At 71.0% G+C, this 56613-nt stretch carries 53 protein-coding genes (1 of these 53 only partly in view); 21 read left to right on the top strand and 32 right to left on the bottom strand.

From position 1 onward, the window contains the following. The 3 genes from FDA94_RS13705 to FDA94_RS40475 all read left to right on the top strand — a co-directional run. Nucleotides 1-16, top strand: partial view of a hypothetical protein gene (locus tag FDA94_RS13705; RefSeq protein WP_137247442.1) — the 3' portion only. 551 nt of this gene lie to the left of the window's left edge; only the last 16 of its 567 coding nucleotides appear in the window; its start codon lies off the left edge, out of view; it ends in the stop codon at nt 14-16. Between the two features lie 94 nt (nt 17-110). Further along, complete coding sequence (locus tag FDA94_RS13700) at nt 111-803, top strand: hypothetical protein (RefSeq protein ID WP_212735315.1); 693 nt, start codon at nt 111-113, stop codon at nt 801-803. A gap of 173 nt (nt 804-976) precedes the next feature. Further along, nucleotides 977-1144, top strand: a complete 168-nt coding sequence (locus tag FDA94_RS40475; protein WP_137247440.1) for a hypothetical protein — start codon at nt 977-979, stop codon at nt 1142-1144. Nucleotides 1145-1237: 93 nt separating this feature from the next. On the opposite strand, the gene FDA94_RS13690 is transcribed toward FDA94_RS40475, so the two are convergent. Beyond that, nucleotides 1238-2401 carry an acyl-CoA dehydrogenase family protein gene (locus tag FDA94_RS13690; protein ID WP_137247439.1) on the bottom strand — a complete coding sequence of 388 codons (1164 nt, stop codon included), beginning with the start codon at nt 2399-2401 and terminating at the stop codon, nt 1238-1240. A 110-nt stretch (nt 2402-2511) separates the two neighbouring features. Between FDA94_RS13690 and FDA94_RS13685 the strand changes: the two genes are divergently transcribed. Beyond that, nucleotides 2512-3822, top strand: a complete 1311-nt coding sequence (locus FDA94_RS13685; protein WP_137247438.1) for a UDP-glucose dehydrogenase family protein — start codon at nt 2512-2514, stop codon at nt 3820-3822. Between the two features lie 53 nt (nt 3823-3875). Then, nucleotides 3876-4157: a hypothetical protein gene (locus tag FDA94_RS13680; RefSeq protein ID WP_137247437.1), complete on the top strand. Its 282-nt coding sequence runs from the start codon at nt 3876-3878 to the stop codon at nt 4155-4157. Between the two features lie 3 nt (nt 4158-4160). On the opposite strand, the gene purE is transcribed toward FDA94_RS13680, so the two are convergent. Genes purE through FDA94_RS13665 form a run of 3 tightly spaced genes read right to left on the bottom strand, consistent with a single transcriptional unit; the run spans nt 4161 to nt 6739 of the window. Continuing rightward, entirely contained in the window at nt 4161-4646 is a 486-nt protein-coding gene (gene purE / locus FDA94_RS13675) for a 5-(carboxyamino)imidazole ribonucleotide mutase (RefSeq protein WP_137247533.1), read from the bottom strand. Nucleotides 4647-4671: 25 nt separating this feature from the next. Further along, complete coding sequence (locus FDA94_RS13670) at nt 4672-5742, bottom strand: 5-(carboxyamino)imidazole ribonucleotide synthase (RefSeq protein ID WP_137247532.1); 1071 nt, start codon at nt 5740-5742, stop codon at nt 4672-4674. Nucleotides 5743-5791: 49 nt separating this feature from the next. After that, a complete protein-coding gene (locus FDA94_RS13665) occupies nt 5792-6739 on the bottom strand; it encodes a hypothetical protein (protein ID WP_137247436.1) in 948 nt (315 codons plus the stop codon). Nucleotides 6740-6957: 218 nt separating this feature from the next. Between FDA94_RS13665 and FDA94_RS13660 the strand changes: the two genes are divergently transcribed. Next, nucleotides 6958-7440, top strand: a complete 483-nt coding sequence (locus FDA94_RS13660; protein ID WP_170990922.1) for a GtrA family protein — start codon at nt 6958-6960, stop codon at nt 7438-7440. Here FDA94_RS13660 and FDA94_RS13655 read toward each other — a convergent pair. From FDA94_RS13655 to FDA94_RS13610, 10 genes are all read right to left on the bottom strand, one after another. Continuing rightward, the gene (locus FDA94_RS13655; RefSeq protein ID WP_246059850.1) at nt 7413-8660 is read right to left on the bottom strand and encodes an ATP-binding protein; all 1248 of its coding nucleotides are present in this window, start codon (nt 8658-8660) and stop codon (nt 7413-7415) included. The two genes, FDA94_RS13660 and FDA94_RS13655, sit on opposite strands and share 28 nt — an antisense overlap. 29 nt (nt 8661-8689) lie before the next feature. Further along, entirely contained in the window at nt 8690-9358 is a 669-nt protein-coding gene (locus tag FDA94_RS13650; RefSeq protein ID WP_030451323.1) for a response regulator transcription factor, read from the bottom strand. A gap of 200 nt (nt 9359-9558) precedes the next feature. Then, complete coding sequence (bfr, locus tag FDA94_RS13645; RefSeq protein ID WP_062342923.1) at nt 9559-10041, bottom strand: bacterioferritin; 483 nt, start codon at nt 10039-10041, stop codon at nt 9559-9561. 15 nt (nt 10042-10056) lie between these two features. Further along, nucleotides 10057-10236, bottom strand: a complete 180-nt coding sequence (locus tag FDA94_RS13640) for a (2Fe-2S)-binding protein (protein ID WP_062342920.1) — start codon at nt 10234-10236, stop codon at nt 10057-10059. A gap of 86 nt (nt 10237-10322) precedes the next feature. Further along, on the bottom strand, nt 10323-10835 hold the full coding sequence (locus FDA94_RS13635; protein WP_137247435.1) for a PH domain-containing protein: 513 nt from the start codon (nt 10833-10835) through the stop codon (nt 10323-10325). A 53-nt stretch (nt 10836-10888) separates the two neighbouring features. Then, nucleotides 10889-11704 carry a biotin--[acetyl-CoA-carboxylase] ligase gene (locus FDA94_RS13630; RefSeq protein WP_137247434.1) on the bottom strand — a complete coding sequence of 272 codons (816 nt, stop codon included), beginning with the start codon at nt 11702-11704 and terminating at the stop codon, nt 10889-10891. 154 nt (nt 11705-11858) lie between these two features. Beyond that, nucleotides 11859-14507: a phosphoenolpyruvate carboxylase gene (locus FDA94_RS13625; protein WP_137247433.1), complete on the bottom strand. Its 2649-nt coding sequence runs from the start codon at nt 14505-14507 to the stop codon at nt 11859-11861. A gap of 80 nt (nt 14508-14587) precedes the next feature. Further along, nucleotides 14588-16141 (bottom strand): hypothetical protein, encoded by a 1554-nt coding sequence (locus FDA94_RS13620; protein ID WP_137247432.1) that lies wholly within the window; start codon nt 16139-16141, stop codon nt 14588-14590. Further along, the gene (locus FDA94_RS13615) at nt 16117-16881 is read right to left on the bottom strand and encodes an ABC transporter ATP-binding protein (RefSeq protein WP_062342910.1); all 765 of its coding nucleotides are present in this window, start codon (nt 16879-16881) and stop codon (nt 16117-16119) included. Before FDA94_RS13615 ends, FDA94_RS13620 begins: the two co-directional genes overlap by 25 nt. A gap of 58 nt (nt 16882-16939) precedes the next feature. Beyond that, nucleotides 16940-18253 (bottom strand): APC family permease, encoded by a 1314-nt coding sequence (locus tag FDA94_RS13610; RefSeq protein WP_137247431.1) that lies wholly within the window; start codon nt 18251-18253, stop codon nt 16940-16942. An 84-nt stretch (nt 18254-18337) separates the two neighbouring features. Between FDA94_RS13610 and FDA94_RS13605 the strand changes: the two genes are divergently transcribed. The 5 genes from FDA94_RS13605 (at nt 18338) to FDA94_RS13585 (ending at nt 23316) form a co-directional block, all read left to right on the top strand. Then, nucleotides 18338-19927 carry an acyl-CoA carboxylase subunit beta gene (locus FDA94_RS13605; RefSeq protein WP_170990921.1) on the top strand — a complete coding sequence of 530 codons (1590 nt, stop codon included), beginning with the start codon at nt 18338-18340 and terminating at the stop codon, nt 19925-19927. Further along, complete coding sequence (locus FDA94_RS13600; protein WP_083974178.1) at nt 19924-20127, top strand: acyl-CoA carboxylase subunit epsilon; 204 nt, start codon at nt 19924-19926, stop codon at nt 20125-20127. Before FDA94_RS13605 ends, FDA94_RS13600 begins: the two co-directional genes overlap by 4 nt. 114 nt (nt 20128-20241) lie before the next feature. Further along, complete coding sequence (locus FDA94_RS13595; RefSeq protein WP_062344810.1) at nt 20242-21180, top strand: NYN domain-containing protein; 939 nt, start codon at nt 20242-20244, stop codon at nt 21178-21180. Between the two features lie 262 nt (nt 21181-21442). After that, the gene (locus FDA94_RS13590; RefSeq protein WP_212735313.1) at nt 21443-22819 is read left to right on the top strand and encodes a DNA-3-methyladenine glycosylase 2 family protein; all 1377 of its coding nucleotides are present in this window, start codon (nt 21443-21445) and stop codon (nt 22817-22819) included. Continuing rightward, entirely contained in the window at nt 22816-23316 is a 501-nt protein-coding gene (locus FDA94_RS13585; RefSeq protein WP_137247429.1) for a methylated-DNA--[protein]-cysteine S-methyltransferase, read from the top strand. Before FDA94_RS13590 ends, FDA94_RS13585 begins: the two co-directional genes overlap by 4 nt. Nucleotides 23317-23488: 172 nt before the next feature. Here the strand turns inward: FDA94_RS13585 and FDA94_RS13580 are convergent, their stop codons facing one another. The 12 genes from FDA94_RS13580 to FDA94_RS13525 form a co-directional block, all read right to left on the bottom strand. Then, nucleotides 23489-24415: a hypothetical protein gene (locus FDA94_RS13580; protein ID WP_137247428.1), complete on the bottom strand. Its 927-nt coding sequence runs from the start codon at nt 24413-24415 to the stop codon at nt 23489-23491. Beyond that, on the bottom strand, nt 24412-25023 hold the full coding sequence (locus FDA94_RS13575) for a hypothetical protein (RefSeq protein ID WP_137247427.1): 612 nt from the start codon (nt 25021-25023) through the stop codon (nt 24412-24414). Before FDA94_RS13575 ends, FDA94_RS13580 begins: the two co-directional genes overlap by 4 nt. Nucleotides 25024-25085: 62 nt before the next feature. Beyond that, complete coding sequence (locus FDA94_RS39885; protein ID WP_212735312.1) at nt 25086-28232, bottom strand: hypothetical protein; 3147 nt, start codon at nt 28230-28232, stop codon at nt 25086-25088. Then, nucleotides 28229-28630 (bottom strand): pilus assembly protein TadG-related protein, encoded by a 402-nt coding sequence (locus FDA94_RS13565; protein ID WP_137247426.1) that lies wholly within the window; start codon nt 28628-28630, stop codon nt 28229-28231. The genes FDA94_RS39885 and FDA94_RS13565 overlap by 4 nt, the downstream gene beginning before the upstream one ends. 20 nt (nt 28631-28650) lie before the next feature. Next, on the bottom strand, nt 28651-29031 hold the full coding sequence (locus tag FDA94_RS13560; protein ID WP_137247425.1) for a TadE/TadG family type IV pilus assembly protein: 381 nt from the start codon (nt 29029-29031) through the stop codon (nt 28651-28653). Then, the gene (locus FDA94_RS13555; RefSeq protein ID WP_246059847.1) at nt 29024-29455 is read right to left on the bottom strand and encodes a TadE/TadG family type IV pilus assembly protein; all 432 of its coding nucleotides are present in this window, start codon (nt 29453-29455) and stop codon (nt 29024-29026) included. Before FDA94_RS13555 ends, FDA94_RS13560 begins: the two co-directional genes overlap by 8 nt. Then, entirely contained in the window at nt 29452-29676 is a 225-nt protein-coding gene (locus FDA94_RS13550) for a hypothetical protein (RefSeq protein WP_137247424.1), read from the bottom strand. Before FDA94_RS13550 ends, FDA94_RS13555 begins: the two co-directional genes overlap by 4 nt. Nucleotides 29677-29678: 2 nt before the next feature. After that, nucleotides 29679-30617 carry a type II secretion system F family protein gene (locus FDA94_RS13545; protein WP_137247423.1) on the bottom strand — a complete coding sequence of 313 codons (939 nt, stop codon included), beginning with the start codon at nt 30615-30617 and terminating at the stop codon, nt 29679-29681. A gap of 253 nt (nt 30618-30870) precedes the next feature. Continuing rightward, nucleotides 30871-31752 carry a type II secretion system F family protein gene (locus FDA94_RS13540; protein ID WP_137247422.1) on the bottom strand — a complete coding sequence of 294 codons (882 nt, stop codon included), beginning with the start codon at nt 31750-31752 and terminating at the stop codon, nt 30871-30873. Then, on the bottom strand, nt 31749-33056 hold the full coding sequence (locus tag FDA94_RS13535) for a TadA family conjugal transfer-associated ATPase (RefSeq protein WP_246059845.1): 1308 nt from the start codon (nt 33054-33056) through the stop codon (nt 31749-31751). Before FDA94_RS13535 ends, FDA94_RS13540 begins: the two co-directional genes overlap by 4 nt. Then, a complete protein-coding gene (locus FDA94_RS13530; protein ID WP_137247420.1) occupies nt 33053-33793 on the bottom strand; it encodes a CpaE/TadZ family protein in 741 nt (246 codons plus the stop codon). The genes FDA94_RS13535 and FDA94_RS13530 overlap by 4 nt, the downstream gene beginning before the upstream one ends. 3 nt (nt 33794-33796) lie before the next feature. Further along, entirely contained in the window at nt 33797-34498 is a 702-nt protein-coding gene (locus tag FDA94_RS13525) for a hypothetical protein (protein ID WP_212735311.1), read from the bottom strand. Between the two features lie 548 nt (nt 34499-35046). Here FDA94_RS13525 and FDA94_RS13520 point away from each other — a divergent pair. Further along, complete coding sequence (locus FDA94_RS13520; protein WP_137247419.1) at nt 35047-39549, top strand: type VII secretion EssC family protein; 4503 nt, start codon at nt 35047-35049, stop codon at nt 39547-39549. A gap of 46 nt (nt 39550-39595) precedes the next feature. Here the strand turns inward: FDA94_RS13520 and FDA94_RS13515 are convergent, their stop codons facing one another. Continuing rightward, the gene (locus FDA94_RS13515; protein ID WP_030451352.1) at nt 39596-39868 is read right to left on the bottom strand and encodes a WXG100 family type VII secretion target; all 273 of its coding nucleotides are present in this window, start codon (nt 39866-39868) and stop codon (nt 39596-39598) included. 186 nt (nt 39869-40054) lie between these two features. On the opposite strand from FDA94_RS13515, the gene FDA94_RS13510 reads away from it, so the two are divergent. From FDA94_RS13510 to FDA94_RS13500, 3 genes are all read left to right on the top strand, one after another. Beyond that, nucleotides 40055-41800, top strand: a complete 1746-nt coding sequence (locus FDA94_RS13510; protein ID WP_137247418.1) for an acetyl/propionyl/methylcrotonyl-CoA carboxylase subunit alpha — start codon at nt 40055-40057, stop codon at nt 41798-41800. A gap of 200 nt (nt 41801-42000) precedes the next feature. Further along, nucleotides 42001-43290, top strand: coding sequence for a hypothetical protein (locus FDA94_RS39125; protein ID WP_170990920.1), 1290 nt, complete (start codon nt 42001-42003; stop codon nt 43288-43290). A 137-nt stretch (nt 43291-43427) separates the two neighbouring features. Beyond that, a complete protein-coding gene (locus tag FDA94_RS13500) occupies nt 43428-44621 on the top strand; it encodes a pentapeptide repeat-containing protein (RefSeq protein WP_137247416.1) in 1194 nt (397 codons plus the stop codon). Nucleotides 44622-44724: 103 nt separating this feature from the next. Here FDA94_RS13500 and FDA94_RS13495 read toward each other — a convergent pair whose 3' ends face one another. Next, a complete protein-coding gene (locus FDA94_RS13495; RefSeq protein ID WP_137247415.1) occupies nt 44725-46116 on the bottom strand; it encodes an NAD(P)H-quinone dehydrogenase in 1392 nt (463 codons plus the stop codon). Nucleotides 46117-46212: 96 nt separating this feature from the next. Between FDA94_RS13495 and FDA94_RS13490 the strand changes: the two genes are divergently transcribed. Genes FDA94_RS13490 through FDA94_RS13480 form a run of 3 tightly spaced genes read left to right on the top strand, consistent with a single transcriptional unit; the run spans nt 46213 to nt 49132 of the window. Further along, complete coding sequence (locus FDA94_RS13490) at nt 46213-46665, top strand: gamma-glutamylcyclotransferase family protein (RefSeq protein WP_083976717.1); 453 nt, start codon at nt 46213-46215, stop codon at nt 46663-46665. A 17-nt stretch (nt 46666-46682) separates the two neighbouring features. Further along, a complete protein-coding gene (locus FDA94_RS13485; protein ID WP_137247414.1) occupies nt 46683-47483 on the top strand; it encodes a purine-nucleoside phosphorylase in 801 nt (266 codons plus the stop codon). Nucleotides 47484-47497: 14 nt separating this feature from the next. After that, a complete protein-coding gene (locus FDA94_RS13480) occupies nt 47498-49132 on the top strand; it encodes a phospho-sugar mutase (protein WP_137247413.1) in 1635 nt (544 codons plus the stop codon). Here the strand turns inward: FDA94_RS13480 and FDA94_RS13475 are convergent. The 3 genes from FDA94_RS13475 to FDA94_RS13465 are packed head-to-tail and all read right to left on the bottom strand — an operon-like array spanning nt 49129 to nt 52248. Further along, the gene (locus FDA94_RS13475; RefSeq protein WP_137247412.1) at nt 49129-49728 is read right to left on the bottom strand and encodes a PH domain-containing protein; all 600 of its coding nucleotides are present in this window, start codon (nt 49726-49728) and stop codon (nt 49129-49131) included. The genes FDA94_RS13480 and FDA94_RS13475 overlap by 4 nt on opposite strands. Continuing rightward, nucleotides 49725-50798, bottom strand: a complete 1074-nt coding sequence (locus tag FDA94_RS13470; protein ID WP_137247411.1) for an adenosine deaminase — start codon at nt 50796-50798, stop codon at nt 49725-49727. Before FDA94_RS13470 ends, FDA94_RS13475 begins: the two co-directional genes overlap by 4 nt. 37 nt (nt 50799-50835) lie before the next feature. Continuing rightward, nucleotides 50836-52248, bottom strand: coding sequence for an MFS transporter (locus tag FDA94_RS13465; RefSeq protein WP_246059843.1), 1413 nt, complete (start codon nt 52246-52248; stop codon nt 50836-50838). A gap of 109 nt (nt 52249-52357) precedes the next feature. Between FDA94_RS13465 and FDA94_RS13460 the strand changes: the two genes are divergently transcribed. Then, on the top strand, nt 52358-52753 hold the full coding sequence (locus FDA94_RS13460) for a MarR family winged helix-turn-helix transcriptional regulator (RefSeq protein WP_137247409.1): 396 nt from the start codon (nt 52358-52360) through the stop codon (nt 52751-52753). Between the two features lie 427 nt (nt 52754-53180). Next, complete coding sequence (locus FDA94_RS13455) at nt 53181-54122, top strand: hypothetical protein (RefSeq protein WP_137247408.1); 942 nt, start codon at nt 53181-53183, stop codon at nt 54120-54122. On the opposite strand, the gene FDA94_RS13450 is transcribed toward FDA94_RS13455, so the two are convergent. After that, the gene (locus FDA94_RS13450; protein WP_137247407.1) at nt 54049-55278 is read right to left on the bottom strand and encodes a hypothetical protein; all 1230 of its coding nucleotides are present in this window, start codon (nt 55276-55278) and stop codon (nt 54049-54051) included. The genes FDA94_RS13455 and FDA94_RS13450 overlap by 74 nt on opposite strands. Before the next feature lie 498 nt (nt 55279-55776). Here FDA94_RS13450 and FDA94_RS13445 point away from each other — a divergent pair. Continuing rightward, a partial coding sequence (locus FDA94_RS13445; RefSeq protein WP_170990919.1) for a helix-turn-helix domain-containing protein occupies nt 55777-56613 on the top strand: 837 nt, incomplete at its 3' end.

The following is a 56613-nucleotide window of genomic DNA, read 5'->3' as shown; positions in this document are numbered from 1 at the left end:
CCAGGCAGGAGGGTGAGATCATGAGGAGCATCGCGTCATTCTGTGCGGCGTTGGTCATGATAGCCATGGGCGGAGTCGCTCCGGCCAATGCCAGCAGCGGAAGAGCACCCGTGACCGTCTCCGTCTCGGCGACGGACGGCTGGCAGGATGCCGGACTTTTCCTCCACGCCGGCGACACCCTCATCGTCAGGTTCATCTCGGGAACCTGGACAGTGGACCACCGCAACTTCCCGCACGTCGGCCCGGCCGGATATCCGGCCCACATCGATGCGCAGATCTGGCAGGGCTGCAAGCTGAAGCCGGCCGCCTACGGCAAACTCCTGGCGAGCGTCGACCAGATCAATCTCACGGAAGTGGGCGCCGGTGGCGTCTTCTCGATCAAGCAGTCAGGACGGCTGCGGTTCCGCATCCATGACGGCGACACATGCCTTGGCGACAACGCCGGCGCGGTCAAGGTGACCGTCGCGCACCTCGGCCACGGACTACTGCAGGCCATCAAGGACGACGTGGCGGAACTCCAGCAGAAATCGCGGACGAAGAAGCCGTCTAACACGCTGTCGCCTGCGGAGATAAAGGCGATCATTCCCGTTCTGAAGAGGCTCAAGTCCAACCTCTGGTGGCTGTTGAAGGAAGTCGCCAACGACGCGGCCTGGGACCTGGCGGCCAAGGCGATCGGCACGGTCTCGGTCCTCAAACTGAAGACCTTCCTCAATCCTTGCTTCAGCCTTTCGTGGGAGACGTTCCTCACCTCCAAGGACTGCCTGAAGCTGTGGTCCCTTCCAACCAAGACGTTCAAGGCTTAGCGCCGAAGAAAGACGGGCCTCGGGGCGTCCCCTTCTAGGGATGGCATGACTGGAAGCCGCCCTGGATCGAGCCTTTCCAAGTCCCCGCGCCGACGAAGGACGCCAACAGCCGGACGCGTTTCACGACGTCGCGCGAAGAAGGCCTCCACCAGCTCCGCCACTCCTACGCGAGCATGATTCTGGCCGGCGCGGTCTCCGTAAAGGACCTCGCCGAGTACCCCGGCCACGCCGACCCGGGCTTCACTCTGCGTGTCTATGCGCACCTGATGCCCGGCTCCCACGACCGAGCCCGCAAAGCGATCGACGATCGCCTGTTCCGCCCGCGTCTCATCTCTCACTGAACACGGACGGAACAGTGATCCTTTAGGTCGCCTAAGCCGACCCGCGAAACCCCGCCGCAGAACCAGCCTCGGCGGGGTTTCGCTGTTCAGGCCCTACTTGAGCAGCTGCCGCGCCATCACCATGCGCTGGATCTGGTTGGTCCCCTCGTAGATCTGGGTGATCTTCGCGTCGCGCATCATCCGCTCCACCGGATAGTCGCGCGTGTACCCGTACCCCCCGAGCAGCTGCACCGCGTCGGTCGTGATCTCCATCGCCGCGTCGGAGGCCGCCGTCTTGGCCGCCGAGGAGAAGAACGTCAGGTCCTTGACCGGCGTGCCGTGCATCGCCAGCTCCGACTTGGCCGCCGCCGCATAGGTCAGCTGCCGCGCCGCCTCCAGCTTCATCGCCATGTCGGCGATCATGAACTGGACGCCCTGGAAGTCGCCGATGGCCTTGCCGAACTGCCGGCGCTCCTTGACGTACCCCACGGCGAAGTCGAGCGCCCCCTGGGCGATGCCGAGGGCCTGCGCGGCGATGGTGATGCGGGTGTGGTCGAGGGTCGCCAGGGCGGTCTTGAAGCCCGTGCCGGGGGCGCCGATCATGCGGGAGGCGGGGATGCGCACGTTCTCGAGGATCACCTGCCGGGTCGGCGAGCCCTTGATGCCGAGCTTCCTCTCCTTCGGCCCGAACGAGACGCCCTCGTCGGACTTCTCGACGACGAACGCGGAGATCCCCCGGGCGCCGGCCGACGGGTCGGTCACCGCCATCACCGTGTAGTACTCGGAGATCCCGGCGTTGGTGATCCACGTCTTCACGCCGTCGAGGACGTAGGAGTCGCCGTCGGCCACGGCGCGGGTGCGCATCGCGGCGGCGTCGGAGCCGGCCTCGGCCTCGGAGAGGGCGTAGGAGAACATCGCCTCGCCCCGGGCGACGGCGGGCAGGTAGGCCGCCTTGAGCTCCGCCGACGCCGACAGCAGCAGGGGCACCGTGCCGAGCTTGTTGACCGCGGGGATGAGCGAGGAGGACGCGCAGACCCGGGCCACCTCCTCGATGACGATCACCGCCGCGAGCGCGTCGGCCCCCGCTCCGCCGTATTCCTCGGGCACGTGGACCGCGTGGAAATCAGCCGCGACGAGGTCTTTGTAGGAGTCTTCGGGGAACTCCTCGTTCTCGTCGGCCGCGGCGGCGCGCGGGGCGATCTTCTCTTCGGCCAGGGCCCGGACCGCCTCGCGGAGCATGTCGTGCTCCTCCGCCGGCGCGTACAGAGGAAAGCTCATGTACGGATTCTAGGACGTCCAACTATCGCAGCGGTGGGCGATCTGCCCCGGATAGCCTCAGGTAACATCACACACCCTGATAAATGCAGGTCATCGAGGGGAGCGGCGGCGTGACACACCGACTGACGGTCCTGGGGACCGGATATCTGGGAGCGACGCATGCCGCGTGCATGGCGGAGCTCGGCTTCGACGTGCTCGGGCTCGACGTCGATCCCGACAAGATCGCCCGGCTGCGGCGCGGCGAGTCGCCGATCTACGAACCGGGCCTGGAGGCCCTCCTCAAGAAACACGTGGCCACCGGCCGGCTGCGGTTCACCACCTCCTACGAGGAGGTCGCGGAGTTCGGCGACGTCCACTTCGTCTGCGTCGGTACCCCCCAGAAGAGGGGCGAGTACGCCGCCGACGTCTCCTACCTCGACCAGGTCGTCGACTCCCTGGGCCCGCACCTGCGGCGCGACTGTCTCGTCGTGGGCAAGTCGACCGTCCCGGTCGGCACCGCCCAGCGCCTCGCCACCCGGCTCCAGCGGCTGGCGGGCGACCACGTCGAGCTGGCCTGGAACCCCGAGTTCCTCCGTGAGGGCTTCGCCGTGAACGACACCCTCCACCCCGACCGGATCGTCCTCGGCGTCGCCTCACCCAGGGCCGAGCGGATCCTCCGGGAGGTCTACGCGCCGCTCGGCGAGGTCCCGATCGTGGTCACCGACTTCCCGACCGCCGAGCTGGTCAAGTCGGCCGCCAACGCGTTCCTGGCCACCAAGATCTCGTTCATCAACGCCATGGCCGAGGTCTGCGAGGCCGCCCAGGCCGACGTGAAACAGCTCTCCAAGGCTCTCTCGTACGACGAACGCATCGGCGGCCGCTTCCTCAACCCCGGCCTGGGGTTCGGCGGCGGCTGCCTGCCCAAGGACATCCGCGCCTTCATGGCCCGCGCCGGGGAACTGGGCGCCGACCAGGCCCTGACCTTCCTGCGCGAGGTCGACGCGATCAACATGCGCCGCCGCGCCCGCATGGTCGACCTGGCCCGCGACATGGTCGGCGGCTCCTTCCGCAACCGCGTGGTCGGCGTCCTGGGCGCCGCCTTCAAGCCCAACTCCGACGACATCCGCGACTCCCCCGCCCTCGACGTCGCCGCCACGATCGGCCACGAGGGCGGATCGGTCACCGTCTACGACCCGGTCGCCCTCGACAACGCCCGCAAGGCCCAGCCGACCCTCGGCTACGCCGAATCGGCCCTGGACGCCGCCCGCGACGCCGACGTGGTCCTGCTGCTGACCGAATGGCAGGAGTTCGTCGACCTCGACCCCCACACCCTGGGCCGCGTGGTGAGTGTCCGCAACATCGTCGACGGCCGCAACGCCCTCGACGCCACGACCTGGCGAGAGGCCGGCTGGACCTACCGTGCCCTCGGCCGGCCGCAGTAAACCATCACCCAACCGCGATATACGAGCACTAGACCTTTATGTACGTTCGAGGCATGTCGAACGATTACTTCGTGACGTACACGACTCCTCGCGGAAGTGTGATCAGCCTCCCGTTCCTCAGCGAACAGCAGAAGAACGCCGTAATCGCCGCTCTCAATCCGGGCCCGGAAAGAGGACTCACCACAGCCGACAACGAGACCTGCGGTCAGTGCCAAGGAGCCGGCGGATGGCATGAGGTCGTCGAGTTCAAGACCGCATCCGGCGCCACCGTGGTCACGCGCAAATGGGTCAACTGTCATCGCTGCGGGGGAACCGGCCAGACTCCGAAGAAGTAGTCCCTACGAAGCGGCGCCTTCTGCCGCGGCCTTCCGGAGGGCCTCGCCCTTGGCGTAGGCGGTCTTCTTCAGGTCGGCCTGGAACTCGACCATCCGCTCCTGCAGCGCCGGGTCGGACGCCGCGAGGATCCGTACCGCCAGCAGCCCCGCGTTGCGGGCCCCGCCGACCGCGACCGTCGCGACCGGGACGCCGGCCGGCATCTGGACGATCGACAGCAGCGAGTCCATCCCGTCGAGGTACTTCAGCGGCACCGGCACGCCGATGACCGGCAGCGGGGTCACGGAGGCCAGCATGCCCGGCAGGTGGGCCGCGCCGCCCGCGCCCGCCACGATCACCTTCAGGCCCCGGGAGGCGGCCGACTTGCCGTACGCGATCATCTCCTCGGGCATCCGGTGGGCCGACACGACGTCGGCCTCGAAGGACACTCCGAACTCGCGCAGCGCCTCGGCGGCCTGGCCCATGACGGGCCAGTCGCTGTCGCTGCCCATGACGATGCCGACGGAAGGCGTCAGGTCAGACACCGAGAGGTCCTCTCAGGCAGGTGACCGCGTGCCGGGCCCTCGCGCGGACCTCGTCGAGGTCGTCGCCGAGGGCGGTCACGTGGCCGATCTTGCGGCCCGGACGGACGTCCTTGCCGTAGAAGTGGATCTTGATGCCGGGGTCGTTGGCCATCACGTGCTCGTAGCGCGAGTACACGTCGGGCTCGGGGCCGCCCAGCAGGTTGGCCATCACGACCACGGGAGCCGCCATCTCGGGCGAGCCCAGCGGCAGGTCGAGCACCGCCCGCAGGTGCTGCTCGAACTGAGAGGTGCGGGCGCCCTCGATCGTCCAGTGCCCGGAGTTGTGCGGGCGCATGGCCAGCTCGTTCACCAGCAGGCCCGTGGCGGTCTGGAACATCTCCACCGCCAGCAGGCCGGTCACGCCGAGCTCCTCGGCGATGGTCAGGGCGATCCGCTGCGCCTCGGCGGCGAGCTCGGGGTCGAGACCGGGGGCGGGCGCGATCACCTCGACGCAGATCCCGTCTTCCTGGACGGTCTCCACGACCGGGTAGGCCACCCCCTGCCCGTGGGGCGAGCGCGCCACCAGCACGGCGAGCTCCCGCTCGAAGGGCACGATCTCCTCGGCGATGAGGTCGATCCCGTGGGAGACCACCTCGTCGACCTCGGCCTGGGTCCGCGCCACCCACACGCCCCGCCCGTCGTAGCCGCCCCTGACGGCCTTCAGCACGACGGGGGCGGTGAAGTCGGTCGAGCTCCACCGGGGGCACGGCACCCCGAGAGCGGTCAGCCGTTCACGCATGACCCGCTTGTCCTGGGCGTGGACGAGCGCCGCGGCGCCCGGCCGGGCCGGCACGCCGAGCGACTCGATCAGCTCGGTCGGCACGTGCTCGTGGTCGAAGGTCACCACGTCGCAGCCCTTGGCCAGGGCCAGGAGGTCGTCGAGGTCGCGGTGGTCGCCGAGCCGGGTGTCGACGACGACCTTGGCCGCGCTCTCGTCGCGCGAACCGGCCAGCACCCGGAGCTCGACGCCGAGGGCGATGGCGGCCTGCTGGGTCATCCGGGCCAGCTGCCCGGCGCCGACCATGCCGACGATGAAGGGGCTGTTCACGAAGGGGAAGCTTACCCAGCCCGGTTCAGCCGTTCGTCACGGAGGCCAGCCTGCGGCCCATCCCCACGGTCGTCATCCGGCCGTCGGCGTCGACCTTCGTGGCCAGGAACAACAGCTCCTCGGCGGTCAGCTTGACGAGCCGGCCCTGCCCGGCGAAGGCGCGGACGTCCCGGTCGGCGAAGGCGGGATCGGCCAGTTCGCTCCGGCCGGGGCCCGGAGTCTGGGTGGTGACCACGCGCAGGGTGTGGAAGACGAGGGAGGCGCCGCCGGGAAGGGCCAGCACGTGGACCGGCGCGCCTCGGACGAGGCGCACGTCGACGCTGGTCTTGTCGGGACGGTGCGCCGCCGGGGCCCGGGTCATCGAGTCGCGCAGTTGGCGCATGGCGTCGCCGGAGGAGACGCGGATGCCGTTGACGCCCGTCGGGTCGGTCAGATAAGTCAGGCAGCGCTGAGACACCAGGCTGGCGGTGACCTGCGGGTTGACGCCGCCGGCGGGCACGACGGCTTCGGTCACGGGCACCTCGGGGGCGCCGTCGGGCACCGGGACCGGCCCGAGGGCCAGCCGCCAGCCGTCCTTGCCCTGGGTGAAGACGAAGTAGGCCGGGCCGGGCTTCTTCGCCAGGGCGGCGAACCAGGGCTTGCCCCTGGCGGTGCGGCTCGGCAGGTAGAACTCCGGCTCGCCGTAGTCGAACCGGGCGCTCTCGTGACCGAGCGCGGTGGCCGTGCAGGCGGCGCCGCCCAGCTCGGCGGCGGGGGCGGCGAGCAGCCGGGCCACGCCGTCGCAGTCGCTGTCGCCCCAGGCGGTCTCGAGCTCGCCCAGCTCGGCGAAGGCGGCCTCGGCGGCGGCCAGGGTGAGGATCTCGGGCTCGCGAGTAGGGGACTCCCGGGCCGTGGTCTCCGCGGGCAGCCCACCGCAGGCGGCCAACAGGCCCAGCACGATCCCGATGATCATCGTCCGGCTCAGTCGGCCCATGAGGATGCCCGCACCTCTCCCAAATGTGCGCGCGGGTGTGACGTCGGGCGCCAACGTAGCCCGTGGCGGCCCCGATCGGGCCGCAAAGTCTGAAATTTCTTGAAATGTTCTTGGACGACCTGGGCAGAAAGGGACTCAGAGGAAGCTTTCAGCCCGGCTCACAGCCCCAACCGGTAGCCTGAGACGACCCCATCCCACCAGGAAGGACTGTGCGGCTCGTGCAGCAACTCATCCGCGGCGCCTATGCGCGATTCGCCACCCTCCTCCGTGAAGTGATCAAATTCGGCGCCGTGGGCGCGATCGCCGCTGTGATCAAGTTCGGCCTGGTGAACATCCTCTGGTCCATGTGGGGCTCCGAGGGCACGCTGATCGCCAACGTCATCGCCACGGTGGTCGCCACCACGTTCGCCTACTTCGGCAACCGGTTCTGGACCTTCCGCCACCGTGAGCAGAGCGGCCTGGCCCGCGAGTACATCCTGTTCTTCGCCTTCAACGGCGTCGGCCTGCTGATCGAGCTGATCTGCCTCGGCTTCATCCGCTACACGCTCGGCTTCGACAGCCTGCTGGCCAACAACATCGGCCTCGTGATCGGCACCGGTCTCGGCACGCTGTTCCGCTTCTGGTCGTACAAGCGCTGGGTGTTCATGGCCCCGCCGGTGGTCCAGGAGGAAGGTCAGGCGGGGCCGCTCACCACGCGATAGCCCTTTTCGTCGTCGCCGACCTTCCGCAGGAAGATCGCGAACGTGGCCGGCCGGGGTTTGACCAGCTCCAGCCGTCCGCCGTCGGCGGCGACCAGTGACCGTGCCAGCGTGAGCCCGAGCCCGGTGCCGCTGCCGCCGGTCACACTCCGTTCGAAGATCCTGGTACGGATCTTCTCGGGCACCCCTTCGCCCTGGTCGGAGACCTCGATGACGATCGACTTCTCCGAGCTCGTCGTGGTGATCGACACGATGCCGCCCCCGTGGTGCAGGGAGTTGTCCAGCAGCGTGGCCACGACCTGGCTGAGCCCGCCCGTGGTGGCCAGCGCGTGCAGGCCCCGGCTCCCGGTGAGCTGGATCGACCGGTGGGAGCGCCGGAACGCCGGATCCCACTCGGTGATCTGCTGGACCAGCACCTCGTCGACGTCGATCGGCTCGGCCTGGGAGTGGCGCTGCCGCCGGGCGGCGTTGAGCAGCTCGTCGATGACCGCCGTCAGGCGCTCGGCCTGGACGATCGCCGCCTCCCCCTCCTCGCGCACGATGGCCGGCTGGGACGCCGCCGCGACGATCTCCTCCAGGCGCATCGTGAGCCCGGTCAGGGGCGTGCGGAGCTGGTGGGAGGCGTCGGTGGCGAACTCGCGCTCCCGTCCGAGCAGCTCGGAGATGCGGATCGCGCTGCGGTCGAGCACCTCGGCGACCCGGTCGAGCTCGGGGATGCCGTAGCGGTGTTTGCTCGGACGGGCGTCGCCCGAGCCCAGCCGCTCCGCGATCTTGGCCAGATCGAGGAGCGGCAGCGTGAGTCTCCGCGACGTCACGACCGCCAGCCCGATGGCCACGACCAGCGCGGCGACCGCCAGGGCGATGGTCAGCAGCAGCCGCGCCCGGATGTCACGGTCGATCTCCGCGGTGTCGCGGCTGAGCCGGACGACGCCGTTCTCGGAGCGCGCGTCCTCGGTCAGCGACCGGTTCACGGGAGGTTCGACGCCGACGGTGATCGGCTCGATGCCGCGGAACGCGACCTGGATGAACCGGCTGGGGTAGTTCCGCTCCAGTTGTTTGGGATCGACCGGCTGCTCCTGGCTGATGGCGTACTCAACGCTGATCAGCACGCGCGTCGCCTCCGCTCGGAGCTCCTGCGCGGCCTCGTCGTTGATGAGACGTACGACGACAACACCGAGGGGAACTCCGAGCAGCAGCACCGCGATGACCGCGACGAGCAGCATCGAAGAGAGCAGACGCCTCCGCATGCCCCTTACTCGCGTTCGAAGCGGAAGCCGACCCCTCGGACGGTCGTGATGTACCGCGGCTTCGCCGCGTCGTCACCGAGCTTGCGCCGCAGCCAGGAGATGTGCATGTCGAGGGTCTTGGTGGAACCCCACCAGTTGGTGTCCCAGACCTCCCGCATGATCTGCTCCCGGGTCACGACCTTGCCGGCGTCGCGCACGAGCACGCGGAGCAGGTCGAACTCCTTGGTGGTCAGATGGAGCTCCTTGTCGCCCATCCAGGCCCGGCGGGAGTCGGCGTCGATCCGCACGCCCTGGACCACCGGCGTTTCGGAGGTCCCCCGCCGCAGCAGGGCCCGTACGCGGGCGAGCAGTTCGGCGAGGCGGAACGGCTTGGTGACGTAGTCGTCGGCCCCGGCGTCGAGGCCGACCACGGTGTCGACCTCGTCGACGCGAGCGGTCAGGATCAGCACGGGAGTGCCGTGGCCCTCGGCCCTGATACGGCGGGCGACCTCCAGGCCGTCCATCTCCGGGAGACCGAGGTCGAGAACGATGAGGTCGACGCCTCCCGAGAGTGCCCTTTCCAGGGCCTGCGGGCCGTCGGGACTCACCTCGACTTGGTAGCCCTCCCGGCGCAGGGCGCGCGCAAGCGGCTCGGAGATCGAGGTGTCATCCTCGGCGAGAAGTACGCAGGTCATGGAAGCGATCGTAGGACCTTAGGCGATCGTTTCCCGGGCACAGCGCGCGGTTTGACTCCACGTTGACCCATCAATTGACCTGGGCAAACATGGACAAAGGCGTTTTTGCGGCGGCATGTCCGGGCGGCCTGGAGCGGAGAAAAGCGAACGCCCGCCGGGGGCCCGGCGGGCGTTTCTCGCGGCCCTGCGTCTCGACTGCGTCAGGACGCGGACGGCGGCTCGGCGTACCGCTGGAGGTACAGAGCGTCACCAAGCGTCTCCATGAGGGACAACTCGGTCTCCAGGTAGTCGATGTGGTGTTCCTCGTCCTTGAGGATCTCCTCGAAGAGCAGCGCCGAGACGATGTCGCCGCGCTCACGCATCAGGGCGATGCCCGGCTTCAGGCGCTTGACCACGCCGAGCTCGAGCTCCAGGTCGCTCTGGATCTGCTCCTTGACGGTCTGGCCGACGTGGAGGGTGAAGAGCTTCTGGTAGTTGGGCAGGCCGTCGAGGAAGAGGATGCGGTCGGTCAGCGCCTCGGCGTGGCGCATCTCGTCGATCGACTCGGCGCGGGTGAAGCTGGCGAGCTTGGTGAAGCCCCAGTTCTCCTGCATCTTGGCGTGGAGGAAGTACTGATTGATGGCCGTCAGCTCAGACGTAAGCTGCTCGTTGAGCAGCGCAATGATGTCCTTGTCGCCCTGCATGCCGGGGCCCCTTGCCTAAGCGGTCGTGATCAAACTCTCTGACCGCTTCAGAATGGCACAGATCTTCCTGACACAAGAGGCGCAGTCGCCCCCGGCGCCCGTGGTGTCGCGGATCTGCCGGACGGTCCGGGCGCCGTTGGCGATGCAGTCGTGCACCTCGTTCTCGGTGACGGCGCGGCACACACAGGCGTACATCCAGGGACCCTTCGGAGAAGCATAGGTAAGGCTCTCCTAAGGTAGCCGACTTTGGTTAGGCTTGCCTATGTGAGGACCGCCACAGATCAGTGACCGTCGACGACCCCGTCGGACGCGTCCTCCACCAGCCGGAACAGATCGGCGCGGATGGTCTGGATCTTGGGAATGTCGCGGTAGTCGATGACCCCGCGTTCGGACGCCGACTCTACCTTCAGGGTCCCGCTGCCCAGGACGCGCTCCATCAGGGTCTGGTCGGAGCTGACCGAGTTGACCTTGGCGAGCGGGATGTCGTCCTGGGACTTGCTGAGGACGCCGGTGCTGATCGTGAACCGGTGGGTGGTCAGCGTGTAGCCGGTCGTCTTCCACCGCAGATAGGGCACGAAGGTGAGCAGGACGAGCGCGACGACCGAGACCACCGCGACCGCGATGCGGGCGATGCCGGAGTATTCGTAGTCGTTCGGTATGAAGTAGATCGCGGCCGACGAGGCGGCCACGACGAGGACCAGCGCGAGGAACGGACCGACGAGCCGCTTCCAGTGAGGGTGGAACGAGTGGACGACTCGCTCTCCGTCGGTCAGGTAGTGATCAGGGAGACCCATGGGCCACATCGTGGCACGTACCGGTCCGTCCCGGGCAGGGTTGACGCGAAGCGCTACAGGCGCGCGTGGACGACGTCGCCCGCGCTCAGCGGGTGGTCGACGCCCCCGCTCCTGACGATGAGCTGACCCGACTCGCTGATGCCGGTCGCCCGGCCCGCGAGCAGCCGTTCGCCGGGCAGTTCGACCCGGACCTCCTGCCCGACCGTCGCGCTCGCCGCCAGGTAGGCGGCCCGCAGCCCCGACGCGTCGGCGTCGCCGCCGGCCAGACACCAGTCGCGGTAGAGCCGTTCGAGCTCCCGCAGCACCCCGGCCAGCAGCCGGTCGCGGTCGAGGCAGGCCGCTCCGGCCAGTGCGAGGGAGGTGGCGTGGCCGACGGGGAGCTCGGACTCGCGGAGGCTGACGTTGAGGCCCATGCCGATGACGACGGCCGAATCGATGCGCTCGGCCAGGATGCCAGCCAGCTTGCGCTCGTCGTGGAGCAGGTCGTTGGGCCATTTCAGCCGTACGTCGACCTCGGCGACCTGCCGGATCGCGGTGGCGGCGGCCAGCCCGAACAGCAGCGGCAGCCAGCCCTGCAGCGCGACCTTGACGTCGGGCCGGAGCAGGACCGAGAAGGTGAGCCCGGAACGCGGCGGGGCGATCCAGACGCGGCCGAGGCGGCCCCGCCCGGCGTACTGGGACTCGGCCGCCAGGACCGCGCCCTCGCGGACGCCGTCGCGGACGGCCTGCCCGAGGTCCGCGTTGGTGGAGCCGGTGCGCTCGACCACGGTGAGGGACGACCACAACGATCCGGGCCGGACCAGCTCGGCCCTGAGGGCGGCCTGGGACAACTGGGGCCGGTCGAGATCGGGATACGAAGGTTCGGGCATGACTGCCATTCTCCCTTCCGAACACCGTTCCGTTCGACGAACAGTCGATGACCTGGGATTACTACCCCATGTAGTCGCGGCTACCCGTGAGGGTCACGGTTGACCGTTATGAGGGGAATGGCAGGCCCGCCCCGCGGGGCGGGCCCCGATTCGGTCAGCCCGTGTTCTGCAGGCCGGCGGCCACGCCGTTGACGCTGAGCAGGAGCAGCGTCGAGAGGCTCTCGCGCTCGTCGTCGCTGAGGTCGCCGGAGGTCCGCAGCGCGGTCAGCGCCCGCAGCTGCAGGTGCGACAGGGCGTCGACGTAGGGGTCTCTCAGCTGGACGGCCCTCGACAGCACCCTTCTCGACTCCAGCAGCCGGGAGTGGCCGGTGATCTCCAGGACCAGCCGCCGGGTCAGGTCGTATTCGTCCATGACCTGCTTGAAGAAGTCGTCGCGGCCGCCCAGCGCCAGGTAGCGGCTGGCGATGGCGCGGTCGGTCTTGGCCAGCGACATCTCCACGTTGTCGAGCAGCGAGGCGAACAGCGGCCACTCCTTGTAGGCCTCCCGCAGTTCCGCCTGGCCTCCGGCGTCGAGGACGGCGGCCAGGCCGGAGCCCAGGCCGTACCAACCAGGGAGGTTGACCCTCGTCTGGGCCCAGGCGAACACCCACGGGATGGCGCGCAGGTCGTCGAGCGACTTCGGCGCCCCCAGGCCGCGGCGGGCCGGGCGGGAGCCGAGGCGCAGCGAGCCGATCTCCTCAAGCGGGCTGACCAGCGCGAACCACTCGGGGAAGCCGGGCGCCTCGGTCAGGCCCCGGTAGGCCCGCTCGGACGCGGTGGCGACCTGGTCGGCCAGCTCGCGGAACTTCGCGGCGGAGTCGGCGGTGCGCTGCTCGACCGGGCTGGTCGAGGCGAGCAGCACGGCGTTGGTGACCTGCTCGATGTGGCGGCGGGCGATGGCCATGTGGCCGTAGCGGGCGAAGATGACCTCGCCCTGCTCGGTGACCTTGAACCGGCCGTTGACCGAACCCGGCGCCTGGGCGAGGACCGCCCGGTTGGCCGGTCCGCCGCCCCGGCCCAGGGCGCCGCCCCGGCCGTGGAAGAGGGTGAGCACGATCTCGTTCTCGGCGGCCCACTTCGTGAGCGCGGCCTGGGCGTCGTAGAGGCGCATGGTCGCGGCGGCCGGGCCGAGCTCCTTGGCGGAGTCGGAGTAGCCGAGCATGACCTCGACCCGGCGGCCGTTGGCCGCCAGCCGCTTCTGTACGGGTTCGGAGGCGATCATCCCGGTCAGCACGCGCACCGAGTTGTCGAGGTCCTCCCCCGACTCGAACAGCGGCACCACGTCGAGCACCGGCGCGCGGTCGCCCAGGGCGTGGTCGGCCAGGGCGTACACGGCCAGGATGTCGTCGGCCGAGCGGGTGAACGAGACGACGTAGCGGGAGCAGGCGGTGACGCCGAAGCGCTCCTGGATCCAGGCGATGCTCCGGATCGTGGCCAGCACCTCTTCGGTGCGCTCCGACCGGGCCCCGCCGGCCTCGATCTCGGCCAGCGCGGCGGCGTGGACCTGGGAGTGCTGACGCACCTCCAGCTCGGCCAGGTGGAACCCGAAGGTCTCCACCTGCCAGATCAGGTGCTGGAGTTCTCCGTACGCCTGCCGCACCGCGCCGGCCGCGACGAGCGACTCCTGCGCCAGCCGCAGGTCGGTGAGCAGGTCGGCGGGCGACCGGTAGGCGAGGTCGAGGTCGCGGCGGCGGGTCGCGGCGATGCGCCCGGCCACGAACAGCAGCCACTGCCGGTGCGGCTCACTCGGCGAGCGGGTCGCCATCTCGGAGACCAGGTCGGGGAAGTCGCCCTCGGCGCGCGAGAGGGCGGCGCGCAGGGCGGGCGAGAGCGGGGTGCGGTCGGCGGCCGGCGTCATCGTGCGGCCGATGCGGGTGGCCGCGTTCTCCAGCGCGATCAGCACGTGCTCGTTCTGGATCAGCAGGGCCTCACGCGTGACCTTCGAGGTCACGTTGGGGTTGCCGTCGCGGTCGCCGCCGATCCAGGAGCCGTAGCGGATGTAGGGGCGGGCGAGCGGCGGGCGGGTGCCGGTGCCCGGCTCCAGGGCGCCGTCGAGCGACCGGTAGATCAGCGGCACGGCCCGGAAGAGGGTCTCGTCGAAGGCCGCCATCGCGGTGCGCACCTCGTCGAGCGGGTCGAGCTTGGTCGACCGCAGCTGGGCGGTCCGCCACAGCAGGTCGACCTCTTCACGCAGCCGCCGCTTGGCCTCCTGCTGCTCCCCCGCGCCCCGGCCGGGCGTGTTGTAGAGGTCGAGGTGGCCGCTGATCCGCTGGATCGCGGTCACCACCGCGCGCCGCCGGGCCTCGGTCGGGTGGGCCGTCAGCACCGGCCGGAACTCCAGCTCCCCGATGAGACGGTCGAGCTCCGCGGCCCCCACGTCGCTGCGGAGCGCCCGCACGGCCTGCGGCAGCGACTCGGGCACCGGCACGTCGTCGCGGTCGCGCTGCCGCAGGATGCGGATGCGGTAGTGCTCCTCGGCCAGGTTGGCGAGGTGGAAGTAACAGGTGAAGGCACGGGCGATCAACACGGCCCGATCGAGGGGCCATTCGGCGACCAGAGCCGCCACGTCGTCGACCGTGGTCTCCCGCCTGCGGGCGGCGATGACCGCTTTGCGGAGACGTTCGACATCGGCCAGCAGGTCGGGGCCGCCGTCTTCGGCAATTGCCTGCCCCAGGATCTCTCCCAGGAGGCGGACGTCGGCGCGGAGGTCGTCGGGCATCTCGGTGACGGCGCTGTGGCGGTCGTGGTGAGACAGGGCGGCCATGGTTGGAAGACTAGCGAGTGGTCACGAACAGCCTCAGACCGGTCTCACCCATTGGACTAGACCACTGACCAGGCCACTGCCTAGGTCGGCCGCGACACATCCGCCATCAGCTCCGGCATCCGCCGGAAGCCGATCACCGACGCCTTCCTCCGGGCCAGCCAGGCGAGCCCGAAGCCGTAGACCGGCATCAGCACCGACACCCAGACGTAGCCCGCCATGACCGGGATGAGCACCGGCAGCGACAGCACCGCGCCGCCGACCAGCGACCCGATCGACGACACGAACGCCTGCCCGCCCTGCCCGGGGGCGGCGCCGGTGAAGGCGTTGATGCGCTCGGGCTGCGTGTAGGCGATGTAGACGCTGGTGAACGCCCCGACCGTGAAGACCAGCCCCATCACGCCCCAGCCGGTCAGGGCCGCGGGGAGGATCCACTCGGGCTTGGTCAGCAGGCCGGTGACCACGGCCGTCAGGCCGATCAGCGGAACGCCGAGGAAGGTGATGGCGAGCTGGCGTCCGGCCAGGTCGGCGCGGAGGGCCTCGGGTTTGGCGTACACGACGGCGTTGATCCACAGGGCCCGGCCGTCGATGCCGAAGGAGTTGGTCGCCTGCAGCGACACCACCAGGCCGCCCAGCCAGACGGGGAAGACGCCCATCCAGACGGTCGGCTCGCCGCCGGTGTTGTTCCGGGTCGAGAAGATCATGATGATGATGACGGCCAGGGCGCTGACCCAGGTGACGCGGCCCCGGGGGTCGCGGCGGGCGTACTTGAGCTCCTTGGCGACGACCGCCCCGAGCACGCCCTCGGGCAGCAGCCCGCCGAACCGCGACCGCCGGACGCTCCCGCCGCCCTGGCTCGACGAGTCGGCCCTGACGAGGGCGGCCTTGAGCGCGACGATCCACAGCCACGCGCAGCCGGCGGTGAACAGCGCCACCGCCACGACCTCGGCGACCCCCACGAGCCCGCCGTCGGCGATGGCGTGGGCGGCCAGTCCGGTGGGCGACCAGCGCAGCACCCCGGCGGTCCGGGTGATGATCTCCAGGCCGGTGCCGAGCCCCTGGTTGAGCAGCATGCCCGGCAGCTGCGACCCCACGACGAGGAGGATGACGGCGACCGCCATCAGGTCGCGCCCGCGCCGGGTCCGGAGCGCGCCGGACAGCGCGGTGGTGACCAGCCGCGACACCACCAGGCAGCAGGCGAACGCGACGGGCACCGCGACGATCCCGATGACCGCTCCGGTGACCGAGCGGGCCAGCCCGAAGATCACGCCCGTCATCGCGAACAGCGACGCGATCGGCCAGATGCCGACGGCGGAGGAGGCCAGCAGCCCACGCGTGAGCTGCCCGGTCGTCAGCGGGAACAATGCGAGCCGGGCGGGGTCGAGGGTGTCGTCGAGCCCGAACATCAGCAGCGGCCCGACGATCCACATGATCAGGATGGACGTGAAGAAGACCACCCCGACGTCGGCGGCCATGCCGGGATCGAGCGCCCGCAGCCCCGCCATCAGGTAGAACCCGACGAGGGCGACCACCAGCCCGGCGATCAGCGAGAAGATGAACCCGGCCCGCTGCTGCGCGGTGCCCTTGAGGCTCCCGGCGATGAGCCGGAGCTTCAGCCGGACGAAGAGCCCAACCACGACAGGCCCTCCTCTCCGGACCCGCCGGCCCCGACGAGGTCGAGGAACGCCTCGTTGAGCGAACGCCCGCGCCGCACCTCGTCGGTCGGCCCCTGCGCGACGATCTGGCCACGCGACATGACCGAGACCCAGTCGCACAGCCGCTCGACGAGGTCCATGACGTGGCTGGAGAAGATGACGGTCGACCCGGAGGCGGTGTAGCGGCGCAGCACCTCGGTGAGGGTGTTGGCGCTGACCGGGTCGACGCCCTCGAACGGCTCGTCGAGGAACAGCACGGCCGGGTTGTGCAGCAGCGCGGCGGCCAGGCCGATCTTCTTCCGCATGCCGGTCGAGTAGTCGACGACGAGCTTGTCCTGCGACTCGACGAGGTCCATGACCTTCAGCAGCTCGGCGGCCCGCTTCGCACCCTCCTCCCGGGAGATGCCGCGCAGCTCGGCGTTGTAGAGCAGCAGCTCCCGCCCGCTGAGCCGCTCGAAGAGCCGCAGCCCTTCGGGCAGCACTCCGATGGAGCTCTTGACCTTCACGGGCTCGGCCCAGGCGTCGGCGCCGTGGATCTCCACCAGCCCGCCGTCGGGCCTGAGCAGCCCAGTGATCATGCTCAGGGTGGTCGTCTTCCCCGCGCCGTTGGGCCCCACGAGCCCCGCGAAACTCCCGGCCGGTACGACCAGATCCACCCCGGCAACCGCGACCTGCTGCCCGAAGGCCTTCACCAGGCCCCGCGTCCGAACCGCCTCTGTCATGCCCTCCACTCTGCCCCGGCTCGAGCGGATCCGGCTCTGCCGATCTCTGCCAGAGAGGTCACGATTTCGACCGCCGGCTCGCCACGTGGTTCACCGCCCACAGCAGCACGCCGATGGCCAGGAGGATGAGCGCGCGCAGGTAGACCGAGCCCTCGCGGCCCGTGATCGGGAGGATCAGGATCACGCAGGCGACCGCACCCAGGACCGGGGCCCAGACCGGGGCGTGGAAGTGGTCGTGGTCGACGGGCTCCCTGCGCAGGACCAGGACCGAGATGTTGACGATCGTGAAGACGCACAGGAGCAGCAGGACCGTCGTGTCGGCCAGGCCGCCGACGTCGCCGGTGCAGACCAGGACCACGGCGATGGCGACGGTGAAGACGATGGCGACCCACGGGGTGGCGCGGCTCGGGTGGACCACGCCGAAGACCTTCGGGACGATGCCCTCGCGGGCCATGCCGTAGACCAGGCGGGAGGCCATCAGCATGTTGATCAGGGCGGTGTTGCCGACCGCGAGCAGGGCGATGAGGGCGAAGAGCTTCGGGGGGAACTCCAGGCCGGCGACCTTGACCACTTCGAGGAGAGGGCCGCTGGAGTTCTTCAGGGTCTCGGTGTCGACGAGCATCGTCGCGGTGAACGCGACCGCCAGGTAGATGACGCCGGCGATGGCCAGGCCGCCGAACAGGGCCCGGGGGAAGGAGCGCTGCGGGTCCTGGGCCTCTTCGGCCAGGTTGACCGAGTCCTCGAAGCCGAGGAGGGCGTAGAAGGCCAGGGCGGTGCCGCCGAGGATGCCGAGGAAGGCGCCGTTCTCGGGGTGGAACTCCAGGGCGCGCGAGGGGTCGCCGTCGCCGGTGAGGAGGGCGTACACGCCGATCGCGATGATGACCAGCAGGCCGAACGCCTCGATCAGGGTGAGGACCACGTTGACCTTGACCGATTCGGAGATCCCGGCGAAGTTCACCAGGGTCACGATCGCCAGGAAGATCAGGGCGCCCACCACCGTGGGGAGGGTGACGAACTCGGCGAGGTAGGTGCCGCCGAAGGCCCTGGCCGCCGCGCCGGCCGAGGTCACCCCGCTCATCAGGACCGCGAAGGCCACGATGAAGGTCAGGAACGGGATGCCGAAGGCGCGGTTGGTGTAGAGGGCCGCGCCGGCCGCCTGCGGGTACTTGCCGACCAGTTCCGCGTACGCCGTCGCGGTCAGGGCCGCCAGGACGAACGCGACCAGGAACGGCACCCACAGAGCGCCGCCGACCTCGCCGGCCACCTTGCCGGCCAGAGCGTAGATGCCGGCGCCCAGGATGTCGCCGACGACGAACAGCAGCAGCATGCGGCGTCCGATGACGCGCTTCAGACTCGGGGCCTGCGTAGTCATGGCACGCGACTACCCTGCGTCACGCGGCCCACGCGTGCCGACCCCCTGGGAATTCGCTGGGGACGGCCGGATTACCCTTGCGCCATGACTGCCGAACCGGTGCCTGAGATCGACGTGCACACGACCGCGGGGAAGATCGCCGACCTGGAGCGACGGCTCGACGAGGCGGCTCACGCGGGGTCGGCGCGCGCGGTGTCCAAGCAGCACGAGAAGGGCAAGATGACGGCCCGGGAGCGCCTGGCGGCGTTCCTCGACGAGGGCTCGTTCGTCGAGTTCGACGAGCTGGCGCGGCACCGGTCGACCAGCTTCGGGATGGACCGCGAACGGCCCTACGGCGACGGCGTCGTGACGGGCTACGGAACGGTCGACGGGCGTCCGGTCGCGGTGTTCGCGCAGGACTTCACCGTCTTCGGCGGGTCGCTCGGCGAGGTCTTCGGCGAGAAGATCGTCAAGGTCATGGACCACGCCCTGAAGACCGGCTGCCCGGTCATCGGCATCAACGACTCCGGGGGCGCGCGCATCCAGGAGGGTGTCGTCTCCCTCGGCCTGTACGCCGAGATCTTCCGCCGCAACGTGCACGCCTCGGGCGTGATCCCGCAGATCTCGCTGATCATGGGGCCGTGCGCCGGCGGCGCGGTCTACTCGCCGGCCCTCACCGACTTCGTGCTGATGGTGTCGGAGAAGTCGCACATGTTCATCACCGGCCCCGACGTGATCAAGACGGTCACCGGCGAGGAGGTGACGTTCGAGGAGCTCGGCGGCGCGCACACGCACAACTCCAAGTCGGGCGTGGCCCACTACGAGGCCACCGACGAGCAGGACTGCCTCGACTTCGCGCGGGCGCTGCTGTCGTACCTGCCGTCGAACAACCTCGACGAGCCGCCGGTCTTCGACGCCGAGGCCGACCTCACGGTCACCGACGAGGACCGGGAGCTCGACACGCTGATCCCCGACTCGGCCAACCAGCCCTATGACATGCACACCGTGCTGTCGCACGTGCTCGACGACGGCGAGTTCCTGGAGATGCACGCCGGATTCGCGCCCAACATCCTCGTCGGGTTCGGGCGGGTCGAGGGACGCCCGGTCGGGATCGTGGCCAACCAGCCGATGTCGCTGGCCGGCACGCTCGACATCGCGGCCTCCGAGAAGGCGGCCCGGTTCGTCCGCACCTGCGACGCGTTCAACCTGCCGGTGCTGACCTTCGTCGACGTGCCCGGCTTCCTGCCCGGCACCGACCAGGAGTGGAACGGCATCATCCGGCGCGGGGCCAAGCTCCTGTACGCCTACGCCGAGGCCACCGTCCCCCTGGTCACCGTGATCACCCGCAAGGCGTACGGCGGCGCCTACGACGTCATGGGCTCCAAGCACCTCGGCGCCGACATCAACCTGGCCTGGCCGACCGCCCAGATCGCGGTGATGGGCGCCCAGGGCGCGGTCAACATCCTCTACCGCCGCGAACTGGCCGACGCGAAAGACCCCGACTCGGCGCGGGCCCGCTACATCACCGAATACGAGGACACCCTCGCCAACCCCTATCTCGCCGCCGAGCGGGGCTACGTCGACGCGGTGATCCGGCCGTCCGACACCCGCGTGAAGGTCGTGCGAGCGCTGCGGACGCTGCGGAACAAGCGGGCCTCCCTCCCGCCGAAGAAGCATGGGAACATCCCCCTATGACCCACCTGAGGATCGTGCGCGGCGACGCGACGCCCGAAGAGGTGGCCGCGCTCGTCGTAGCGCTACGTGATATTTCACTGACGGAGCAGAAAAGTGAGCCGAGTCCGCCCAGGTGGCGGGCCCCTTCGCGAAGGATGCGGGGAAACGTCCCCCCAAGGCCCGGTAAGGGAACCTGGAGGGCCAGCGGACTACCCGAATAGACAGGGATTAGATCGGCCGAACCGGGTGTCAAGTGGCCCAAGAGTTGGGAGTATCTCCAAAAGGGCAATACCAGCTAGACCAACAACACACGGAGACGAGGCCTGGAGGACGCGATGGCCATCCCGGACCTCGCAGTGCACAGCATGGCAGCGAAATACGCGGTTCTCGTCGATGTCGGTTATCTCTACGCCGCCGCCGGCGAGGTTCTGCTGGGCGCGAAGGAACGCAAGGAATATCGCGTCGCGGCCGACGAACTGATCCAATCCCTGCAGAAGCATGCCATGGAGCGCCTCCCCGGCGAACTCCTGCGTGTCTATTGGTACGACGCCGCCCGCGACCGTGTCCCCACGGTCGACCAGCGGGTGATCGCCCAGCTCCCCTGGGTGAAGGTGCGGCTTGGCAACCTCAACGCGCGTGGCCAGCAGAAGGGCGTCGACGCCCAGATACGGAGCGACCTGGAGGCGCTGGCCCGGCACCACGCCGTCAGTGACACCGTCTTGATCGCCGGTGACGAGGACATGGTCCCGGCGGTGGAGGCCGCCCAGGCCTACGGAGTCCGGGTGCACCTGTGGGGGGTCGAGCCTCCCTTTGGCACGAACCAGGCCGAACGGCTGGTCTGGGAGTCCGACACCGTTGAGATCATCACCGCTGATTTCCTGAGGGCCTTTTTCACGCGTGCGCCGATCCCGGTGGCGGTGACCCCGCCGCCCTCACCGGCCCAGGTCTTCGCGGGCCGCACCGCGAAACCGGCCGCCCCGCCGCAGAAGCAGGCCGGCCAGCCCAAGCTCGGGCCCAGCCGTCCCCGCGTGGAGGAGGTCGGCGAGCACGTCGCGCAGAAGTGGATCCTGACGCGGGGCCGCGACAACATCCGCGACCTCCTGCCCGGACCGCTCCTGCCGACGGTCATCGACACCGAGTTGCTCATCGAGGCCGAGAAGGAGCTCGGGCACTCCCTGCGTCCCTACCCGGAGGCCCGCGTCTGGTTGCGCGACGGCTTCTGGGCACGGGTCTATCGGGAGTTCGACCTCGGCGTGGGCATTTCGTCGAAGTAGCGCCTCCGGCGGTCACGGGCAGGTCGATATGCCGAAATTTCGGGCGGCGCAAGCCGCCCGAATCAGCTTCCGCGCCGTGCAAGGGCTTTCCGTCACGGCTCCGCCCGGCCGGCCCCGCCGCCGGTCTCCGGCTCCACCGTAACCCGCGCCACCGGGCGCGGAGGCCGGGGCTTCGTGACGTTCCGGCTGGTCAGAGGGGTGGCCACGCTGGGGTCCGAAATCCGCCAGCCTGGGCTGTTGAGCTGGGCGTAGCGTGTTCGACGTGAACACACTCGACTTCGAAGAGCGCTACCTGGTGATCTCGGCCAGGGACCGCAGGTTCGACGGGCGGTTCTACACGGCGGTGACCTCGACCGGCATCTACTGCCGGCCGATCTGCCCGGCGCGGACCCCCGCCCGCAAGAACGTGCGGTTCTACGACCATGCCGCCTCCGCCGAGGCGGCCGGGTTCCGGCCCTGCCGGCGGTGCCGGCCCGAGCTGTCGCCGGGGGCGCCCGGGTGGGACGTCCGGGCCGACCTGGTCGGACGCGCCCTGCGGCTGATCGACGACGGGGTCGCCGACGACGGCGGGGTGGCCGAGCTGGCCCGCCGCCTGCACGTCAGCGAGCGCCACCTGCACCGGCTGTTCGCGGCCGAGCTCGGCACCGGGCCGCTCGCGGTGGCGCGGACCCGGCGGCTGCTGCTGGCCAAGCAGCTGCTGACCGAGACGTCGCTGCCGATGGCCGACGTGGCCTTCGCGGCGGGCTTCGGGTCGGTACGCCAGTTCAACGCCGCCATGAAGGAGTCCTACCGGTTCGCGCCCAGCGACCTGCGCAGGTCCGACGGGCCGATGGCGACCGGGGGGCTGACCCTGCGGCTGGGCGTGCGTCAGCCGTTCGAGGCGCGGGCGCTGCTGGGCTTCCTCGCCGCGCGGGCCGTGCCGGGCGTGGAGGAGGTCGTCGACAACGCCGTCTACAAGCGGCGGATCCCCGGCGGCGAGGTCACGCTGACCCCGGTCACCGACCACGTCCGGCTGACCGTGACCGGCGGGGACACCCGCCATCTCGCCCGGATCGTGGCCCGGTGCCGCCGGCTGCTCGACCTCGACGCCGACCCCCACGCGATCGCCGCCGCCCTCGAACCGACCACGCTCGGGCCGCTCGTCGCGGCCCGGCCGGGGCTGCGGGTGCCGGGCGCGTGGGACTCCTTCGAGCTGCTCGTACGGGCCGTCGTCGGTCAGCAGATCTCCGTCGCCGGGGCCCGCACGATCCTGGGGCGCATCGCCGCCCGGTCGGAAGAGATCTTCCCGTCGGCCGAGGAGATGGTCGGCCTCGACCTCGACGGGCTGGGCATGACGACGCGCCGGGTGGCCACGCTGCGGGCCGCCGCCGAGGCGGTGGCGGCCGGGGAGATCGACCTGGAGGCCGGCGATCCGGCCGAGACGGTCGCGGCGCTGGTCGAGGTGCCCGGGATCGGGCCGTGGACGGCCGGTTACGTGGCCCTGCGGGCGCTGCGCGACCCCGACGCGTGGCCCGACGACGACCTCGGGCTGCGCCGCACGATGGCCGCGCTGGCCATCCCCATGAGTGAGACCGAGCGCTGGCGGCCCTGGCGGGCCTACGCCGCGCTCCATCTGTGGAACGCCGAGGAGAAATCATGATCATCGCACAGACCGTGCAGACGCCCGCAGGGCCGCTGGCCATGCTCGCGCACGACGACGTCCTGGTGGCGGCCGGGTTCACCGGCGACCCCGAGGCCATGTTCGTCAGACTCTCCCCCGAACTGCGGAAGCTGGGCCTGACCGTCGGGGAGGTTCCGGGGGCGGCGGGAGCCGTAAAGGAATATCTGGACGGACGCCTCGACGCCCTCGACGGCGTCGCGGCCGTTCAGCCCGGCACCGACCGGCGGCAGCGGCTGCTGACCGCGCTGCGCGGGGTCAGGGCCGGGACGACGGTGAGCTACGCGGAACTGGCCGAGCGGGCCGGAATGCCGCGGACGGCGGCCCGCGCGGCGGGCGGCGCGTGCGCGCAGAACCTGGTCGCGCCCTTCGTGCCGTGTCACCGGGTGCTGCCGTCGTCGGGCGGCTACGGCGGCTACTACTACGGCACGCCGGTCAAGGAGTGGCTGCTCGCCCACGAGGGCGCCGCGTTGTCTTAGGGGCAGATGCACGACGCGAGCCACGGCCGGCCTTCGGCCGTCCGCGTCTCGCTTTGGGGCCGTGATCGTGCGCCGAAGGAGATGTGACGGACGCACGATCACGGGCTTTTGAGGCCGGATCGGGCAGATTCCCGTCCGAGCCATGACCGGACTTCGTCCGGCCACGTCTCGTCTACCCCTCGACAGAGGTTTGCACCTCACCCACGGGCACGTCTCGGGTCACCGTCGCCTCAACCGGATCGTAAACGAAGGGCACGACAGACTGGTCGACATTGCTCGTCACCGGCCAGACCGTCGTCACGGTCAGCGTGTAGACCTTGCGCGGCTGGTCGGCCGAGGCACGCAGGTAGCGGACTCCGCAGGTGAACGTGCCCCCCTTCACGTAGGCGTGGCCGTTCGGGCCGCAGTTCTGCTTCACCTCGGCGCGGTCGGAGCCGGTGCCGGGGTCGATCTTGATGGAGTCGAGGGTCGCGGTGACCGTGGCCGACATGACGCCGGGCAGGGTCGCGGTGACCGACCGGGTGGTCGCGCCCTGGTCGCCCAGCCACACCCACGTCGGCAGGTTGACGAAGCTCTTCGCGTCGGGGTTGAGCTGGATCGTCGGTTCGGGGACGGTCAGCGCGGCGCGGGCGATCTGGAGGAGCTCCTCCATCGTGATCCCCCCGGCCGGGGTCTCGCCCTCGGGGACCCACAACGCCCCTTCGAGGGCCGACCAGCAGGCCATGCCGCCGGGGTCGGCGGCGTTGTAGGCCGGCGACCACCAGCGGCCGTCTTCGCCGACCTTGTCCTTGTACTGCTCCAGGAACTTCTGGAAGTCCTCTTCGGTGCCGCCGGGGTTGGTGTGGAACCACCAGCTGCGGAGCTGCTCCTGGCTTTGCAGCATGTCTTCGGCGGACTTGCCGGGTTCGTACCAGCACGGGCGCTTGATCCGGTAGCCGTCGGCGCGGCCGTTGGTCCCGTTGCCGCTGATGATGATGTTGGAGTTGGTCAGCTGGACCCCAACGGTCCGGCCCGTCTGGAAACCCTTGCCATGGGCGCCGCCGGGGGTCGGGGCGGCGACCAGGTTCAGGGCCAGTGTCAACGCGAGCGCGGCTTTCACCGTTGGCACTCCTTCGCGGCTTGGTCGGGAAAGGCGGCGTGCTGGAAGAGCTTGACGCGCCAGGTTCCGTCGTCCCCTCGCCGTACGGCGGCGACCTGGAGATAGATGGATTTGGGAGGCTTGGTCCAGTTGGGCTGCTGCGCCAGGGGGGCGTCGGTGGCGTCGACCACCCGCACCCCCGAGGTGTCGACGCAGGCGTCGACCTCGGCGCCCCGGCCGTCGACCGCGGCGACGCGGATCGAATAGAGCTTGGCGACGCCCTTCGCCGAGGTCCTGGTCTTGGCGAACCCGGACACCCAGGCGTAGGCGACGCGGCTCGCCTCGTCTTCGACGTTCCGCAGGTACGTCTCGTCGGTGCCGCCGGAGGCGACGGCCTTCCACTGGTTCACGTAGGAGTCGGTGAACGCGGTGATCATCTCGTCGCGCTGGTCGGGCCACTCGATCGAGACCGTCAGGTCGTCGGTGATCGTGACGGTCTCGGCGGTCGCCGGCGCGGCTTCGACGGCGGCCTTCGACGCCCCCGCGCCCTGCGGGGTGAAGCCCTTGTCCGCCGGGGCTCCGCAGGCGGTCAGGGCGGTGACGAGCCCGATGACGGCTACCCAGCGCACGGGGTGAACGTAACGATCGGGCCGGACCCCGATCCAGTGATGTATGTGTTTCGGCATGGTTCTCACGCGGTGGTCGTCGCTCGCCACACGGGGAGCAGTTCGTCGATGAGGGCTTCGGTCTCGGGAGCCATGCCGCCTCCGTATGGGTGGGAGGCGGCCCGGCGGTGCAGGCCGTCGACGACCGCGCGGAGCCGGGCCGGTTCGCCGGTGGCGTGGGCGGCCCTGAGCAGGTCGCGCCAGAGGCCCTCGTCGTCGGCGGCCAGCAGCAGCCCGGCCCTGGCGGCGGCTATCGCTCCCTCCGCGTCGCCCCGGTAGAGGCGCGACTCGCAGAGGCGGTGGGCGGCGTCGGCCACCGAGGCGGTGATGTCGAACTCCAGCGGGTCGGCGGCCAGCCACGCGTAGCGGCCGGCCGGTCTGGAGTTGAGCAACGGGCCTCTGACCAGGTGCAGCGCCTTCTCCAGCGACATCGGGTCGCCGCGTCTGACCAGGTCCTGGAACATCGACCAGTCGGTTCTGATTTCCTGGCTGAGGTGGAGGCGGCCCGACGGGTCGGCGTACAGGTAGGGGCGGCCCTCGTGGTCCTTGCCGAGCCATTCGGCGACGCGGGCCAGGGTGGCGTCCCGGACCATCGGCTGCACGCCGCGCGGCCACAGCACCCCGCCCAGCACGACCGGGTGGACGCCGCCCGGATGGGTCGCCAGGTAGACGACCAGCTCGTTGGCGAGCGCCGCGCGGCCCTCCTCCAGGGCGTTGACCGGGGAGATCTCGATCGGGCCGAGGATCCGGACCTCGATGGCCGGAGGCTCGTCGTGGCGGCGGATGTCCGGCAGCGGCAGCGGTTCGCCCTGCTTCTCCTCGGCGGTGCGGAACAGGTCGACGATGGCCTTGTAGTGGCGGCGCGGCAGCAGCTGCGCCTTCACGTCGAAGCCCAGCGCGTCGATGACCGAGCGGCCGTCTTCGGTGACCTCCCACGTCCAGGTGGCGTGCTGGAGCGGCGCGGCGATCACGTATCCGGCCGCCGACCTGGTGTTCTTCGCCAGCACCGCGAGCCTGCGCGCCTCGTCGGCGGTGGGCTGGACGGCGCTGAGCAGGTAGTGGGGCGGGTGGACGGGGTCGTGCGCCCGGCCGTGGATGCGCCCGGTGAGCACGTCGGGCGGCGTGGCGGCGTTCTCGAACTCCGGCAGGACCTCGGCGAGCGACGCCGCGACGCGCACCCGTTCCGGGGCGATGGCGCGCAGTTCCTGGCCGAAGCCGACGAGGGTGACCTTCATCGTGTCCGACCAGCGGTTGGTGACCAGCTCGACGGCCAGCGCCGACAGGGCGGCGACGGCCTGCGGGCCGACGACGCTGATGACGCCGTGGGCGGCTTCGAGGTCGACGAGCACCCGGCCGGTCTCGGCGGTGCCGAGGGAGAACAGGCCCGGGTAGGGGGCCGGGACGTCGGCGAGGGCCTGGTCGTCGAGCCGCCGCGCCTCGTGGGCGGCCAGCCGCCAGATCTGCCCGCCGTCGGCGGCCTCGAACGGCGCCGGGGCCTCCTGGCTCGGCGGGTGCACCCACAGGTCCATGCCCCGCGCCGACAGGTGCAGGGCGTAGATGGCGGGCGGCCGCCGGTCGGCCTCGGCCAGCAGCCGGCCGAGCAGCCGGAGCCCGGTGTCGAGGATGCGGCTGCCCGGGGCGTCCGCGCCGAGCCGCATCGCGACCTCCGCCGAGGCGGCCTCTCCCCTGGGGCGCTGGATCCGGTGCCCGAAGGCCCGCGTCCAGAGCTGCTGCCTGCGCCTCCGGCCCAGCAGCAGGAGCAGGCCCGCCGAGAGCAGCGAGGCGCCCGCCAGGAAGTCGACCAGATCGACCTGCTCGGTCCAGCCCTGGCCGGCGGCCGGGGTGGTGAGGATGGTGCCGCCTTCGGGCGCGGCGACCACGCCTGATCTGGGGATCGTGGTGTCCCCGATGCCCGCCTCCTCGGCTGGGGTGGTCGCGGTGACGGTCGGGATGGGTTTCTTCGGCTGGGTACGCTCCGGGCCGGCGGTGGCCTCGGGCCTGCCGGTCTCGGCCTGGCCGGGGCGGGTCGCATCGCCGGGGCGGGTCGAATCCTCCTCGACAGGCGGGCGGGTCGGATCGGCCGTGACCGGTGGCCGGGTTGGGTCTGCCGTCACCGGCGGGCGAGCGGCGTTGTCCTCCCCCGCGGCGGGCGGCGGAGTGGGGTTGGCGGTCGGCTGGCGGTTCTCCGCGGGTGGCCGCGTCGGGTTGCGCGTGGGGTCGGCCCCGGGCCGCTCCGCCGGGGGCTGAGCGTTGGTGTTGTCGCGGTTCTCGAAGCGGGTGTCGTCGCCCGGCAGGGTGGTGTCCCGGTCGGGTTGGCCGGCCCGGTCGGGCTGGGTGGTCCGGTCTGACTGCGTGGGCCGGTCGGGTTGGGGGTTCCGGTCCGGCTGGGTGTCGCGGTCCGGCTGGGGGGCGGTGCGCTCTGATTTGTCCGCGCCGGGCGGGCCCGGGTGGTCTTTGAGGATCTCGGTGCGGCTGTCGTCGGCGGGGACCACGTGAGTGTTGCGGGAGTCGCCCGGCATGTCGAGGACCCAGCCCGGGCGGATCAGGTCGGCCATGTGGAGGCGGGCTCCGTCGGGCTGTTCCTTGTGCTTGTTGAGCTCGTAGATCTCGCCGTAGCGACGGCCGTCGCCGAGGCACTTCTCGGCGATCTCCCACAGGCTCTCGTGGTGCCGGCCGTGAGGCGGCTGGACGACGTACACCTTCTTGACCTCGCCGCGCGGTACCAGGGCGGCGCGCTCGGGGATCGTCGACTCGGCGCTCACCAGCGTCGCCTGGACGGGCGCCACGGGCGTGGACGCGAACCTCGTCAGCGGGACGGCGACCGCCGAAACCGTGAACAGAACCAGCACGGCCGAGACCAGCCGGTTGGCCAGCACCTGGGTGCCGCCCGACAGCGGGACGCGCGCGGGCATGCCGATGCGGCGGATGCCGGCGTACACCTCGACCAGGACGCAGACCACGAGCTGGGCCCAGGCGACCCACACGAGCAGCACCAGCACGGCGATGATCGTCTCGGTGCCGACCTGGCTCATCAGCGCGTCGAGGTCGAGCAGTTCCTCGGGGATCGGCGGCCCGGCGAACCGGATCAGGGCATAAGGGACGCCCCCCAGCAACGCGGCCAGCGCCACCAGGGCCGCCAGACCGGCGAAGACGTCGCCGGCGGTCCGTTTCACGCGCCGTCTCCCTGGTCGGGCACGGCCGTCGCCGACGCGGTCATCTCCGAGCCCGGAAACCCGATCGCGGCCAGGAAGAACGCTTCCCATGTGACGCTCACCTCCACGGTCACCTCGGTCTGGCCAGCCCCGACCGTGCACCGGCCCATCGCGACCCCGTCGGCGTCGTGCGCGGACACGATCTCGCCGGCTCTCCCGCACACCTCCGCGTCGCCGAGCAGCCGCAGCTGACCGGTCGCCCGGAGCGTCTCGACGTCGATCTGGTCGGCCGCCGCCCGCGCGCCCTGTTCGGCGATGTCGGCCGCGCGCAACCGGGCGTTGATCGCCGCGCCCCCGTCGACGAGCAGGCCCGCGAGCAGGAAGACGGCGACCGAGAAGAGCACCACGAAGGTGGACATGGAACCCCGGTCGGCCCTTCTCACTCCACTCTCCGGAACTGTTCGAGGGGGACGACGGAGTCCCCGGTGATCGTCACGCTGGCGCCGAAGCCGAGGAAGTCGAGGTCGAGGGTGCAGGTCACGGTCACCTGGACCGCGCCGCCCTCCTGCCAGTCGGTGCCCGCCATCGAGACCTCCGGCGGGCAGTCGGCGAGGGCGTCGGTGGCCGCCGACGTGGCGGCCTCCTCGGCGGCGCTCCTGTCGCGCTGTACCGAGGCGGCGCGGGCGGCGTCGCGGGCGGCGCCGTTCACCTCGCCCTGGGCTTCGACGACGCGTCCGGCGCCGACCAGGAACAGCAGGAAGAGCAGCAGGACGGGCGCCAGCATGACGGTCTCGACCGACATGGACCCTCGCTCACTCATCCGGCGCACACCCCCCGCTGCCGTCGTCGGGCCGGAAACACTCCACCGGCCCGCCGAAGCGGGCCGTGATCGTGAAGGAGATCTCGGGCAGCAGCGGCACGACCTGCACCGCGCTGCCCGTCACCTCCACTCCGCGCGAGTCGCCCTCCTCCCACGCGGTCGCCGTGGCGGACTGCAGGATCTCCGGCCCGATGGCCTGGATGATCTGCTGCGCCTTGGCCTCGGCGGCGCCCTGCCAGTCGTCGTCGCCGGCCCGCGCGATCCTGGCGCCCTCGCGCGCGGCCGCGTCGGCGACCTGCCGCCCGTGGAACCAGAGGGCCATCTGGACGATCAGCAGCACCACGACCAGGACGACCGGCATGAGCAGCGCGAGCTCGATGACGGTCGCGCCGCGGTCGTCGTCCCGTCGGTCAGGACGTCTCACTCACCACCGCCGCCGCCACCGGAGTCGCCGCCGCCGAAGTTCGTGGTGATCTCGGCCGAGCGGGACTCGACGAGGCCTTGGATGAGCGCGGCCAGGCCCAGCGCCACCCCGGCGATGATCGCCGTGATGATCGCCCACTCGACCGCCGACGCCCCGCGTGAGGGGGCCGTTCTGGCCTTGTGGATTCGGACGCTGATCATCGCCACCAGGTAATCGATCATGTTCAAGATCCCAACATTTTCATCGCGGCCGGGTAACTGAGAAAGATCACGAAGCCCGCGCACAGCAGCAGCTGCGCCACGAGCATCGACTGCGAACGTTCGCCCGCCTTGCCCTCGATCTCGGCCAGCTCGCGCCTGCGGAGCGTGGCCGCGCGGGCCGTCAGCGACGACCGCACCTTGGCGCCGTCGTCGGCGACGAGCCCGAGCGCGGCCGACAGGTCCCGCAGTTCGTCGACGTTGATCTCGTCGCCGAGCTGCCCGAGGGCCTGCCAGGGGGTGATGCCGACGATCCGGGCGTTGGCGAGCGCCTCGCGGATGCGCTCCATCGCCCAGTTGGAGCCGGGGGCGTTCACCTCGGAGCCGGTGCCGACGGAGACGGCCATCATGAGCGCCTCCGGCACCCCCCGCCCGCCGGCCAGGTTCATGGCGACCAGGTCGAGGAACGCCCCGACGGCGTGCCGGAAGTCGCGGCGGCGGACCGCCGCGTCCTTGCCGATCTGGACGTCGGGCAGGAAGAAGAAGATCACGCTGACCAGCAGCGCCGCCCAGAGCGGAATCTGGAACGACACCCCCCACCCCATGACCGCCAGCCACCCGACCAGCAGCGGGAAGGCGAGCAGCCCGGAGACGGCGAGCAGGACCTTCGTGGCGAGGAACCCCTCGAACGACTTGCCGAGCAGCGTGAGATCGGCCCGGATCGACCGTGCCTCCCACCCGCGCGCGGCGTAGAACTTGGCGAGCCGCTGCCCGAGGGCCTGCCGGAACGCGCTGACCTCCTCGTCGGGCGCGACGAGCGGGGTCTTGGGCGCGTCCTCCCCGGTCCGGGCGACGTCGAGCGCGGCGAGCCTGGTCGCCAGCCCCGGCCTCGGGGGGAACAGAGCCCTGAGGAGCAGCAGAATGCCCAGCCCGAGCACGCCTCCGGCGAAAGCGGTCGCGATCACGAGGTCACCTCCAGGGGGACGGCGCGGCCCTGATGCCGCAGAGCCACGCCAGGCCCCTGCTCGAAGGACGCTCCCGGTCTGACACGGGAGGACCGCCGGGCCGGGTCATGCCGGATCGGTCTGGCGGGAGCCGGATGGCCCCAGCAGGTGACCGGGCGCTTCCGCGCCCGATATCTCGGCATATCGAGCCAGCTTTCGACTCCCCAACTGGTAAGTGAGCGTGAGCCGATCGGCCCTGCGGATGCCCGGCTGTTCATGGGCTCACCGCCTCCGCCGGTTCCGGGCGTCGGTAAGGGGCCAGGATGCGGCCCGGCTTGTCGAAGCGGGCCAGGCGGCGCATCCACGCGAACCCCGCGCCGAACAGCGCCGCCACCACCACGAGCACGGCCTGGCCGAGCAGGGAGTCGTATTCGGCCACGTAGTCCCGGTTGGCGATGACCAGGAAGGCCGCGAAGGCCAGGGCCGTGCCGACCACGATCTGGACGCTGCGCCGGGTCGACCGGCGTTCGGCCTCCACGCGGCGGCGCATGTCGAGTTCCTCACGGGCCGAGACGGCCAGGGCCGAGAGCACGTCGCGCAGGCCGGGCCCCCGGAGGCGGGAGTTGAGGATCAGCGCCGCGACCACCAGGTCGGCCGACGGGTCGTCGAGTTCGTCGGCGAACATCCGGAGGGCATCGCCGAGGGGCATCCTGGCCCGCAGGCGGTCGACCAGGGCGCGCAGGTGGGGCTGGAGCATGGGGGCGGCGGCCCTGATCGAGGCGGGGATGGCCTGTTCGAGGCCGGCCGCGCCCGCGATGGTGTCGCGCAGCGACTCGGCCCAGGCGGCGAGGCCTTCGAGGCGCTTCATCGCGGCGCGTTCCTCGGCCGCGCCGCCGGTGAAGCCCTTCCAGGCGATCACCAGGAGCACCGCGCCGACGGCCACGACCGGCCAGCCGGTCACCACCAGCGTCAGCCCGCCCGCGATGGCCGCGATCGCTCCCCGGGTGGTCAGGGACTGGAACCATCGCAGCCGCTCGGCGCCGGTGTCGGGTGAGGCGGGGCGCGGGCGCAGACCGTACAGGGAGAGGAAGAGCAGGAACAGGCCGCCGCCGGCGGCCGCGCCGGCCAGGATCACGAGCGGATCGAACGGGATCATGCCCAGCCACCCCCGGCCGACGGCACGTAGCCGTGGTGGACGAGTTCGTCGATGCAGGCGATGGGGGCGTGCGCCACGGCCACGCCGGCCTCGGAGGCGGTGAAGATCTCCGACGACAGGACCCGGCCGTCGCAGCCCGCGACCTCGCGGACGGAGGAGACGAAACGCTTCAGCGCGCCGCCCCGGTGGTAGTCGTTGCGCTTCTCGATGAAGACCACGAAGTCGATCGCCCCGGCGATGAGCATGTGGGACGCCTCGATCGGCAGCCGCTCCTCGGCCTGCAGGGCGTAGGTCGCGATGCGGTTGAAGACCTCCATCGACGAGTTGGCGTGGATCGTCGACAGCGAGCCGTCGTTGCCCTGGGTCATCGCGTTGAGCATGGTCACGATCTCGTCGCCCAGGACCTCGCCGACGATGACCCGCGACGGGTTCATGCGCAGCGAGCGGCGCACCAGCTCGGCCATGGTGATCTCGCCCTGGCCCTCGGAGTTGGGCAGCCGCTGCTCGAAGGCGACCACGTTCGGGTGGAGCTCCGGGAACTGGTCGAGGCCCAGTTCGAGGGCGCGTTCGACGGTGATGAGGCGTTCGTGGACGGGGATCTCGTTGGCGATCGCGCGCAGCAGGGTGGTCTTCCCGGCGTTGGTCGATCCGGCGATCATGATGTTCTTGCGCGCCTGCACCGCCGCCGCGAGGAACCGGGCCAGGTCGGGCGTCAGGGTGCCGTTGCCGACCAGGTCGGTCAGGAACACCTTGCCCAGCCGGGCCCGCCTGATCGAGATCGCGGGCCGCACGGCGACGTCCATGACCGCCGACAACCGCGACCCGTCGGGAAGGCGCAGGTCGAGCTGGGGGTTGGCGGTGTCGAAGGGGCGGGACGACAGGCCCGAGTAGGCCGCGAGGATCTGGATGAGCTCGATCAGCTCGTCGTCGGACTCGGCGACCGGCTCGTGGCTGAGCTCCTGGCCGTCGGCGTAGCTGACGAAGACCCGGTCGCAGCCGTTGATGTCGATGTTCTCGACCTCGGGGTCGTCGAGGAGCGGCTGCAGGCGGCCGACGCCGAACAGGGCGGCGTGGATGCCGGCCGCGAGGGCCTCCTCCTCGTCGACCGTCGGCGGGGTGCGGCCGACGCCGATCTCGCCGCGCGCGAACTCTTCGAGGACCTGGGCGATCAGGGCGCGGGCGAACTGGCGTTCGTCCTCGCCGCTCATCGGCGGGATGCCGCCGGCCTGGTCGAGGCGCCGCTGGTGGGCCAGCCGGTCGCCGACCTCCTGGCGGAAGCGTTTGACGAGCGTGTGGTCGATCACTGGGCCACCTTCTTCTGGAGGTGGCCGGCCAGCCGTCCGGCGAGTTCGCGGGCGGTCCGGATGAGCGGGCTGCGCTCCAGCCGGCCGCCCCATTCGCCGCGCAGCAGCTCGGCGCCCTTGGGGTCGTAGGCGATGCCGCCGACGAAGGAGACGTCCCAGCCCGACACGATGCGCCGCACCTCGTCGAGGGAGGGCCGGTAGTTGCGCGGATCGGCGACCACGACCACGCCCACCCGCCGCTTCAGCAGGGTGAGCCGCTCGCGTAAGTGGGCGACGTGGTCGAGGCTGGCCCGGGTGAACAGGATGATCTGGTCGGCCTCGTCGACCAGCTCGTTGATGGCGGGCTGTACGCCCAGTCGCCCGCAGTCGGCGAGCACGTCGGCGTGGTCGAGCGCGGCGAACGAGCGACCCAGAGGGCCCCAGAGCCAGGTCAGCCCGGCCGCCTGCTCGCCGTTGGTCAGCCCGGCCAGCACGTCGAGGCCGCCGACGAGCCGCTGGGTGTGTTCGTACACCTGGTCGGGGTGGAGCCCCCGCCGGGCCACCGCGCCGAGGCTGAGCAGCCCCCGGGCCGGGTTGAGCACCCCGCCGTCGGCCGCCGGCAGCCGATAGGCGAGGTCTCCCCCGGACGGGTCGCACTCGGCCAGCAGCACCGGACGCGGCCACACGGCCCCCAGAGCGGTCGCCGCGGTGGTGACCCCGGGCGCGCCCTTGTCGGCGGCGAGCACGATCAGCGCCATCGGCTACCTGGCCCCCGGGAGCACCGCCAGGGCGATCTCCCCGGTCGAGGCGAACGCCGCGACCTGCGGCGACAGCGAGGCGTCGACGATCACGGTGACCAGCCCGGAGGCGCCCCGCTCCGACGACCCGACGCTGTGCACCCGCGCGGAGGGCACCAGCACCTTCTGCGGCACGGCTCCCGCCCGCGCGTTGCCCGGCACGTAGATGACCTGCACGACGTCGCCGGCGGTCAGCCCCGACGGATACTGCCCCGCCTTGAGCGAGAGCCCGACGCGGGCCCGGTTGGGCCCGACCTCCTCGCTGTCGCTCGTGACCATCGTCTCGGTCAGCAGCGTGCCGGGCAGCAGGGTGACGGCGGCGAAGGTCTTGCCGACCTGGTCGCGGTGGCGCCAGGGGACGTACGCGATCCCGGTGTCGGCGATCTGCACCTCGCGCAGCGCGGCGACCGGGATCTGCTGCCCGGCGCCGATCTGCTCGGCGACGCCGACGGCCGAGACGCGGTCGCCGCTGCGCATGACGAGGAGGGTGCTGGTGAGGGCGCCGCCGATGATGAGAAGCACGGCGACGGCCGCGAGCGCGGGTTTGCGCTCCCGTGGTGGCACCGGCAGCTTGCGCGAGGCCGGTCCGGAGAGGGTGGGCCGATCGACGGGGGAGCCGTTGACGGGGCGGGGGGCGTCCCGGACGGTCTTCTCGCTGGTCCTCATGGGCAGGGAACTCCCAGATCAAAAGCAATTTAGGATTCGCGACGAAATATCACGCCATTATGGACATCGCCGAACCCGGGAGTTCCGAAAAATGGCGAGCCATGCTTATCGGTTATAGGTCACGCCGTCAAAGAGAACAGCACCTTCACCCGTTTTCCCAGGTAGACGGGGCGAGAAGTCCCACGGGTCACAAAAGCCACAATTACCCCAGCCTCTTTCGTATAACACTGGAGGCGGGCGTAACCGCAACAGATATGGAATTTCGGTATAAGTCGCCCGAGCATCCCGGGCGCCTGTGGACAACCCACCGGTTTTCCACAGGAACGCCAGGTGAACAGGGTGGATCCGGCGCGGAAGAACCCGGCAAAGGCCCCACTTGGCAGCAGGGTGCCCCGGCAGCCGCTCCGTGAATGCGGCCCCGTTATCCACAGGGTTACCCACAGGGATGCGGCCTTGTCCACACACCAACCGATTCGGTCATACACCGCCGTGGTGACGCGCCGTCTCTGTACGGTGACCCCGCCACCGATCCCCTTGGAGTACCGCCGATGCGGATCACCCTCACCGTCGTCGGCGGCGCCGGTCACCGCGACGTGATCGTCGACGGCGACGAGTCGACCACGGCCACCGGCCTGGCGGCCGCGCTCGACACCCGCAACCTGGGCAACGTCGTCCGGCTCCCGCGTGCGCGGGCGCCGTACGGCATCGACCGGGAGGCGGTCCACGAGGCGGCCCACGACGGGGTGCTCTGGCTCGACGGCCGGCCGCTGCCCGCCGACGCGCGCGTGTTCGGCCTGCTGCGCGACGGCGACCGGGTGGCGCTCGACCCCGCCGGGGCGGCCGCCACCGTGGTCGAGGAGCCCGGCGGCACGGCCGAGTTGCGGGTCTCCGGTGGCCCGGGAGCCGGGTCGGTCCACCGCCTGGGGCTTGGCGCACACGTGATCGGCGGCGATCCGGCGTGCGCCGTGGCGGTGGCCGACCCTCTTCTCCCGCCCGAGGCGGCGGTGGTCCGGCTGAGCCCGACCGCGATCACGGTCGAGCCGGTCGGCACGGTGCCGCTGCGGCTGGCCGGTGAACCGGTGACCGAGCCGGTCGACTGGCCCGAAGACGGCGTGCTGGCGATCGGCCACTCGGTCTTCACGGTCGGCCGCGTCGAGCCGCCCGACGCCCATCTCGACGCGCTGCCCGACGGCGGGCTGGCGTACAACCGGCCGCCCCGGCTGGTGCCGCCCGAGCGGGTGGCCAAGATCGAGGTGCCGCAGGAGCCCCGCCGGGCCGAGGGGGCCCGGCTGCAACTGCTGGCGGCCTTCCTGCCGGCGGCGTTCGGGCTGGTCATGGCGTGGGCGTTCCAGAACTGGTACTTCCTGCTCATCGCCTTCATGACCCCGATGATCATGATCGGCCAGTGGGCGAGCGACCGGCGGCACGGCCGCAAGCAGCACCGCCAGGCGGTGAAAGACCACAAGGCGGCCATGGAGGCCTTCCGCCGCGCGGTCGAGAAGGCCCGCGCGGCCGACGAGGCGGCCCGGCGCGCGGCGGCCCCCGACCCGGCCGAGATGCTGCTGACCGCGACCGGCCCCCGGCGGCGGCTGTGGGAGCGGCGCACCCACGACCCCGACGCGCTGCGGCTGCGGGTGGGCCTGGCCGACCTGCCCGCCGAGATCGTCTTCGAGCCGCCCGCCCCCGAACTCGTGCCGCCGGCCCGCGACGTCCCGGTGGCGCTGGCGATGCGGCGGCTGGGCGTGGCCGGGGTGACCGGCCCCCGGCGGGACGCTCTCGCGGTCGCCCGCTGGCTGGTGGCCCAGGCGGCCACCCTGCACAGCCCCCGCGACCTGGCGATCGTCGTACTGTCGGCGAGCCCCGACGGCGCGTCGCAGTGGGGCTGGGTGCGCTGGCTGCCCCACTGCGTCACCCACGCGACCGGCAGCCTGGCCTCGGTCGGCGGCGACCTCGAGTCGGCCGCCCGGCGGGTGGCCGAGCTGGCCGCCCTGATCACCGAACGCCAGGGCGACGAGGGCGGCCCGCTGCTGAAGCCGGGCCGGTTGACGGGCGGCCCGTCGAGCTGGAACGACCTGGGCCGGGGCGCCCCCAAACAGGCCGAACCGGCCTTCGGCACCTACGACGAGCGCCCCTACGACGTGCTGGTCGTACTCGACGGCGCCCAGGCGATGCGGGCGCTGCCCGGCATGCCCCAGGTGCTGCGCCAGGGCCCGCCCGCCGGGGTCTACACGATCGCGATCGACGACGCCCAGTCGCTCCTGCCGGAGGAGTGCGCGACGGTCGTGGCCTGCGAGGACGACGGCACGATCCGGCTGCGCGGCGGCGGTCTCGACGCGCTCGGCGCGATCCGCCCCGACCAGGTCTCCCCCGCGTGGGCCGACCGGCTGGCGCGCTCGCTGGCGCCCCTTCGCGACGTGAGCCGCGACGACCCGTCGGCCGCGCTGCCCGACTCCGCGCGGCTGCTCGACCTGATCGACGTACCGGACAATCCCGGCCGGTCGACCCGGGCGATCCTGGGCGTGGGTCCCGACGGCCCGTTCGCGGTCGACCTGCGGCGCGACGGCCCGCACGCGCTGATCGCCGGAACGACGGGCGCGGGCAAGTCGGAGCTGCTGCAGACGCTGATCAGCTCGCTGGCGGCGGTGAACCGGCCCGACGAGATGACGTTCGTGCTGGTCGACTACAAGGGCGGCGCGGCGTTCAAGGAGTGCGTCCGGCTGCCCCACACGGTCGGCATGGTCAGCGACCTCGACGCCCACCTCACCCAGCGCGCCCTGGCGTCGCTGGCCGCCGAGATCCGCCGCCGCGAACGGCTGCTGCTCGACGCCGGGGCCAAGGACATCGACGACTACCTCGAAGAACGCGGCACGACCTGGATCATGGGCGCGACCGGCGTCCGGCAGGCCACCGCGCCCGGCATCTTCGGCCGGGCCGCCGTCCGGACGACCGGCGTCCGGGAACCCATGCCCCGCCTGGTGCTGATCATCGACGAATTCGCCGCCCTGGTCGCGGAGCTGCCCGAGTTCGTCGAGGGCCTGGTCGACATCGCCCGCCGGGGCCGGTCGCTGGGCATCCACCTCATCCTCGCCACCCAGCGCCCCGCCGGTGTGGTGACCGCCGACATCCAGGCCAACACGTCGCTCCGCATCGCGCTTCGGGTCACCGACGCCCGCGAGTCGGCCGACGTCATCGACGGGCCGGAGGCCGCCCACATCCCCAAGTCCACCCCCGGGCGTTGTTACGTCCGGTCGGGCGCGGGGCCGGCGGTGGCCGTCCAGGCCGCTCGCATCGGGGGGCGGGCGCCCGGCGGGGGCGGGCCGCCCGGACAGGTACGGGTGACCGACCTGCCCTGGGAGGCCCTTGGGCGTCCGCCGGCGAGCACCCTGGTCTCCGAGCTGACCGGCACGACCGACCTGGCCCGCCTGGTCGACCGGGTGATCGAGGTGTCGCGCGGGGTGCCGAAGCAGCCGAGCCCCTGGCTGCCCCCGCTGACCGATCAGGTCGCGCTGCCCGAGGTCGACGGCGAGACGATCGCGTTCGGCGTGACCGACCTGCCGTGGGCGCAGCGCCGCCGCCCCCTGACGCTGGGCCCCGGTCACCTGCTGATCGCCGGCACCGCCCGCAGCGGCCGCTCGACCGCCCTGCGCACCATCGCCGGATCGCTGGCCACCCAGGTCACCGCCGACGACCTCCACCTGCACGCGATCGACTGCGGCTCCGGCGCGCTGCTGCCGCTGGTCGCCCTGCCCCACTGCGGCGCGGTCGTCACCCGCGACCAGCTCGACCGCGTCGAACGGCTGCTGGCCCGGCTCCGCGCCGAGATCGCCCGGCGGCAGCAACTGCTGGCCGAGGCCGGTTTCGCGTCCCTGGCCGAGGCCCGAGCGGCGGGCCTGAAGGAGCCGTGGCTGCTGCTGATGATCGACCGGTGGGAGGGCTTCGTCGCGGCCTTCGAGAACTATGACTACGGACGGCTGGTCGACGGGGTGATGCAGCTGCTCCGCGAGGGCCCCGCCGTGGGCCTGCGGGCAGTGGTGACCTCCGACCGGTCGGGCCTGATCGGCCAGATCTCGACGGTGTTCGACGACCGGCTCGTGCTGCGGCTGGCCGACCCGGCCGACTACGGCCTGGCCGGGCTCCCGGCGAAGAACGTCCCGTCGGCGATGCCCAACGGCCGGGCCCTGTCGATGAGCGAACACGGCATCGTGGAGAGCCAGATCGCCCTGCTGGCCGAAGACCCCTCGGGCCCGGCGCAGGTGGCGGCCCTCCAGTCCCTCGCCCGCTCGGCCGCCCCCGCGACGGTCAACCGCCCGCTGCGGGTCGACGCGCTGCCCGCCCGCATCACCGCCGACCAGGCGCTCGGTCTCGTACGCGGCTTCCAGCCCCCCTCGCGCCTGTGGGCCCTCCTGGGGGCGGGCGGCGACGCGCTGGCCCCGATGGGCGTCGACCTGCTGGGCCAGGGCCCGGCCGCGGTGATCGCCGGCCCGTCGCGTTCGGGCCGCTCCTCGACGCTGCTGACGGCGGCCCAGTCGTTGCTCGACCGCGACGTGCCGGTGCTGGTGATCGCTCCGCGCCGGAGCCCGCTGCGGGAGCTGCGGGGCGTGCTGGCGGTCCTCGACGGCAACGCGCGCAGCGTACGGGAGGACGACCAGGCGGCGGCCGGCGGTGGCTTCGGCGGCCTGCCCGGGGCGCACGACCCGATGAAGCTCCTGGAGGGCCAGGAGAACTACGTGGTGATCGTGGACGACGCCGAGCTCATCTCCCCCGACTCGGCACTAGGCACCGCTCTCGACGAGATCCTCCGGAAGGCGCGAGACGGCGACCACGGCCTGCTGATCGCGGGGACCACGGGCGACCTGGCGACGGCGTATCGGGGCTTCGTGGCGGAGGCCCGCAAGGCCCGTACGGGCCTGCTCCTGTCGGTCCAGAGCCCGGCGGACGGCGACCTGTTCAACGTGCGCCTCCCCCGTGGGGCCACGGGCGGCGGCCCGGTCGGCCGGGGCCTATTGATCGTGTCGGGCAACGCCACGCCGATCCAGACAGCCGTTCCCTGACACGCGGAAGGCGTGGTTCCCGGCGCGAAGGAACCACGCCCACTGGTCAGCGGGTGGCGGACTCGATGTTGCCTCGATAGGTGTTGATCGTCCGGGACGCCTCGTTGAGCTCCTCCGACATGCGCTGGAAGGCGGCCCGGTAGTTCTGCCACGCGTCACGGAACCGCTCCGCACCCGGGCCGGTCCAGACCGAGCCGACCTTGGCGGCCTCACGGTCGAGGGTGGCCATCGTCGCGCGGACCTGGTCGGCCTGCTGGGTGAACTGGGCGGCCATGGTCTGCATCTCCGCCGGGTCACCGCCGAGCAAGCTCTGACTCATCTTTTTTCCCTTCACGGACACCGATATGGCGCCCTCACCGTAGACGCCGCATCAGCCCTGAGCACCGGTTATGCGCAGCCGCTATGACTCGGGGCCGGTTCGGCAGGTCAACGGCCGGGTCGCCGCAGGGTAGTGACGTGGGAATCCATACACTCCAGTGTCAAGGTCGAGGGATAGGAGCTCCCGGTGGAGAAGGTCCTGATCGCCAATCGGGGCGAGATCGCCGTTCGGATCGCCCGTGCGTGCGCGGACGCGGGTCTGGCGAGCGTCGCCGTGTACGCGGACCAGGATCTGGACGCCCTGCACGTCAGAGTGGCCGACGAGGCCCACGCGCTGGGCGGGCAGAGCCCCGCGGAGACCTACCTCGACATCGAGAAGCTGCTGGCCGTGGCCCGCCGGACGGGCGCCGACGCGGTCCACCCCGGTTACGGCTTCCTCGCCGAGAACGCGGGCTTCGCCCAGGCGGTCATCGACGCGGGGCTGACCTGGATCGGCCCGCCCCCGTCGGCGATCATGTCGCTGGGCGACAAGGTGCAGGCCCGGCACATCGCCCAGCGCGTCGGCGCCCCCCTCGTGGCCGGCACCCCCGACCCCGTATCGGGCGTCGAGGAAGTCGTGGCGTTCGCCGCCGACAACGGTCTGCCCATCGCGATCAAGGCGGCCTTCGGCGGCGGCGGGCGCGGGCTCAAGGTGGCCCGCACGATGGAGGAGATCCCCGATCTGTACGAGTCCGCGGTGCGCGAGGCCGTCACCGCGTTCGGCCGGGGCGAGTGCTTCGTCGAGCGCTACCTCGACCGTCCCCGCCACGTCGAGACCCAGTGCCTGGCCGACGCCCACGGCAACGTGGTCGTCGTCTCGACCCGCGACTGCTCGCTCCAGCGCCGCCACCAGAAGCTCGTCGAGGAGGCCCCCGCGCCGTTCCTGACCGAAGAGCAGATGGTCATCCTGTACGACAGCTCGAAGGCCATCCTCCGCGAAGCCGGCTACGTGGGGGCCGGCACCTGCGAGTTCCTCGTCGGCCAGGACGGCACGATCTCCTTCCTGGAGGTCAACACCCGTCTCCAGGTGGAGCACCCGGTCACCGAGGAGGTGTCGGGCATCGACCTGGTGCGGGAGATGTTCCGGATCGCCGACGGGGAGACCCTCGGCTACGGCGACCCGAAGCTGCGCGGCCACTCCTTCGAGTTCCGCATCAACGCCGAGGACGCCGGGCGCGGCTTCCTGCCCGCCCCCGGCACGCTGACCGCGCTGCGCACGCCGTCGGGGCCGGGCGTCCGGCTCGACTCGGGTTACGAGGCCGGGATGACGGTCCCCCAGTCGTTCGACTCGCTGGTCGCGAAGCTGATCGTGACGGGGGCCACGCGCACCCAGGCGCTGGAGCGGGCCCGGCGGGCCCTGGCGGAGTTCGAGATCGACGGGATGCCCACGGTCGTCCCGTTCCACCGGAAGATCGTGTCCGACCCGGCGTTCGTCTCCGAGCCGTTCTCGGTGCACACGCGCTGGATCGAGACCGAGTTCGTGAACGACGTCCCGCCCTACGACGGGGCCCAGGAGACGGCCGAGCCGGCCGCCCGTGAGCGGATCACGGTGGAGGTCGGGGGCAAGCGGCTGGAGGTGGTCCTGCCGTCGGGGTTCTCCGGCGGGGGGCCGGCGAGGTCCGTACAGAAGGCTCCCAAGCGCTCCGGCGGCGCCGCCAAGAAGGCGGCGGCGTCCGGTGACTCGCTGGTCAGCCCCATGCAGGGGACGATCGTCAAGGTCGTCGCCGGAGACGGCGAGTCGGTGTCACCCGGCGACACGATCGTGGTCCTGGAGGCCATGAAGATGGAGCAGCCGCTCACCGCCCACAAGGTGGGCGTGATCACCGGGCTGGCCGCGGGGGTGGGTCAGACGGTCACCGCCGGGTCAGTGATCTGCGAGATCAAGGACGCGTAGCGGATCCCCTTGTCCGGCGGGCTCATCCGCGCGCGTGGCGCGGTCCACGGGCGGATACGGTGGAGTGCAGAGGAACCATCGCGCAACGCCGTTCGTCCTCATGGACGAAGGAGGGCCGAATCGTGACAAAATCCCACCCACTAGGCCGCCTTGGGGGCGCCGTCGCGGCCCTGTTCATCGGCTTGTCCGCCCTTTTCCTGGTGAGCTCCCCCGCGGGGGCCGCCGCGGCGCCTCCCGACGCGGCGACGGTGGTAGGTGCGTGGAAGCAGAGCCAGCTGTTCACGGTGAGCGGATCCCCCCTGACGAGCGCGCAGCAGTCGGAGATCACGCAGGCGCTGCAGGACTCGAAATACCCGATCTACGCGGTCGCGCTGCCCGAGGGCACCGTGACCCGCGCCAACGCCCCGCAGTTCATCCCGGGCCTGCTCACCGAGCTCGACAAGAACGGCCGTTCCGCGGCGACCGTCGCGGTCATCGACGGCACGAGCCTGTTCGCCGGGACCAGCGCGTTCCCCCAGAACGCGGCCGCCAAGATCGCCAATGAGTCGGCCTACGCCCACGTCGGCGACCCGGTGGCCGTGATGCAGGAGTTCACCAACCGGGTCGACATGCAGCTCTCGGGCAACCCCAGGGGAGCCCAGGGCCCCGGTGACACGATCAGCGGCAACGCGGGCGTCTGGATCGGCCTCGGCGTCATCGCCGTGGTCGGCGGCGGCGGCATCTGGCTGATCTCCCGCCGGAACAAGCGCCGGCGCGAGGAGAAGGAGGCCGCCGACCTCAAGGCGGTCAAGCAGACGGTCGAGGAAGACGTCACCAAGTTCGGCGAGGAGATCACCTCGCTCGACCTCGACGCGAAGATGCTCCCGGCCGCGGGCACCGACCACGACTGGCAGCACGCCCTCGACTCGTACGAGAAGGCGAAGGTCCAGCTCCAGCAGGTCCGGCGGGCCGACGAACTGCGCGACGTCACCGCCACCCTCGAAGACGGCCGCTACGCCCTGGCCGTCGTGAAGGCCAAGGTCAACCAGCTCCCGCTGCCCGAGCGGCTTCCCCCGTGCTTCTTCAACCCCCAGCACGGCCCCTCGGTGCGCAACGTCCGCTGGGCCCCGCCCGGCGGCGCGCTCCGCGACGTCCCGGCCTGCGCCATGGACGCCAACGCGATCGAGCGCGGCTTCGACCCCCAGATGCGCGAAGTGGTCCTGCCCAACGGCCAGCGGGCGCCCTACTGGGCGGCCGGCCCGGCCTACCAGCCCTACGCCAACGGCTACTACGGCGGCTTCGACGGCCTGCTGACCGGCATGCTGGTCGGCACGATGCTCGGCAGCGCCTTCGGCGGCTTCGGCTACGGCGGATACGGCTACGACGCGGGCTACGCCGACGGCGTGGCGGCCGACGGCGGAGGTGACCTCGGCGGCGGCGACTTCGGTGGCGGCGGCGACTGGGGCGGCTCCGATTTCGGCGGCGGCGACTTCGGCGGCGGCGACTGGTAGACACACCCGGCACGGGCCCCGCGGACCTCGAAAGGTCCGCGGGGCCTTCCCGTGTCGAGGGGGTGTTCAAGGTGACTGCAAGCGGGGCGAAAGGGCGCGTGAGAAACTCGGATCATCCCCTCAGGAGGCTGTTTCCCGTGCGTGCCCTCGTCGCCTTATCTTTCGCCCTCTCGCTGGTCCTCGTCCCCGCCACCGCCGCGAACGCCGCGGCGGCGCCCTGCCAGAAGGGCTCCGGCCCCAAGCTCCGCGGCGCCGACTTCACCAACGGACGCCAGCTCCCCAGCGACCTGCGCTGCGCCGATCTCACCGGCGCGAAGCTCGACGAGGTCGACTTCACCCAGAAAGACCTGACGGGCGCGATCCTCCGCGACGCCTCCATGAAGGAGGCCGACTTCACCCAGGCCCACCTCGAATACGCCGACCTGCGCGGCGCCGACCTGACCTCCGCCGACCTGGGTCAGCTCCGGGCCAAGCAGGCCAACCTGCGCGGCGCCACCCTGGTCGACGTCGAGGCCGGCCAGGCCGAGTTCCCCCACGCCGACCTGACCGACGCGGTCATGACCAGGGCCAACCTGACCCAGGTCACGCTGACCAACGCCAAGCTCGTCGGCGCCGACCTGAACGAGGCCGAACTCGGCCAGGTCAAGGGCCGGACGGCCGACTTCTCCCGGGCGAAGATGAAGGAGGCGGAGTTCGGCCAGGCCCAGCTCCAGCACGCCGTCTTCAAGCAGACCGACCTGACCGAGGCCCAGTTCACCCAGGCCGAACTCCAGGGCGCCGACTTCACCGGCGCGGTGGTCGAGAAGACGAGCTTCGTCCAGGCCGACGACCTGAACCTCGCCGGGGCGCAGGGCACCCCGGCCGACCTGCCGACCGGCGTCTCGTTCACGCCGCCGGAGGAGTCGCCCGAGACCGGCGACGACCCGACGCCCGCCCCGGCCAGCCGCCAGCTGCCGTCGCGGATCCTGGGCATGTCGCCCGCCCTGCTGATCATCCTGGCCGGAGCGCTGGGCCTGAGCCTGACGTTGATCGTCTGGGGTCTGAGCCACCAGCGCACCCGCCGCAGCGACGCCAACTTCACCATGGCCCGCCGCGTGGCGGAGGAGGACGTGACCCGCTTCGGTGAGGAGATCGACACCCTCGACTTCGACATGAAGGTCAACGCGGTGAGCGGCCCCAGCCACGACTGGCGAGCCGCCCTCGACGCCTACGAGGCGGCCAAGCAGGCCCTCTACCTGGCCCGGACCCCGGAGGAACTCCACGCGGCCGCGGCAGCGGTGCACCACGGGAGGCAGGCGCTGCAGCGGGTCCGCTCAGTCCTCCCCCGCTGAACCGCCCCGGACCGCGGCGTCAGGCTCCGGCCCAGGCCGATATGCCGAACTGTCGGGCGGCGGCGGCCGCCCGACCAAGCGCCGGGGAACTCTCCCGCAGTGACTAGATTCCCGCCGTCAGCGGCGACATCAGTCGCCGTGCCGCCTCGGTGATGGACCCCGACAGCGACGGATAGACCGCGAACGTGTGAGCCAGCTGGTCGACCGTCAGCCGGTGCTGCACCGCCACCGACAGCGCCAGGATCAGCTCCGACGCGCGGGGAGCGACGACGACCGCGCCCAGGATGATCCCGGTGTTGGGCCGGCAGAACATCTTGATGAAGCCGTCGTGGAAGCCCTGCATCTTGGCCCGCGCGTTGGTCGCCAGCGGCAGCTTCACGACCTTCGCGTCGACTTCCTTGTTCTCGACCTGCTTCTGGGTCACCCCCACCGCCGCGATCTCGGGATCGGTGAAGATGTTGGAGGCCACCGTCGCGAGCCGGATCGGCTGGACGGCCTCGCCCAGGGCGTGCCACACCGCGATGCGGCCCTGCATGGCGGCCACCGACGCGAGCATGAGCACGCCGGTGCAGTCGCCGGCGGCGTAGACGCCGGGCGCGGAGGTCCGGGAGACCTTGTCGACCTCGATGAAGCCGTTGCGGTCGAGCCGGACGCCGTTCTCCTCCAGGCCGATGCCCGAGGTGTTGGGGACCATGCCGACCGTCATCAGGCAGTGGGTGCCCTCGGCGGTGCGGCCGTCTTCGAGCGTCACCACGACGCCGTCGGCGGTGCGCTTGACGGAGGAGGCGCGCGAGCGGCCCATCACGTTCATGCCGCGCCGCCGGTAGACCTCTTCGAGGACCTCGGCCGCGTCGGCGTCTTCGTTGGGCATCATGCGGTCGCGCGAGGAGACCAGGGTCACCTCGGAGCCCAGGGACATGTAGGCGCCGGCGAACTCGGCGCCGGTCACCCCCGACCCGACGACGATCAGCTTCTCGGGCAGCTCGTCGATGTCGTACATCTGCCGCCACGTGAGGATGCGCTCCCCGTCGGGCTCGGCTCCGGGCAGGACCCGGGGGGTGGCGCCGGTGGCGACGATGACCACATCGGCGCGGATGGTGCGGTCGCCGGCCCGGACGGTGCCGGGTTCGATCAGGCGGCCGCGGCCCCGGACGACCTCGACGTTCTCGGCGGCCAGGCGGGCCGCGATGTCGGCCGACTGGGCGCGGGCCAGCTCTTTGACACGCCGGTTCACGACCGGCATGTCGGCCACCGCGCCGCCGACGTCTCCGTCGGAGCCGCCGGTGAAGTGGACGCCCAGCGAGGCGCCGTCGAGGAGGGCCTGTTTGCGGACCGAGGTCGCGATCATGGTCTTGGACGGGACGCAGTCGGTCAGCACGCACGCGCCGCCCGGCCCCTCTTCCTCGACCACGGTGACCCGGGCACCGAGTTGAGCGGCGACCAGGGCCGCCTCGTATCCGCCGGGGCCGCCGCCGATGATCACGATCCTTGTCACATGTCCCATTCTCCCGCACCCGAAGAGGTGTAACGGCACGACTACGTGGAACCGCCACGGCCGGTCCAGCGGGCGATCTTGGTTTAGGCTGATGCGGTGCCTGTATACGCCGCCTATGGCAGCAACATGGACCCGAAGCAGATGGCCGAGCGGGCGCCACACTCGCCGATGAGGGGAACAGGCTGGCTGACCGGCTGGCGGCTGACCTTCGGCGGGGAGGACGTCGGCTGGGAGGGCCCGCTGGCGACCGTGGTCGAAGACGAGGGCTCGCAGGTGTTCGTCGTCCTCTACGACGTGCCCGAGTGGGACGAACCGTCGCTCGACCGCTGGACGGGCCTCGACCTCGGGCTCTACACGAAGATCCGGCTGCGGGTGGCCACGCTCGACGGCGACGTGCTGGCCTGGTTCTACGTGGTCGACTCCTATGAGGGCGGGCTTCCCGCGGCGCGTTATCTCGGCATCATCGCCGACGCGGCCGAGAAGGCGGGGGCCCCTGATGACTACGTCCACGAACTGCGTGCCCGTCCCTGTAAGTCCCTCGGTGACTGACTTGTACGCTCAGGAGCGTGAGTAACGCATTTTCCCTGGCCGCCGACGCGGCGTCCGCGCTGCGCGCGAAAACGGGAGTCGACGCGTTCGACGTGGCTCTCGTCATGGGCTCCGGCTGGGTGCCGGCGGCCGACGCCATCGGTGCGCCACTCGCCGAGTTCCCCTCGACCGATCTGCCCGGTTTCGCTCCCCCGGCCGTCGAGGGCCACGCGGGGCGGATCCGGGCCGTCAAGGCACCCAACGGCCGGCACGTCCTGATCTTCCTCGGCCGCACTCACCTCTACGAAGGGCTCGGCGTCGAGCCGGTCGTCCACGGGATCCGGACCGCCTGCGCGGCCGGGGCTCGGGTGGTCGTGCTGACCAACGCCGCCGGCGGGCTGCGGCCCGAGACCCAGAACGTGGGCGACCCGGTCCTGATCAGCGACCACATCAACCTGACCGGCGCCAACCCGCTGACCGGCGCGACCTTCCTCGACCTCACCGAGGTCTACTCCAAGCGGCTGCGCGCGCTCGCGCGGGAGGCCGACCCGTCGCTGGCCGAGGGGGTGTACGTCGCCTTCCGCGGCCCGACTTATGAGACTCCGGCCGAGATCCGCATGCTCCGCACCCTTGGCGGGGATCTGATCGGCATGTCGACTGTGCTGGAGGCCATCGCGGCCCGGCAGTGCGGGGCCGAGGTGCTGGCGCTGTCGCTGGTCACCAACCCGGGCGCCGGCCTCGTCGGGGAGCCGCTGAACCACGAAGAGGTCCTCGAGGTCGGCCGGGCCACCGCGCAGCGGATGGGCGGCCTGCTGAGCCAGGTCGTCGGCAAGCTCTGAATTCGGGGACGGCGATGAACGATCTGACCACACGCGCGCGGGAGTGGCTCGGCCAGGACCCCGACCCGGCGACCCGGGCGGAACTGAAGTCGCTGCTCGACTCGGGCGACCACGACGGCCTGGCCGACCGGTTCGGCGCGAAGCTGGAGTTCGGCACGGCCGGCCTGCGCGGCGAACTGGGCGCGGGCCCGAACCGGATGAACCGGGTGACCGTGATGCGCGCGGCGGCCGGGCTGGCGGCGGTGCTGGGCCCGGGGCGTCACGTGGTCGTCGGGTACGACGCGCGGCACAACTCCGACGTGTTCGCGCGCGACACCGCCGCCGTCCTCACCGGCGCGGGCCTCACCGTGAGCCTGATGGGCGGGCTGTTCCCCACTCCGGTGCTGGCCTTCGCGGTCCGCCATCTGAAGGCCGACGCCGGGGTCATGGTGACGGCCTCGCACAATCCGCCGCGCGACAACGGCTACAAGGTCTACTGGAGCGACGGCGCGCAGATCATCCCGCCGGTCGACTCGGAGATCTCCGCCGCGATCGACGCCGCCGGGCGGGTCGACGAACTCCCGCTCGGCGAGCGGTGGACGACCCTGTCGGCCCGCGACATCCTGACGCCCTATCTCGAGGCGGTGACCGCTCTGCCGCTGGGGGCGGCGCGCGACCTGAGGGTGGCGTACACGCCCCTGCACGGCGTCGGCGGAACCACGCTGGGGCAGGCGTTCATGCTGGCCGGGTTCACCTCGCCGATGAGCGTGGGGGCCCAGTCGCGGCCCGACCCCGACTTCCCGACGGTGGCGTTCCCGAATCCGGAGGAGCCGGGGGCCATGGACCTGGCCCTCGAACTGGCCTCCGCCTCGGCCGTCAGCGCCGACCTGGTGATCGCCAACGACCCCGACGCCGACCGCTGCGCCGTGGGCGCGCGCCAGGCCGACGGCGTGTTCCGGATGCTGACGGGCGACGAGGTCGGCGGCCTGCTGGCCGAGCACGTGCTGCGGTCGACGAGCGCCCCCGACCGACTGGTCGCCACCACGATCGTCTCGTCGTCGCTGCTGGGGAGGATCGCCGAGGCCCATGGCGTACGGCACCGCGAGACGCTGACCGGCTTCAAGTGGATCATGAAGGCGGGCAGCGGGCTGGTGTTCGGCTACGAGGAGGCGCTGGGGTACAGCGTCGGCTCCGACGAGGGCCTGCCGGTCCACGACAAAGACGGCATCGGGGCGGCGCTGACCGTCGCGGCCATCGCCGCCGAGGCCAAGCAGCGCGGGCTGAGCCTGATCGACCTGCTCGACGACCAGGCCGTCCGCTACGGCCTGCACGCCACGAGCCAGCTCTCCTTCCGCGTCGACGACCTGGCGCAGATCACCGACGCGATGGCGCGGCTGCGGGCGAAGCCGCCGGCCCGCCTGGGCGGCCGGACCGTCGAGTCGATCGACGACCTGGCGGCCGGCTCTCCCGACCTGCCCCCAACCGACGGCCTGCGCTACCGGCTGTCGGGCGGCGGCCGGGTGGTGGTCCGGCCGAGCGGCACCGAGCCGAAGCTGAAGTGCTACCTGGAACTGGTGCTCCCGGTGACCGAGATCGCCGAGACCCGGTCGGCCGCGGCCGACCAGATCGAGGCGCTGAAGGCCGACCTGCGCGAGGTCCTCGCCCTCTAGAGGACGATGATCGTCGCCACGACCAGCGCCAGGAACGCCGCCGTCGCCGCGAACGCGTCGATCGCCCACGTCACGGTCGGCTCGCCGGTGGACTCGCGCTTCCTGACGGTGGCGAGCTCCTTGATCTCGTCGGCCACCCAGTCGGCGTGGGTGCGGCCGGCCATGGCCTCGCGGGCGGCCCGCTCGCCCTTGGTCAGGGTCGGCTCGGACGTCGGGTAGCGCCCCCGCTTGACCTGCCGGTTCTGCTGCCGGAGGCTCTTGGCCCGTTCGCGGGCGGTCGGCATCGGCGTCCAGCACCGGACGGTCAGGTCGCCGGACGTGATCGTGATCGCGCTGGTCACGGTGACGTCGTCGATGGCCGACCACGGCAGGTAGGCGGTGCGGAAGGGGTTGCGGACCCGTACCCCGCCCTGTTCGGTGATCGTCGCCGGCCGCAGCGCCAGCAGGTAGGTCATCCACGTGACGAAGCCGAGGACGGCCCCCACGACCAGCGCCGACGGCAGGCGGCCCCGCACGATCAGCTCGACGGTGTTGGCCACGACGAACACGAGCCAGGCCCAGCCGAAGAACCAGGCCGTCTTCGAACGGAACGTCATGCGCGCCACTTCAACTGTGCGAACCCCGGCTTGATCACGCCGTTGATCAGCGCCAGCCGGTCGTCGAAGGGGATGAACGCCGACTTCATCGCGTTGACGGTGAACCACTGGAGGTCGTCCCAGTCGTAGCCGAAGGCGTCGACGAGCTGCGCGAACTCCTTGGTGACGGTGGTGCCGCTCATCAGCCGGTTGTCGGTGTTGACGGTGACCCGGAACTGGAGGCGGCGCAGCAGCCCGATCGGGTGGTCGGCGATCGACTCGGCCGCCCCGGTCTGGATGTTGGACGTCGGGCACATCTCCAGCGGGATCCGCTTGTCGCGGACGTAGGCGGCCAGCCTGCCCAGCTTGGCGTCCTCGCCCGAGACGGCGATGTCGTCGATGATCCTGACGCCGTGGCCGAGCCGGTCGGCCCCGCACCACTGGATGGCCTGCCAGATCGACGGCAGCCCGAAGCCCTCACCGGCGTGGATGGTGAAGTGGGCGTTCTCGCGCTGGAGGTATTCGAAGGCGTCGATGTGCCGCGTGGGCGGATAGCCGGCCTCGGCCCCGGCGATGTCGAAGCCGACGACCCCGACGTCGCGGTAGCGCACCGCCAGTTCGGCGATCTCCATCGACCGGGCCTGGTGCCGCATCGCCGTGAGCAGCGCGCCGACCCGGATCCCCCGCCCCTCGGATCCGAGCCGGAACCCCTCGTTGACCGCCTGGACGATCTCGTCGAGGGACAGCCCGCGCTCGGTGTGCTGCTCGGGGGCGTAGCGGACCTCGGCGTAGACCACTCCGTCGTTCGCGAGATCCTCCGCGCACTCCGCGGCCACCCTGACGAGCGCCTCACGGGTCTGCATGACGCCCACGGTGTGGGCGAAGGTCTCCAGATAGCGCTCCAGCGACCCGGAGTCGGCCGACGCGCGGAACCACGCGTCGAGCTCGGCCGGGTCGGTGGAGGGCAGTTTGTCGTAGCCGGTCTCGCGGGCCAGCTCGATGATCGTTTCCGTGCGCAGGCCCCCGTCGAGGTGATCGTGAAGGAGCACCTTGGGGGCCTGGCGGATCTGCTCAAAAGTGGGCAGGCTCATTGCGGCATACTACCTTCACCTGCGCAAATATGATCTGCTACACAACCTCCAGAACCTGTTCCGCAGCGGGTGTACGCCGCCTCCTCCCGGCCACCACTCCGGTGATCGAGATCCCCAGTCCGATCAGCGCGAACACGGCCGAGATGACGATCGCGGCGCGCGTCGACCCCAGCGGGTCGCCGCCCCCGGCGCCCGAGGTCAAGGTGGCCGTCACGATGGCCAGCACGACCGCCCCGCCGACCTGGCCGGAGGTGTTGATGAGCCCCGACGCGAGCCCCTGTTCCGCGTCGGCGACCCCGTTGGTGCCCTGGATGTTGAGGGAGGGGAAGGCCAGCGCGAAGGCGCCGCCGAGCAGCAGCATCCCCGGGATGACCAGCCACAGTGACGGGTCCATGTCGATGTTCAGGAAGACCAGGTAGGCCAGCACCAGCGACACCGACCCGGCCAGCACGATCTTCTGGGTGCCGAACCGGTCGGCCAGCGACCCGACCCGGGTGGAGAACAGCGCGACGAGCAGCCCGGCCGGCAGGAACGCGAGCGAGGTGGCCAGCGCCGACCATCCGAGCATGTTCTGGAAGTACTGCATGGCCACGAACTGGAAGCCGACGTAGGAGCCGAAGAGGATGACGAGCCCGAGGTTGGCCCGGCGCAGCGGCGCCGACCGCAGGATGCCCAGCCGCACCAGCGGGTGCTTGGTCCGCAGCTCCCACCAGACGAACAGGGCCAGCAGCACGGCGGCGACGAGCCCGGTCGCGACGGTCCGCCCCAGGGCCACCTCGGGGGCCTCGACGACGGTGTAGACCAGCAGCAGCATGCCCGAGGTGATGGTGAGCGCCCCGAAGAGGTCGTAGCCGCCCTCCCCGCGCTCCTCCGAGCGGGGCAGCAGGCGGGCCCCCGCGACCAGGGCCGCGATGGCGACCGGCACGGGCATCAGGAAGGTCCACCGCCAGCCGAGTTCGGTCAGCAGCCCCGACAGGATCAGGCCGAGGGAGAAACCGCTGGCCGCGCAGGCGGTGAAGATGCTCAGGGCCCGGTTGCGCTCGGGCCCTTCGGCGAAGGTCGTGGTGATGATCGACAGTGCGGCCGGCGCGGTGAAGGCGGCCGACATGCCCTTCACGAACCGGGCCGCGATGAGCAGGGCGCCGTTGTCGACGATCCCGCCGAGCAGCGAGGCGAAGGCGAACACGGCCAGCGCGACGAGCAGGACCCGACGTCGTCCCAGCAGATCGGCGGTCCGTCCGCCGAGGAGCAGCAGGCCGCCGTAACCGAGGACGTACCCGCTCACCACCCACTGGAGCGCCGAGGTCGACATGCCGAGTTCGGCCTGGATGGACGGCAGCGCGACGCCGACCATCGAAACGTCGAGACCGTCGAGGAAGACGACGGTGCAGAGCACGATGAGGACGCCCCAAAGGGAGGCCCCCCAGCGGCCCTCACGAGTAGACATCATGGACGGCGACATTACATGCACATGCATTCAATGCACAAGCATTTAATGCGTTTGCATATGCTTGTACGGGGTGCTATGGTGCCGCGCAGGGAGAGCAGGAGTGGACACGATGACCGACAACGAGGTGGTCACGACTTGGCGTGAACTGTCCGCCAGGCACGCCGCGATCGTCTCCGACCTGGAACGGGAGCTCCAAGACCGGCACGAGCTCGGCGTCAGCGAGTTCGAGGTCCTCGACCGTCTGGTCGAGGGGGTATGCCTGAGCGCCGACGGGAAGTTCCGGGTGCAGGAGCTCGCGGCCGGGGTCAGTCTGAGCCAGAGCGCGCTGTCCCGGCTGATCGCCCGCCTTGAGAAGGCGGGGTTCGTGCTCCGCTCGATGTGCGCCGACGACCGCCGCGGCGTCTTCGTGACGCTGACCGACGCCGGCCGCATCCGCCACTCCGAGGCGCTGCCGACGCAGCGGCGGGTGCTGCGCGAGCACCTGGCGTCCACCCCCCAAGGGTGAATACGGCCCGCACATAAGGGAAAGTAACTTTCAAACGCACGCGAAGATGCACGTGCAGCGCAAAATGCCCACCTTGGGTAATTCGGTGCATTGCGCGACCGATCGTTGATCGGGCAAAATTCTTTTCGGTTTCGGCGCGCTTCTGAAGGTGCCGGTGGGGAGCCTGACAATCCCTATGGCGGAAAGGAGGCCCGGCCCCGTGCGCGGCTGGACGCCCCTAATTGATGATCGAACACCGGTGAGCCCCGCAGGACGGGTCCAACCCGGGCCCTTCCAGGACGACTTCGGCAACCCATTACACGGCCTTTACGCCGGACAACGGGCGGAAAGCGAGTTCGGCGCCTGGACCCGGATACTGGCTGTCTGGCACGGATACCGGATCTGGGATTTCACCGGACCCGCCATGAATGGATTCAGAAGTTCTCTAGTGAGCCCGTGGAACGAGATCCTTTCACAGGGGTTACTAAGAGATCTCGCCGATCCCTCTCCTTACGACGGAACCGCATGGAGTGAACGCTGGATCGCCGGCGCCCTGCTGTCGGGGCGCAAGCCGTTCGGCCGGTTCACCCTCCCCCTCGACGAGGCCCAGGCCTGGTGCATCCGGGCCCGCAGAGTGGGGCTGGAGTACCACCGCGAACGCGTCGACGGCAACGCCCTGCACATCACCGCAGGCCGCGAGGAGACGTACGGGGAGCTGTTCGAACTCGACGCGCTCGTGGCCTACTACCGCGACGTGCTGCCCCCGGAGGCGGCCGAGACGGCCGCCTGGGGCCTGCTGTCGCACCGCAAGGAATCACCCGCCAACCACACCTTCGCCGGCATGGACGCCTTCACCGAGCTCCCCAGGGCCGTGCGCGGGCTGACCCTCGGCTATCCGCCGCTGGCCACGGCCCGCCGGATCCTCCTGGAGAGCGGGGGCGAGAACGAGATCGAGTTCCCCGACGTGCCGCTCGACACCGGACGGCCGGAGGTGGTGCCGATCGACGAGGTGCCCGTCTGCGACCACGACCACCCGGTGCCCCGCTTCGAGAACCACGACGACCTGGTCAAGGCATGTGAGCCGCTCACCGACCTGGTGTCCTACTACTGGCAGCTCGACCGCGAGCTGTCGATGTTCGCGCCGCGCATCTCCGGCGTCTACCTGGCCGACTACCCCGAAGCCCTGATCGCCGCCTTCGAGGCGCACGCGCGTGCCGCCTCGACCGACCGCTATCCGCGCGCCGAGGCCGTCTTCTCGCACATGTGCTGCGTGCTGCGGCATCTGGGGCGCGAGCCCGCCGACCTGCTGCGCGGGCTCAGACCGCCATCACTGCGAGCGCCCGGTCCAGGGCCGCTCGACCACCGTCGGGGTCGTCGCTCCGGATCCTGAGGTCGGCGACCCGCATCCACATCGCCGAGGCCCGCTCGCGGGAGGTCATCGTCTCCCAGCGCTCGGCGGCGGCCACGAGGGCCTGTTCGGCCTCCCAGGTCTCGCCGAGCCGCAGGTGCGCCTCGGCGATGACCTCCGAGGCGTGGACGTGCAACAGCGCGGCGGTCTCTCCCACGGCCTTGACGACCTCGTTGGCGCGGTCGATCGCCTGGTGCGGATCGCCCCTGACGACGTCGGCACGGGCCAGCGCGAGGGCGCAGGACCCCCTGTCGACGATCCCGGCCGCCGCGTCGGCCAGCTCGGTCTGGGCCCGCTGAAGCAGCGGGAAGAGCTCCTCCACCGTCGCCGGATCGGCCCTGATGAGCTCGCCGGCCATGGTCGCCCGCAGGCGGGCCAGGCCGAGCGGGTCGTGGTAGCCCGCGCCGTAGAGGGATAGGGCCTGCTCGAAAAGGCCCCGTGCGGTCGGCGCTAATCCCGACCTCGCCGCCGCGATTCCGTTCTGCCAAGCGACCGAAATACGTCCGCGGGGCTCGCCGAGCTCTATCGCGGCACTCGTCAGCTCGCTCAGCAGCAGATGCAATCGCAGATGCGAACCATGCCCGGCTTCTTCCGGGTGGGAATGCAGGTCGACCTGCTCTCCGTACGTGGCGATGAGGGCGCATCCGAGCTCGATCACGCTGGAGGTCCAGCCGGCCGCGCCGATCTCGCGGTCGAGCGCGCTCTCGCCCACGGCCACGCTGGCCGAAATGTCACCCGCTTCGAGGTGGCAGCGGCACAGCACGGTCGCCAGCCGGACGCGGTAGTCGACGAACTGCGTCCAGTGGCCACTCGACCGGGCCAGCGTCTCGGAGGGCTCGTCGAGGTGGGAGTCGAGCAGTCGCGTCACGCGGGTGATCACCTGGGGGAGGTCGCCCTCGCGTTCGGCCGCCTGGGCCTGGCCGAGTTCGGCCTGCCGCCAGAGGTCGGGGACCATGCCCAGCGACGGCTGCCGGAGCAGCGCCGCGTAGCGGTCTCTCGCCTCGGGGAAGCGGCCTTCGGCCAGCGCGCCGCCCGCCTTGGCCGCTTCGGCCCGCAGGCCCGCGATGGTGTGCGGGTCAAGTCCGTCGGTCAGCCACAGGGGGGAGCATTGGAGTCCTCGCGCGATGATCCTGATCATGGCCGCGGTCGGTTCGAGGTCTCCGCTTTCAATCCGTTCGATCGAGTCGGCATCCAGTTCGGACGTCACTTGGAATGGCAACAACCCTCTCTGCAGGCGAGCGGCTCGAACGCGTTGAGCGATCTTCTCGGGCACTGTGCTCCTCGCCTAACACGGTGCGTAAACCGACGCCTCGATCAAGTGCGTCAAACGGAGCATAGACGTGACAGAGCAACTTGACCACCAGCAAACGTGTTCACGGGACTAATCAGTGCAGGTTTCTCAGGTCATGCCCATCTCGCCTGGACCGAAAGCCCGGTTCCGGACGGTGATTACCCACCCACTGCGGCACTGATCTGGGCGCCTCCCCGGGACGGCCCCTATTTGTGTCAGGTTTCCTGACTCAATTACTGAGACGAATGTTTGCATACTGGCTGAATTCGTGTTATTTGGTCGCACGTGGATCATTACACGGTCATTGACAAAGATTTGACAAGCCGTCCGCATCGAATGCGGGATGTGGACGGACGGGCGTTCCTCGCCTCCCTGCGCACCACCGCCGTGACCCGGGTCGAGGCGGGCGAGCGGGTCGCGCAGGTGAGCCGGAACATGGGTGTGTCCCGATCCTCGGTCTACGAATGGCTCCGCCAGGCCCGCTCGGGCCCGGAGAAACTGCAGGCCAGCCCCCTGCAGGGGCGGCCGTCGGCGCTGTCGCCCGACGGGCTGCACGACCTGGCGACCGCGCTGCTGGCCGGCCCGGAGTCAGCGGGCTTGACAGGACGGTTGTGGACGCGGGAACTCGTAAACGAGCTCGTCACCCGTGACCACGGCGTCTCGCTGACGCTCACCAGCATCGGCCGTCTACTGCGTTCACTCGGTTTATGGCCGCGTCACTCTCTCGTCACGTGGCCGGACGGTTCGGCCCGATTGTGGAAACAGCGTTACGCGTACATAAAAGAGAAAGCACGGGAACAGGACGCGCTTCTGATGCGCGGGGGACTGGTGGATGTCAGTGCCCTTCTCCCCCGTTCGTCCTTCCCGGCCGCGCCTTTCGGATTCCATCTCGCCTACGCGCTGATCCCCGGCGGGCCGCTGCTGTTCCGCGCCTACTCCGGGCCCGCTAACGCGGCCACCTTCCTCGACTTCGCCGCCGGGCTGGTGGCCGAGACCGGCCGTCCCACCTGCCTCATCACGGCCCACCATCCCGTCTTCGACCTCGACGAGTGCGCGCGCGGCCTGGCCGGGCTGCCGCTGACCGTCTGGGTGCGCACCGACGGCGACGCCCGTTCGCTGCGGCCGGCGCCCGCGCCCGCCACCGCCTCGGCCCCCGACCTGCGGCCGGCCGTGCTCGGCGGG

This window comes from Herbidospora galbida, assembly GCF_005233835.1.
Taxonomy (GTDB): domain Bacteria; phylum Actinomycetota; class Actinomycetes; order Streptosporangiales; family Streptosporangiaceae; genus Herbidospora; species Herbidospora galbida.
Note: the sequence above shows the minus strand (reverse complement) of the source record. Positions and strands in the feature narration are given on the sequence as shown.

What these genes read in the sequence shown, in the direction of transcription:
- FDA94_RS40475 (WP_137247440.1), top strand. Translation starts at nt 977, where the DNA reads ATGATTCTGGCCGGCGCGGTCTCCGTAAAGGACCTCGCCGAGTACCCC.
- FDA94_RS13690 (WP_137247439.1), bottom strand. Translation starts at nt 2,401, where the DNA reads ATGAGCTTTCCTCTGTACGCGCCGGCGGAGGAGCACGACATGCTCCGC.
- FDA94_RS13680 (WP_137247437.1), top strand. Translation starts at nt 3,876, where the DNA reads ATGTCGAACGATTACTTCGTGACGTACACGACTCCTCGCGGAAGTGTG.
- purE (WP_137247533.1), bottom strand. Translation starts at nt 4,646, where the DNA reads ATGGGCAGCGACAGCGACTGGCCCGTCATGGGCCAGGCCGCCGAGGCG.
- FDA94_RS13670 (WP_137247532.1), bottom strand. Translation starts at nt 5,742, where the DNA reads ATGGTCGGCGCCGGGCAGCTGGCCCGGATGACCCAGCAGGCCGCCATC.
- FDA94_RS13665 (WP_137247436.1), bottom strand. Translation starts at nt 6,739, where the DNA reads ATGGGCCGACTGAGCCGGACGATGATCATCGGGATCGTGCTGGGCCTG.
- FDA94_RS13655 (WP_246059850.1), bottom strand. Translation starts at nt 8,660, where the DNA reads ATGCTGCTCGTCGCGGTCATCGCGGTGCTGCTGCTCGGAGTTCCCCTC.
- FDA94_RS13650 (WP_030451323.1), bottom strand. Translation starts at nt 9,358, where the DNA reads ATGACCTGCGTACTTCTCGCCGAGGATGACACCTCGATCTCCGAGCCG.
- bfr (WP_062342923.1), bottom strand. Translation starts at nt 10,041, where the DNA reads ATGCAGGGCGACAAGGACATCATTGCGCTGCTCAACGAGCAGCTTACG.
- FDA94_RS13640 (WP_062342920.1), bottom strand. Translation starts at nt 10,236, where the DNA reads ATGTACGCCTGTGTGTGCCGCGCCGTCACCGAGAACGAGGTGCACGAC.
- FDA94_RS13635 (WP_137247435.1), bottom strand. Translation starts at nt 10,835, where the DNA reads ATGGGTCTCCCTGATCACTACCTGACCGACGGAGAGCGAGTCGTCCAC.
- FDA94_RS13630 (WP_137247434.1), bottom strand. Translation starts at nt 11,704, where the DNA reads ATGCCCGAACCTTCGTATCCCGATCTCGACCGGCCCCAGTTGTCCCAG.
- FDA94_RS13625 (WP_137247433.1), bottom strand. Translation starts at nt 14,507, where the DNA reads ATGGCCGCCCTGTCTCACCACGACCGCCACAGCGCCGTCACCGAGATG.
- FDA94_RS13615 (WP_062342910.1), bottom strand. Translation starts at nt 16,881, where the DNA reads ATGACAGAGGCGGTTCGGACGCGGGGCCTGGTGAAGGCCTTCGGGCAG.
- FDA94_RS13610 (WP_137247431.1), bottom strand. Translation starts at nt 18,253, where the DNA reads ATGACTACGCAGGCCCCGAGTCTGAAGCGCGTCATCGGACGCCGCATG.
- FDA94_RS13605 (WP_170990921.1), top strand. Translation starts at nt 18,338, where the DNA reads ATGACTGCCGAACCGGTGCCTGAGATCGACGTGCACACGACCGCGGGG.
- FDA94_RS13600 (WP_083974178.1), top strand. Translation starts at nt 19,924, where the DNA reads ATGACCCACCTGAGGATCGTGCGCGGCGACGCGACGCCCGAAGAGGTG.
- FDA94_RS13595 (WP_062344810.1), top strand. Translation starts at nt 20,242, where the DNA reads ATGGCCATCCCGGACCTCGCAGTGCACAGCATGGCAGCGAAATACGCG.
- FDA94_RS13585 (WP_137247429.1), top strand. Translation starts at nt 22,816, where the DNA reads ATGATCATCGCACAGACCGTGCAGACGCCCGCAGGGCCGCTGGCCATG.
- FDA94_RS13565 (WP_137247426.1), bottom strand. Translation starts at nt 28,630, where the DNA reads ATGTCCACCTTCGTGGTGCTCTTCTCGGTCGCCGTCTTCCTGCTCGCG.
- FDA94_RS13560 (WP_137247425.1), bottom strand. Translation starts at nt 29,031, where the DNA reads ATGAGTGAGCGAGGGTCCATGTCGGTCGAGACCGTCATGCTGGCGCCC.
- FDA94_RS13550 (WP_137247424.1), bottom strand. Translation starts at nt 29,676, where the DNA reads ATGATCGATTACCTGGTGGCGATGATCAGCGTCCGAATCCACAAGGCC.
- FDA94_RS13540 (WP_137247422.1), bottom strand. Translation starts at nt 31,752, where the DNA reads ATGATCCCGTTCGATCCGCTCGTGATCCTGGCCGGCGCGGCCGCCGGC.
- FDA94_RS13530 (WP_137247420.1), bottom strand. Translation starts at nt 33,793, where the DNA reads ATGGCGCTGATCGTGCTCGCCGCCGACAAGGGCGCGCCCGGGGTCACC.
- FDA94_RS13525 (WP_212735311.1), bottom strand. Translation starts at nt 34,498, where the DNA reads ATGAGGACCAGCGAGAAGACCGTCCGGGACGCCCCCCGCCCCGTCAAC.
- FDA94_RS13520 (WP_137247419.1), top strand. Translation starts at nt 35,047, where the DNA reads ATGCGGATCACCCTCACCGTCGTCGGCGGCGCCGGTCACCGCGACGTG.
- FDA94_RS13515 (WP_030451352.1), bottom strand. Translation starts at nt 39,868, where the DNA reads ATGAGTCAGAGCTTGCTCGGCGGTGACCCGGCGGAGATGCAGACCATG.
- FDA94_RS13480 (WP_137247413.1), top strand. Translation starts at nt 47,498, where the DNA reads ATGAACGATCTGACCACACGCGCGCGGGAGTGGCTCGGCCAGGACCCC.
- FDA94_RS13475 (WP_137247412.1), bottom strand. Translation starts at nt 49,728, where the DNA reads ATGACGTTCCGTTCGAAGACGGCCTGGTTCTTCGGCTGGGCCTGGCTC.
- FDA94_RS13470 (WP_137247411.1), bottom strand. Translation starts at nt 50,798, where the DNA reads ATGAGCCTGCCCACTTTTGAGCAGATCCGCCAGGCCCCCAAGGTGCTC.
- FDA94_RS13465 (WP_246059843.1), bottom strand. Translation starts at nt 52,248, where the DNA reads ATGATGTCTACTCGTGAGGGCCGCTGGGGGGCCTCCCTTTGGGGCGTC.
- FDA94_RS13460 (WP_137247409.1), top strand. Translation starts at nt 52,358, where the DNA reads ATGACCGACAACGAGGTGGTCACGACTTGGCGTGAACTGTCCGCCAGG.
- FDA94_RS13450 (WP_137247407.1), bottom strand. Translation starts at nt 55,278, where the DNA reads ATGATCAGGATCATCGCGCGAGGACTCCAATGCTCCCCCCTGTGGCTG.